At 43.6% G+C, this 57671-nt stretch carries 49 protein-coding genes (2 of these 49 only partly in view); 23 read left to right on the top strand and 26 right to left on the bottom strand.

Features of this window, described 5'->3' with window-relative positions; all coding sequences use genetic code 11:
* The 5 genes from OH461_RS03965 to ccoN form a co-directional block, all read right to left on the bottom strand.
* Positions 1–119, bottom strand: the beginning of a protein-coding gene (locus OH461_RS03965; RefSeq protein ID WP_270019323.1) for a FixH family protein. Its footprint begins 367 nt before the window's first position; 119 of the gene's 486 nt are visible here — the first part of the coding sequence; the start codon lies at positions 117–119; its stop codon lies beyond the left edge, outside the window.
* A gap of 81 nt (positions 120–200) precedes the next feature.
* Positions 201–1181 carry a cytochrome-c oxidase, cbb3-type subunit III gene (gene ccoP, locus OH461_RS03960; RefSeq protein ID WP_270019322.1) on the bottom strand — a complete coding sequence of 327 codons (981 nt, stop codon included), beginning with the start codon at positions 1179–1181 and terminating at the stop codon, positions 201–203.
* The gene (locus tag OH461_RS03955) at positions 1181–1354 is read right to left on the bottom strand and encodes a cbb3-type cytochrome oxidase subunit 3 (protein WP_270019321.1); all 174 of its coding nucleotides are present in this window, start codon (positions 1352–1354) and stop codon (positions 1181–1183) included. The genes ccoP and OH461_RS03955 overlap by 1 nt, the downstream gene beginning before the upstream one ends.
* Positions 1355–1364: 10 nt before the next feature.
* Positions 1365–1985: a cytochrome-c oxidase, cbb3-type subunit II gene (gene ccoO, locus OH461_RS03950; protein WP_270019320.1), complete on the bottom strand. Its 621-nt coding sequence runs from the start codon at positions 1983–1985 to the stop codon at positions 1365–1367.
* 12 nt (positions 1986–1997) lie between these two features.
* Positions 1998–3425 (bottom strand): cytochrome-c oxidase, cbb3-type subunit I, encoded by a 1428-nt coding sequence (gene ccoN, locus OH461_RS03945; RefSeq protein WP_270019319.1) that lies wholly within the window; start codon positions 3423–3425, stop codon positions 1998–2000.
* 258 nt (positions 3426–3683) lie between these two features.
* Here ccoN and OH461_RS03940 point away from each other — a divergent pair, with 258 nt between their 5' ends.
* The 6 genes from OH461_RS03940 (at position 3684) to OH461_RS03915 (ending at position 9872) form a co-directional block, all read left to right on the top strand.
* Positions 3684–4046, top strand: a complete 363-nt coding sequence (locus OH461_RS03940; RefSeq protein ID WP_270019318.1) for a hypothetical protein — start codon at positions 3684–3686, stop codon at positions 4044–4046.
* Positions 4047–4439: 393 nt separating this feature from the next.
* Entirely contained in the window at positions 4440–5495 is a 1056-nt protein-coding gene (locus OH461_RS03935) for a pyridoxal-phosphate dependent enzyme (protein WP_270019317.1), read from the top strand.
* Between the two features lie 9 nt (positions 5496–5504).
* Complete coding sequence (locus OH461_RS03930; protein ID WP_270019316.1) at positions 5505–6758, top strand: ATP-grasp domain-containing protein; 1254 nt, start codon at positions 5505–5507, stop codon at positions 6756–6758.
* On the top strand, positions 6758–7594 hold the full coding sequence (locus tag OH461_RS03925; protein WP_270019315.1) for a Rossmann-like domain-containing protein: 837 nt from the start codon (positions 6758–6760) through the stop codon (positions 7592–7594). Before OH461_RS03930 ends, OH461_RS03925 begins: the two co-directional genes overlap by 1 nt.
* On the top strand, positions 7591–8811 hold the full coding sequence (locus tag OH461_RS03920; RefSeq protein ID WP_270019314.1) for an MFS transporter: 1221 nt from the start codon (positions 7591–7593) through the stop codon (positions 8809–8811). The genes OH461_RS03925 and OH461_RS03920 overlap by 4 nt, the downstream gene beginning before the upstream one ends.
* Before the next feature lie 11 nt (positions 8812–8822).
* On the top strand, positions 8823–9872 hold the full coding sequence (locus OH461_RS03915) for a hypothetical protein (protein WP_270019313.1): 1050 nt from the start codon (positions 8823–8825) through the stop codon (positions 9870–9872).
* Positions 9873–10288: 416 nt separating this feature from the next.
* On the opposite strand, the gene OH461_RS03910 is transcribed toward OH461_RS03915, so the two are convergent.
* The 3 genes from OH461_RS03910 to matP all read right to left on the bottom strand — a co-directional run bounded on the left by OH461_RS03910 (position 10289) and on the right by matP (position 12783).
* Entirely contained in the window at positions 10289–11506 is a 1218-nt protein-coding gene (locus OH461_RS03910) for an HDOD domain-containing protein (protein WP_270019312.1), read from the bottom strand.
* A 483-nt stretch (positions 11507–11989) separates the two neighbouring features.
* Positions 11990–12301 (bottom strand): DUF3634 family protein, encoded by a 312-nt coding sequence (locus OH461_RS03905; protein WP_270019311.1) that lies wholly within the window; start codon positions 12299–12301, stop codon positions 11990–11992.
* Positions 12302–12333: 32 nt separating this feature from the next.
* Positions 12334–12783, bottom strand: coding sequence for a macrodomain Ter protein MatP (gene matP / locus OH461_RS03900; protein ID WP_270019310.1), 450 nt, complete (start codon positions 12781–12783; stop codon positions 12334–12336).
* 199 nt (positions 12784–12982) lie between these two features.
* Here matP and OH461_RS03895 point away from each other — a divergent pair, with 199 nt between their 5' ends.
* Positions 12983–14629: a Lon protease family protein gene (locus OH461_RS03895; protein WP_270019309.1), complete on the top strand. Its 1647-nt coding sequence runs from the start codon at positions 12983–12985 to the stop codon at positions 14627–14629.
* Between the two features lie 75 nt (positions 14630–14704).
* Positions 14705–15223, top strand: a complete 519-nt coding sequence (gene fabA, locus OH461_RS03890; protein ID WP_260258492.1) for a bifunctional 3-hydroxydecanoyl-ACP dehydratase/trans-2-decenoyl-ACP isomerase — start codon at positions 14705–14707, stop codon at positions 15221–15223.
* 135 nt (positions 15224–15358) lie between these two features.
* Here fabA and rmf read toward each other — a convergent pair whose 3' ends face one another.
* From rmf to OH461_RS03820, 14 genes are all read right to left on the bottom strand, one after another.
* Positions 15359–15532 (bottom strand): ribosome modulation factor, encoded by a 174-nt coding sequence (rmf, locus tag OH461_RS03885; RefSeq protein WP_270019308.1) that lies wholly within the window; start codon positions 15530–15532, stop codon positions 15359–15361.
* 169 nt (positions 15533–15701) lie between these two features.
* Positions 15702–17309: a DUF3466 family protein gene (locus OH461_RS03880; RefSeq protein WP_270019307.1), complete on the bottom strand. Its 1608-nt coding sequence runs from the start codon at positions 17307–17309 to the stop codon at positions 15702–15704.
* A gap of 6 nt (positions 17310–17315) precedes the next feature.
* Positions 17316–19232 carry an ABC transporter ATP-binding protein gene (locus tag OH461_RS03875; protein ID WP_270019306.1) on the bottom strand — a complete coding sequence of 639 codons (1917 nt, stop codon included), beginning with the start codon at positions 19230–19232 and terminating at the stop codon, positions 17316–17318.
* Positions 19210–19452: a glutaredoxin family protein gene (locus OH461_RS03870; RefSeq protein ID WP_270019305.1), complete on the bottom strand. Its 243-nt coding sequence runs from the start codon at positions 19450–19452 to the stop codon at positions 19210–19212. The genes OH461_RS03875 and OH461_RS03870 overlap by 23 nt, the downstream gene beginning before the upstream one ends.
* Before the next feature lie 33 nt (positions 19453–19485).
* The gene (gene rlmKL / locus OH461_RS03865; protein WP_270019304.1) at positions 19486–21609 is read right to left on the bottom strand and encodes a bifunctional 23S rRNA (guanine(2069)-N(7))-methyltransferase RlmK/23S rRNA (guanine(2445)-N(2))-methyltransferase RlmL; all 2124 of its coding nucleotides are present in this window, start codon (positions 21607–21609) and stop codon (positions 19486–19488) included.
* Between the two features lie 537 nt (positions 21610–22146).
* Positions 22147–22692, bottom strand: a complete 546-nt coding sequence (locus tag OH461_RS03860) for a cell division protein ZapC (RefSeq protein ID WP_333482216.1) — start codon at positions 22690–22692, stop codon at positions 22147–22149.
* 177 nt (positions 22693–22869) lie between these two features.
* Entirely contained in the window at positions 22870–23880 is a 1011-nt protein-coding gene (gene pyrD / locus OH461_RS03855; RefSeq protein WP_270019302.1) for a quinone-dependent dihydroorotate dehydrogenase, read from the bottom strand.
* A gap of 46 nt (positions 23881–23926) precedes the next feature.
* The gene (locus OH461_RS03850; protein ID WP_270019301.1) at positions 23927–28768 is read right to left on the bottom strand and encodes an NAD-glutamate dehydrogenase; all 4842 of its coding nucleotides are present in this window, start codon (positions 28766–28768) and stop codon (positions 23927–23929) included.
* Between the two features lie 202 nt (positions 28769–28970).
* A complete protein-coding gene (locus OH461_RS03845) occupies positions 28971–29189 on the bottom strand; it encodes a DUF2835 domain-containing protein (RefSeq protein WP_260258500.1) in 219 nt (72 codons plus the stop codon).
* Positions 29190–29273: 84 nt separating this feature from the next.
* A complete protein-coding gene (gene pepN, locus OH461_RS03840; protein ID WP_270019300.1) occupies positions 29274–31877 on the bottom strand; it encodes an aminopeptidase N in 2604 nt (867 codons plus the stop codon).
* A gap of 155 nt (positions 31878–32032) precedes the next feature.
* On the bottom strand, positions 32033–32650 hold the full coding sequence (locus OH461_RS03835; protein ID WP_270019856.1) for a hypothetical protein: 618 nt from the start codon (positions 32648–32650) through the stop codon (positions 32033–32035).
* A gap of 178 nt (positions 32651–32828) precedes the next feature.
* The gene (gene prc, locus OH461_RS03830; RefSeq protein ID WP_270019299.1) at positions 32829–34823 is read right to left on the bottom strand and encodes a carboxy terminal-processing peptidase; all 1995 of its coding nucleotides are present in this window, start codon (positions 34821–34823) and stop codon (positions 32829–32831) included.
* Between the two features lie 17 nt (positions 34824–34840).
* Positions 34841–35470, bottom strand: coding sequence for an RNA chaperone ProQ (gene proQ, locus OH461_RS03825; RefSeq protein ID WP_260258503.1), 630 nt, complete (start codon positions 35468–35470; stop codon positions 34841–34843).
* A 98-nt stretch (positions 35471–35568) separates the two neighbouring features.
* A complete protein-coding gene (locus OH461_RS03820) occupies positions 35569–36042 on the bottom strand; it encodes a GAF domain-containing protein (protein WP_270019298.1) in 474 nt (157 codons plus the stop codon).
* A 113-nt stretch (positions 36043–36155) separates the two neighbouring features.
* On the opposite strand from OH461_RS03820, the gene OH461_RS03815 reads away from it, so the two are divergent.
* The 4 genes from OH461_RS03815 (at position 36156) to rsmF (ending at position 43451) form a co-directional block, all read left to right on the top strand.
* Positions 36156–37952, top strand: coding sequence for an ABC transporter ATP-binding protein (locus tag OH461_RS03815; protein WP_270019297.1), 1797 nt, complete (start codon positions 36156–36158; stop codon positions 37950–37952).
* A gap of 36 nt (positions 37953–37988) precedes the next feature.
* Positions 37989–39287, top strand: coding sequence for a paraquat-inducible protein A (locus OH461_RS03810; protein WP_270019296.1), 1299 nt, complete (start codon positions 37989–37991; stop codon positions 39285–39287).
* Positions 39280–41913, top strand: coding sequence for an MlaD family protein (locus OH461_RS03805; protein ID WP_270019295.1), 2634 nt, complete (start codon positions 39280–39282; stop codon positions 41911–41913). Before OH461_RS03810 ends, OH461_RS03805 begins: the two co-directional genes overlap by 8 nt.
* A gap of 113 nt (positions 41914–42026) precedes the next feature.
* Positions 42027–43451, top strand: coding sequence for a 16S rRNA (cytosine(1407)-C(5))-methyltransferase RsmF (gene rsmF, locus OH461_RS03800; protein WP_270019294.1), 1425 nt, complete (start codon positions 42027–42029; stop codon positions 43449–43451).
* A gap of 170 nt (positions 43452–43621) precedes the next feature.
* On the opposite strand, the gene OH461_RS03795 is transcribed toward rsmF, so the two are convergent.
* The gene (locus tag OH461_RS03795; RefSeq protein ID WP_270019293.1) at positions 43622–44455 is read right to left on the bottom strand and encodes a CvfB family protein; all 834 of its coding nucleotides are present in this window, start codon (positions 44453–44455) and stop codon (positions 43622–43624) included.
* Between the two features lie 96 nt (positions 44456–44551).
* Between OH461_RS03795 and OH461_RS03790 the strand changes: the two genes are divergently transcribed.
* Positions 44552–45925, top strand: coding sequence for a hypothetical protein (locus OH461_RS03790; protein ID WP_270019292.1), 1374 nt, complete (start codon positions 44552–44554; stop codon positions 45923–45925).
* On the opposite strand, the gene OH461_RS03785 is transcribed toward OH461_RS03790, so the two are convergent.
* Positions 45909–46382 (bottom strand): PaaI family thioesterase, encoded by a 474-nt coding sequence (locus tag OH461_RS03785; RefSeq protein WP_270019291.1) that lies wholly within the window; start codon positions 46380–46382, stop codon positions 45909–45911. The genes OH461_RS03790 and OH461_RS03785 overlap by 17 nt on opposite strands.
* Before the next feature lie 213 nt (positions 46383–46595).
* Here OH461_RS03785 and OH461_RS03780 point away from each other — a divergent pair, with 213 nt between their 5' ends.
* Both OH461_RS03780 and OH461_RS03775 read left to right on the top strand, forming a co-directional pair.
* Positions 46596–47648, top strand: coding sequence for a 3-deoxy-7-phosphoheptulonate synthase (locus OH461_RS03780; RefSeq protein ID WP_270019290.1), 1053 nt, complete (start codon positions 46596–46598; stop codon positions 47646–47648).
* A gap of 16 nt (positions 47649–47664) precedes the next feature.
* Entirely contained in the window at positions 47665–48150 is a 486-nt protein-coding gene (locus OH461_RS03775) for a YajQ family cyclic di-GMP-binding protein (protein WP_270019289.1), read from the top strand.
* 54 nt (positions 48151–48204) lie between these two features.
* On the opposite strand, the gene OH461_RS03770 is transcribed toward OH461_RS03775, so the two are convergent.
* Positions 48205–49140: a precorrin-2 dehydrogenase/sirohydrochlorin ferrochelatase family protein gene (locus tag OH461_RS03770; protein WP_270019288.1), complete on the bottom strand. Its 936-nt coding sequence runs from the start codon at positions 49138–49140 to the stop codon at positions 48205–48207.
* A gap of 397 nt (positions 49141–49537) precedes the next feature.
* On the opposite strand from OH461_RS03770, the gene OH461_RS03765 reads away from it, so the two are divergent.
* The 7 genes from OH461_RS03765 to OH461_RS03735 all read left to right on the top strand — a co-directional run bounded on the left by OH461_RS03765 (position 49538) and on the right by OH461_RS03735 (position 56713).
* Positions 49538–50686 (top strand): amino acid ABC transporter substrate-binding protein, encoded by a 1149-nt coding sequence (locus OH461_RS03765; RefSeq protein WP_270019287.1) that lies wholly within the window; start codon positions 49538–49540, stop codon positions 50684–50686.
* 65 nt (positions 50687–50751) lie between these two features.
* Positions 50752–51948, top strand: coding sequence for an amino acid ABC transporter permease (locus tag OH461_RS03760; RefSeq protein WP_270019286.1), 1197 nt, complete (start codon positions 50752–50754; stop codon positions 51946–51948).
* A 1-nt stretch (position 51949) separates the two neighbouring features.
* Entirely contained in the window at positions 51950–53047 is a 1098-nt protein-coding gene (locus tag OH461_RS03755; RefSeq protein WP_270019285.1) for an amino acid ABC transporter permease, read from the top strand.
* 20 nt (positions 53048–53067) lie between these two features.
* Complete coding sequence (locus OH461_RS03750; RefSeq protein ID WP_270019284.1) at positions 53068–53817, top strand: amino acid ABC transporter ATP-binding protein; 750 nt, start codon at positions 53068–53070, stop codon at positions 53815–53817.
* 288 nt (positions 53818–54105) lie between these two features.
* Positions 54106–55362 carry an SGNH/GDSL hydrolase family protein gene (locus OH461_RS03745; RefSeq protein WP_270019283.1) on the top strand — a complete coding sequence of 419 codons (1257 nt, stop codon included), beginning with the start codon at positions 54106–54108 and terminating at the stop codon, positions 55360–55362.
* A gap of 237 nt (positions 55363–55599) precedes the next feature.
* Positions 55600–56268 (top strand): Bax inhibitor-1/YccA family protein, encoded by a 669-nt coding sequence (locus OH461_RS03740; protein ID WP_270019282.1) that lies wholly within the window; start codon positions 55600–55602, stop codon positions 56266–56268.
* A 115-nt stretch (positions 56269–56383) separates the two neighbouring features.
* Entirely contained in the window at positions 56384–56713 is a 330-nt protein-coding gene (locus tag OH461_RS03735) for a TusE/DsrC/DsvC family sulfur relay protein (RefSeq protein ID WP_270019281.1), read from the top strand.
* Positions 56714–56742: 29 nt separating this feature from the next.
* On the opposite strand, the gene yccX is transcribed toward OH461_RS03735, so the two are convergent.
* Positions 56743–57015, bottom strand: coding sequence for an acylphosphatase (gene yccX, locus OH461_RS03730; protein ID WP_270019280.1), 273 nt, complete (start codon positions 57013–57015; stop codon positions 56743–56745).
* A gap of 165 nt (positions 57016–57180) precedes the next feature.
* On the opposite strand from yccX, the gene OH461_RS03725 reads away from it, so the two are divergent.
* Positions 57181–57671, top strand: the 5' end (the start) of a protein-coding gene (locus tag OH461_RS03725) for a class I SAM-dependent methyltransferase (RefSeq protein WP_270019279.1). Its footprint extends 703 nt past the window's final position; only the first 491 of its 1194 coding nucleotides appear in the window; it begins with the start codon at positions 57181–57183; its stop codon lies off the right edge, out of view.

The following is a 57671-nucleotide window of genomic DNA, read 5'->3' as shown; positions in this document are numbered from 1 at the left end:
ACGAGAGACACCTCGTTCTGAGCAAAAATCACCACCGTAATAATGGTCCAAACCACGACCGTAAAAGGTAATGCAATCAGAAACCACGGCCAAAACTGCTTATACCAAGGCTTTACCATAAAAAAGTTCTCAAATTAATCAATAAAATAGATCTAATATAGTGAAAAGACAGCCCCTAAGTAAGGGGCTGTAATAGGGTTTTACTCTTGTTCAGAGTTAGTCAGGCTCCATACATAAGCCGATACCAACTGAACCTTGTCCTCACCGAGGATATGTTGCCATGGAGGCATGACACCTGAACGGCCATTCATCACAGTTTCAGTCACCGCTGCACGGCTACCACCAAACAACCAAACTTTATCCGTGAGGTCAGGTGCACCTACCGCAGGGTTACCTTTACCATCAGTACCATGACATGCGGCACATACTACAAAGCGAGCTTTACCAGCCTCGGCATCTTTCGCATTCACAGAACGACCAGAAAGGCTTAATGTGTAGCTAACAACTTCTTTTACACCTTGTTCGCCTAGCGCATCTTTCCAACCTGGCATTTGACCAATTCGGCCTTGCATAACAGTCGTTACAATCGCTTGTGGCTCACCACCATACAACCATGCATTGTCCGTTAGGTTAGGGAAACCTGTTTGACCACGTGCATCTGAGCCATGGCACTGAGAACAGTTTTGCAAAAATAAGCGTTGTCCTACTTTAACCGCTTCAGGATCTTTATCGATTTCAGGGATTGATTTAAGAACGTCGCCACCGTCCACATAAGCGAGACGTCTAAAGGCTTCACCAAAGTAGGCTTCAGCATCATCCAGCTCTTTTGCGTATTGGTCCAACTGTTTGTTTTGCTGCGACTTCTGTACTGACTCTTTTGAAGCGGCGATGTTTTTCACCGTTTGATCCGAACTCTGCCAGCCAAGAACCCCTTGGAAACTGCCAAGCCCCGGGTATAACGTCAGATAGATTGCCGCAAAAATAAACGTGCCGACAAAAAGGTATGTCCACCATTTCGGTAGTGGGTTATTAAGCTCACGAATACCATCGTACTCGTGCCCCATATCAGCACCTTCTTCAACGCCCATGGTATCTTTTAAACACCAATAGAGCAGTGCTGCACAGCCTAGCAGTGTGCCGACCGTGATAATGATTATCCAAAGACTCCAGAATGTATCCATTACTTAGTCTCTCCTTGTTCATCGGTTGGCTTTTTCTCTTCGTCAGCAAACACTAGGTTTGCGGCTTCATCGAAGCGAGCTTTACGGCTCTTACCGTAAGCCCACCAAACAACGCCAATAAAACTAACGAAAAGCACTATGGTCCAAATACTGTGAATAGTACCTATATCCATAATCAGCTCCTTACTTCATCGCATGGCCAAGAGACTGCAGATAAGCAATGATGGCATCCATCTCTGTCTTACCTTCTACGTCTTTCTCAGCATTAGCGATTTGTTCATCTGTGTAAGGAACGCCAAACTGATCTCGGAACAGTTGGAGTTTCTTCTGCGTCAATTGACCATCAAGTTCATTTTCAGCCAACCAAGGGAAGGCGGGCATGTTTGACTCGGGAACCCAGATTCTAGGGTTAAGTAAGTGAACACGGTGCCATTCATCAGAATAACGACCGCCGACACGCGCTAAGTCAGGCCCTGTACGTTTAGAGCCCCATAAGAATGGATGTTCCCAAACACTTTCACCGGCAACAGAGTAGTGGCCGTAGCGCTCAGTTTCAGCTCGGAATGGACGAATCATCTGGCTATGACAAACGTTACAACCTTCACGGATGTACACATCGCGGCCTTCCATTTCAAGTGCAGTGTATGGGCGTAAATTATCCACCGGTTCGGTTGTCTGCTTCTGGAAAATCAGCGGGGTAATCTCCACCAAAGCGCCCAAGCTGATTGCAAACACAATCAAGATTGCCAACAAACCGACATTACGTTCTACAAGCTCGTGGCGATTGTTAGAATTATTACTCATTCTTAAATCTCCTTATGCCGGTTGTGGAATAGCTTTTAGGCTATTTTTAGGGGCAGTGATTGTCTTATAAGCGTTGTAAGCCATTAGGAACATACCCGCCAAGAAAATGAAACCACCGATGAATCGAACCGTATAGAACGGATAAGATGCTTGAACGGACTCTACGAAGCTGTATGTCAACGTGCCGTCTGAGTTTACTGCACGCCACATCAAACCTTGCATGACGCCCGAAATCCACATCGCAACGATATAGAGAACAGTACCAATGGTTGCTAGCCAGAAGTGCGCATTAATCAAGCTGACTGAGTACATACGCTCTTGACCAAATAGGCGAGGGATCAAATGGTAAACAGAACCAATCGACACCATGGCAACCCAACCTAGCGCCCCTGAGTGAACGTGACCAATTGTCCAATCCGTATAGTGCGATAGTGCGTTGACTGTCTTGATTGACATCATTGGACCTTCGAAGGTCGACATGCCGTAGAACGATAGTGAAACAATCAAGAAACGTAGGATAGGGTCATAGCGTAGCTTATGCCAAGCACCGGATAACGTCATAATACCGTTGATCATGCCACCCCAAGATGGGGCAAACAGTACTAATGACATCACCATGCCTAGAGACTGAGTCCAGTCTGGTAAAGCGGTGTAATGTAAGTGGTGAGGACCGGCCCAAATGTATAGCGAAACCAATGCCCAGAAGTGAACAATGGATAGACGGTATGAGTAAACAGGGCGTTCAGCTTGCTTTGGTACGAAGTAGTACATCATACCCAAGAAACCCGCTGTTAATAGGAAACCTACCGCATTGTGTCCGTACCACCATTGAACCATGGCATCTACGGCACCTGAATAGATAGAATAGGATTTACCTAAACCAACCGGAATCGCCATGCTGTTAACAATATGGAGCACAGCGACGGTAATGATAAACGCGCCAAAGAACCAGTTAGCCACATAGATATGGGAGGTTTTTCGCGTGATTAGCGTCCCGAAGAACACCACCGCATAAGCTACCCAAACAAGGGCGATTGCGATATCAATCGGCCATTCTAGTTCCGCGTATTCTTTACCTGAGGTATAGCCTAATGGCAACGTGATGGCAGCGGCGAGAATGATCGCTTGCCAACCCCAGAAAGTGAAAGGAACGAGAGGACCTCCAAATAAACGCGTTTGACAGGTGCGTTGAACCACGTAATAAGACGTGGCAAATAGGGCACTTGTACCAAACGCAAAAATAACCGCATTAGTATGTAGCGGTCTCAAGCGACTATACGTCAACCATGGTGTATCAAAGTTGAGCTGTGGCCACACGAGTTGAGCAGCGATCAAAACTCCAACCGCCATACCGACTATTCCCCATAAAATGGTGACTAAAGTGAATTGGCGAACAACGGTATAGTTGTAGTTTTGCTCATGCATTTCTAATTGGCTCATAATTGCATGCTTCCGATTTATAATGACTACACTTTACTTCCAGTACGACTCATGTCGTAATGCCACCCAAATCCTTAAGAAATACCTTAGTGTTTCAGAAGGTTAATTATTCTTTACGATTTTTATGAAAAGTGGCACTTTCAAGTTAAAACTATACTGCAATTAACAATTCAATGACAGAAAAGTAACCTTACTAACGGTCAGGTTTTGATTTTTATTTGAAAACTTTGAAGTTTGTTACACGGAGAACTCACTGAAATGGCAGCACAGAAGCTGACAAAAGCACGATTGATCCAAATATTAGTGATGTTAAGCCTGCTTATCATCGCGTTCTTTTGGAGAACCGCAACCCATTCACAACAAAACAAGGTAACGTGCAACTTGCAACAAACTTGTACGTTTAATGTTAAGGGCAGCGAGTTTAGCGTCGTTGCTAAACATGGTGTGATCTTTATTGAAACGCCCAATACAGGCTGGAAGGTAGTCAGCGAAGGTCAGCCGCTGGCGCTTATTCAAGAAGAAAATGTATGGCAATTTGAAGAACCAACAGTGAGTAGCTACGTTTTAGCGCTAACTCATAACCAACAAGCAGAAACCATCAAGTTGACGCTAAACCAATAAGCGTTGATTCATAATGAAAGTCTTTGAGATTTGTCGCTGTACAAATATCTGGGTCGAGTTCAGCCATTTTCAAAATCATATTCAACATAGCCGCCAAACTGGCGGCTATGTGCGTTTTAGCAGCGCTTCTGCGAGTAAAAGTACTGTAAAAATAACATGTTATAAACGATTATAACGCCCGTCCGCCATATGGAACCTGCCTACAACAACCTTTAAGCCACTGATTATTATTTAGTATTTTATAATCAAAATTAAACGGTAAGTAGCATATCAACATAAAGCCCTAACAATGTGACACAAAGCTAAATACTATGTTTTAGGGCGAATTTACTATGTTACATTATACCAAATGCGATCTATTATCATTCTCTTCTAGTCAGTTGGAGAATAATAATGCAAGTTTATCCACACATAACTGAAGCTATTCAGCACCCTCATATCATTGATATCGGGGATCAGGTTTATGTTGCAAAATTTGAATGCATGAAAGTGTATTCAACACTTACTGCGATTGATCATCTCATTAAAAAAGGCACTCTCAAAGTCGGAGACACCGTGGTCGATAGCTCCAGTGGTATCTATGCTCACGCCTTAGCGCTCGCATGCCATCGGTTTGGTCTGAAATGTCATATCATCGCATCTAAAACCGTAGATGACAGTTTCAAAACTCAACTGTCGCTACTCGGGGCAACCTACGAACCAGCACCGTCTGGTCAATCTCTCAAACTTGATCAAGAGTTTCGAGTAAACCGAATCAAACACCTTCTTGCTGAGTCACCAAATGTGCATTGGATGCAGCAATACCATGACGATATTCATTATCTTGGCTATCAAAAGTTTGCACAAAAGATTTGTCACAGCCTAGATCTCGTCCCTGACGACTCTCTAACACTGATTGGTGGAGTAGGAACAGGGTGTTCAACAGGCGGTACCGCACATTACTTACGTGGCCAAGGCATCAACCTCAATGTTCAGGGAATTCAACCGTTTGGCAGCGTAACGTTCGGTGCAGAATTTGTAGATGACCCTGAAGCGGTAATCGCAGGTATTGGCAGTGCCATTCCATTTAACAATGTTAGGCATGACATCTATCAAGACATCCACTGGATGAGTTTTAACACTTGTTTGAGCGGCACGTTGGCATTAATGAAAGAACATGCCATTTTCGCGGGCTTGTCTTCTGGCGCTGGGTTAACCGTCGCTCGATGGCTGCGTAATACTGGCCACAAATCGCCAATTCTTCTTATTGCTCCCGACACTGGGCACCGTTATTTAGAAGCAGTATTCCAACGCCCCCATCTTGCCGAACCCATTGATTCATTAGAACCGAAGAATCTTTCACACCTTTCAGAATTGAGCATGCCTTGGAGTGTCATTCCTTGGCCGCAACTAGAAACACACTTTACTCCCAAACATTACAAGAATAACCGTTTAGCAAAAGTAGGATAGGAAAATCACATGGCACATTTATTAGTACTAGAAAACTGGGTATTTGGAACAGGGCATTTGTTACCGAAAAAAATACGAGCACTAGGCCACAAATTCACCTTTGTAACGCGAAACAAAAGCCATTACTGTGACGATAGAACTAACAAGATTCATCCCATTTTTGAATTGGCCGATCACATACTGACATGTGAAACCAATGACCCAGATATCTTGATTCCTTTCCTACAAAAACAGCATGAAGTACTTAAATTTGATGGCATCTTAACTGTTTGTGATTACTACGTAGACGCTATTTCAGCTGTTGCTAAAGCATTAGACTTACCTCAAGCCTTTTCGTCAAACGTAGCGCAAGTAAGGAAGAAGCATCGCGTACGACAACTCATTGATGATGCAAACCTACCTAATTGTAAATATAACGTCGCCTACAACTGGGAAGAAACACTAAGCGCAGCTAAGCAATTAGGTTACCCCTTGGTTATGAAACCATCCGATTTAGCTTCTAGTGCGCTGGTTGCGCTTATCAATAATGAGTCAGAGCTCAAGCAAGCATTTTCTGATATCGATGAGATGAAAGTTAACTTTCGAGAGCAGAGGCGAGAGCCGTTATGGCTTTTAGAAGAGTACATGGCTGGTGAAGAGTACAGTGTTGAAGCCTGCACCTTCCGAGGTGAAACCACTATTTTAGGCATCACCGATAAGAGCATTACTGGTGAACCATTTTTCATTGAAAACGGGCACATGTTCCCCGCAGATATTGAAGAGAGCCAAGCCAAACAGATAACTGATCTGGTACTTAAAACCCTGAAAGCTGTTGGACATGACCATGGTCTATCCCATACAGAAGTGAAGCTCACGCCAGAAGGACCAAAGATCGTTGAGATTAATTCACGCCCTGGCGGAAACTATATAGCGGAGTTAATGGAGATAGTAACAGGGTTTGATGTATTAAAGGCGCATATTGAACTTGCGCTAAATATTAAGCCAGACGTTGAAACCAAAACTACCCAATGCCAAAGTGCCGCCGTTCAGTTCTACGTTCCTCATCAATCTGGCATCATTCAACAGGTCAATGGTATTTCAAAACTTGAGCAACATGACAAAGTACATCGTTTCCAATTTGAAGATCTGGTTGGTAAAACGGTCGAGCCTGCGATCGATAATGCGACCTACCTAGGCCATGTCATCACCTTTGATAAAAGTGGTAAGGGCGCTAGGAAAATCGCCGAGCAGCTAATCAATCAACTCAGTGTAGAGGTGGAATAATGCTTCAATTTCACTTCAATACTGTCGACGATATGATTAATGCGGCATTACAAGGTAAGCTTGGCGAAGATCCAAACCAAATTTATGCTACCGGTGCATTTGATATCGTTCAAACAACGCAGTTTCCTACTACGTCCCACCGCTACTTTAATCGATACATTGTGTTTAGAGTTGGAACGAGTTTTGGTGCCTGCTGCATAGAACAAAATCAAGTAGATCGAAATACCATCGCAAACCTGTCAGGGGAAAGCATCGCAACACTGCTCCAGCATGACTCATTAGTTGTCAAAGTTGCAGCTCTTGATGCCTATTTAGGTAACCTTACCCCCTTACGGAGTGAACCCATCGCTGAGCGAAGAACCTTAGAGTTGGGAACACCAATCGAAAGAGCCATCCAAAGAGATCGTTATATTGTTGAAATGCTGCGATGTAAAACCAATGAAACCGTTGGCTTAATTGGCGTTGTCAATCCGTTAGTTGAAGCAATAGCAGAGCAGGGCGCGATCTGCCTTCCATGCGATTTTAATATGGAGAAAACAGCTTCTGGCATTACTGTCGAAAAAGAAATGACTGCACTTTTTGAACGTTCAGATCAAATCATTGCGACCGGAATGACACTATCAAATGGAAGCTTTGACCAACTCGTTCAATGGTCTCGGGTATCAGGGAAGCCGTTAACCATCTATGCGCAGACCGGAGCTAACATTGCTAAGCAATTTATGGGGAATGGGGTACATAATCTACTAGCTGAAACCTTTCCGTTTTCTCAGTTTAGTGCAGAAGAAACGCCTGTTTACCAATTATTTAGCGTAAAGGCAGGCGATAGAGCTTCATGAATAAACACACCTTAAGCCCCGCATTAATGAGCCTACTATTTTACACGTTGTTTATGGTAGTTGGCTTCACTATGTTGATGCCTTTGGTGACGGTGTATTTTGTCAACGACCTCGGCATGGCAGCTGCGGTCGTTGGGCTCGCTTTAGCGGTGCGACAATTCACACAACAAGGGCTAAGTGTCATCAGTGGCTTTATCGCAGATCGCGTTGGGATAAAGCCTTTGCTCCTGTTTGGATTGCTCATTCGAGCGTTCGGATTTATCTTCCTTGCGTGGGCAACCGATACGTGGCAATTGTTCTTTGGCCTATGTCTCTCTGCAATTGGCGGCGCACTATTTGAAACACCTTACCAAGCAGCCATAATCAAGCTTACCACTCAAGAACAAAGATCTCATTTCTACGTACTCAGTAACTGGGTTGTGGGAGTAGGGACGACTGTAGGTCCATTGATTGGTGCTTTACTCATCGACATCAATTTCGCCACTGTTTGTTATGTCGCGGGCGGATGCTTCATCGTGAACTTTATTCTCGCTATAAAGACAATTCCAAACTCTCTCGACAATCCAGAAGAAGCAAAAGACAAATCCGGAAAATCAGATATTTGGAACAAAGAGAACAAGCCATTTTTCCTGTTTCTGATTCTAATGACTGGTTACTGGTTTGTATCGATGCAAATAAACATTACCTTCCCGCTATTCATAGAGCAGATTACCGAGGATCGATCAAGCGTAGGGATAATGTTCGCCGTCAGCGCTCTTATTACTGTAGTGCTCCAATATCCTTTAGTTAAGTGGATGCAAAAATATTGCAGTGATTCGAGCATCTTGATTATCGGTATTGCACTTATGTCTGTCGCTTGTTTATCCGTAGCGGGATTCGAGCAAAGCTATCTTCTATTCTTAACCAATGTAGCCATTTTCTCGATAGGAGCACTATTAACTAGGCCAACGCAACAAAACCTAACCGCATCGTTCGCTAAAAGTGACGCTGTAGCAAGTTTCATTGGCATCAGTATGTTGAGCCTAGCAATCGGTGGCGGGTTAGGGAACATGGTTGGCGGCTGGCTATATGATAAAGCTTTTTTAGAGCAGCCACCGACATTTCCTCAATGGTTACCTTGGGTTTGCTTCGCATTGATTGGTACAATTTGCGCTATCGGAATGCTTTATTTATTTGCAAGTCAAAGAGATAGAGCTGCTAGGCATGTTACCAACTAGAAATAATACATATGACACAATTTCGTTCATCTATATCATTGCTTGCACTCGTTCCATTTATCGCCTCGGCGAACACATTTACGATACAAGACTTAAAGCACCCAGAAATTGATAACTCACATTTTCCTTACGTGATCTCCGATGCATACCCTCATAGTGCAGAGACGATAAACACTTATCTGCAATATAGGTACTTCGAAACACCACTCAAACGTGAAGTTTTTGCCTCCAAATCGACCAATCCGCTCAGATTTGATGATGAATATCGAAGTGTTTACAGCTTGTATGAACACAAAGTAGAACAGTTTACTAACTATATTCAGATTACGATCCAAGGAGACTCATGTGGTGCTTACTGCGAATACTTCTCTAATAGCACATTGTTTGACAACTATAGCGGGCAACCAGTTACGCTAATAGATCTATTATCAAAAGATGGGCTTAGGCAACTAGAGAAGCGCATTCAAACCCTTAATATTGAGCGAATAAAACCGTATATTGCAAACGAACCTAGTAGCACCGCTGATGATTGGGATATTGCCACCTACAATATGTACAATGACTGCTATCAGGACATAAAAGCTTTTCACACATTAGACAAAGACACCCGTTTTTATACGCATGAGGGTACGTTAACGATTGAACACGGACGCTGCTCTAACCATGCATCACGAGCGTTAGATGAAATAGGCAACTTCTCCAATACATTTTCTTTTCAAGAACTCAGTCAATACATGACACACGAAGGGAAACAGTATCTTTCCAATCAGAAAGTAGCAAATTTACCTCGCAAGACACTTTACGGCGTTTACCACGGAAAGATAGCCAAGTACCCAATAACAATCGTGAGCACGAGATATGACGACTGGGTGTACTGGTACAACAAATATCAAACACCAATACGCGTATCGTTTGAAAAAGTGAGCGATACCAAACTTAGATTCGATGAAACTTCGGAGTCCGGAAAAATAGAATGGGCTGTAGAAAAAAAAGACCAAGAGTTTGAAGGCACATTCAATGACATCAGCCAGGACAAAATCATGAGGATCAGCTTCCAATAATCAGGTGAAGCAAACACAAAGAACGACACACATAAACGTGTCGTTTGAACACAGACATACTAAAGACAAAACCAAACCGCGGCTAAGCAATCAAAACACAGATGATGTTTTAATGATTGAGCAAACAGCCATTAATAATCAGTTATTTAATAATTAATTAAATAACTGATTATTAAGTATTTTATGGTAAATCAGTTATGTTAAGTGGCAGAACCAAAAAGCAAGGGCGTTGTGAATAGCAGAGCATTAGATTACGCATTCATGAACACACCATTTAACATAATATACATAATGCGAACTGAAATATAACCGAATTATCGCGCCTGTACGTGAAATCTATACTTGTTCTGGCAGTCATTAGCCTCAGATTTAAATCTGTGTACACTAAAAACCTCGCTAATTGCGAGGCTCACTATCTACTTAATCAGTTCCACTTTGCCTGGGTTCGAGTTTCGAACTTCCATTAGCGCGGATGGCGGCATCTGCACATTGGCAAACCAAAATGGTTTATGTTTATCAACAAAGACGCCACTGCGATCTAAACCATCAAACATTGAATACGTCTTTGCTTGGGCCAACGCTATCGAATGTTCGTTGCGCTCTAAAATTGGCAAGTCATCCAAGTCTTGTTCAAGCGCAAGTTTGAGATGAATGTTTGCCGGTTCCCATTCAAGCTCATTGATGATGTTACGCGTAATGGTTTTCTCTAACTTTAATATGGCTTTCGGTAACACGCTCATTATCGGTTTTACTTCAGCACACGCGTAATATTCCTCGCGCATGTTGTTATTCCTATAATGCTGCATGCGCTCAATCAGCGCGTCTTCAAAAATCTGAGGAAAATGGTTCACAATCGCAAAATGGCCGATTGTGCGTAAGATACCAAGCATGATGCCTTGTTCGGGCTTTTTAATTCCAGCTTGCTGCATTCTAAGCCGACTAACATTGGCAGTTAATATCGTATGTTGCCACAACTTAGGTGCGATTGATTTTGTTACGTTGTCATGCCATTTTAGTAATGGCTTGGCCATGAGAATTGGCATTAACAATCGACTGTTATCAATACCTAGCGTACCAATCGCCATTTTTATATCGACGATCTCGCGACTAGACTTCCCTAGCCTGCTACAAAATCTAGGATTGTTGACCAAGGCAATGACATTGTCATTTAGCTGCTTATCATTGGTGGTTAATGTAGCGAGTTTTGAGAAATTCAGTGAAGGAGAATAGGCAATCGATATGAAGTGACTAAGGTCTGGGAAGCGATTAAATAGCTGATAAGAATCTGAATTTTGTAGTCGTTCTAGAAACAGTTTTTCGGCGTATTTTCCGACATCATCAACCACAAACTTATAGAGGTTCTGGCGATCCGCTTGTTCCTTTCGGCGCTCTTTTACTCGTTCAGATTCGCATTCAAGCAGCAAACGTTGATTGTCTGTCACGCGCTCTTTTTCATTAAATATGACACTTTCACAAAAGTCAGCTTGCCGGCTAAGCGTTGCGTCAACATCGGATTGATCCAGCACGTACTTCATATTAACCAGCCATTTAGCATGGCGTTCTCGGTTAAGCTCGGTCACTTTTGTTGCAATAGCTTTCGCTTCGTCTGTGTATTTTTTGTTTGTAACTAGCAAACGGATGGCTCTTGATGGTCTCTTTTACTTTACTACAAATAAGTGTAACACATCGTTCACGTCACAGACCTTATGGGACAATGTGCAAGCGTATTAATTTCTCAGGATATTGATACTGGTAAGAGCTGCCAAGTTTGATTGCGTTTTTACTGATCTTGCAAACATGATGATCACCGTTCCCTTTTACCGACACAACCACCGCTTTGTTTTTCCGATGTTCCATCTCTATGTACACATCGCAAAAGCCAGTTAAGTTAACTTGCTTTTTTAGTTTGAGTTCTATCTTATATTTGATCTTTTTGGCGATTTTATTGCGTGCGGCGTCATCTGATAACACGGATTTGGAGAATAGAAAGATAATGATAAATATGAATATGCGCATTGCTTACCTCCAACATCAGATTACTATCGAACCTGCTCTATTGGTGGACTAAACAATGCGTATGCGGCAAGCAAAAGCTAGCAATGTAATTGAGAGTGATATTAGCCTGCTTTTTTTGAGCCTTTACTCGTGAAGCCTTGATGTGGAAAAACGTTACGAATTCGCTGCTGGATTTTCTTAGGCGTTTGGTTAGAGAAGACAAGCTTTGGACCAGTGCGAAGCATATAGACCTTTAGCTCACCATCAAAAGCTTGTTTAGCGCAGATCTCAGTAACATTTTGGCGAAACTTTGCAGGAAAGTGCCCTTTCACTTTATCAATTTCACCTTGCTTAAAGCTGACCTTTAAAACGGGTCTATCAATTGCTACCAACCAAAAGATGACGATTGCAGCAATGACGAGTACATAAACCATAGCGCTACTCCTTACTTTAGTCAGAGAAAAGTTTAGTCAGACAATAGCTTACTCAAATCTTCTTTTAAGCTAGAAACAGTTTGTGATGCCTTCTCACTGCGGGACGCTTCGGATAATAAGTATTCAATGGCATCTGACAGAGTACAACCTAGTTCATTGGCGCGGTAAGACAGCTTTTCCCATACTCGATAATCTAAGTCGATGGATTTTTTCTTAGTATGAATTTGCTCTGCGTTAAAGTGACGTTTGCGTTTGGCTCTAATCGCTTGCTTTAACTTGTTGTCTAACTCTGCAGACATGTGTAGCTCAATCCACTCCAGCACTTTTGTCGGATCATGTTCAATACCACGTAATGCTTCAACCGCCGCGCTATCTTCGCTGCTATCAATATGGCGAGTGATTTTTTCACCCTCTTTCCATTTCTTTATTAGGTATTTCCATTTCCAACCACATTCAAGGTTTTCAAGCTGCTGATATTTCATGATATATGATTCCGTTACTGGTAGAGTGACAGCGTAACCCAAGTCCTATTTTGATACAATCACAACCTGTGATTTAGCGACCAAGATCATTGTAATTGACCTAAGTTGTTAATCAATCGCAAAGCGCGAATTGGGAGTGTAACGTTGTCGCGTTTTTCTATATAATTTCTGACCTTTTTCAAGTAAATGAAAGTAATCCATGATTCAAGAAAACTGGCGTTCAGTTACGCCACAATACACTGATTTTGATGATGTTATTAGTACATTTGCCACATTACCGAAAATTGACTTCATCAATATTCAACCGCGACTTAAAAATGCGATCACTACATTTACTACTTTAAACGGCTTAAGCCGAGTTTTAGTCATTAATTCAACCGATAACGCATTTTATCGAAAGCTCATTGCGCACTCTATAAAGAACCAAACCAGTCAAGATGTCATTACTAGCGAGACGCTCGACATTCAAGCCCTTCTTGGTTGCTATCGCGCTGATGATAAAGGCGAACTTCAATTCCAAAAGCCGGGCTTACTTGACCAAGCTCCAAATGGCTATCTAGTTGTCTCGGTGAATTTGCTGCTTGCGAATCCTGCTTCGTGGCAAACACTTAAATCGGTGTTGCTAGGTGACAGTGTTAGCCCAATAAACAGCGACAAGAGCAAGCCTGCTTTAGACGTCCCTAGTAAGAGTTATCAAACGAAACTCATAATTGTCGGTGACCGTGACCAAATCGCCGAGTTAGAGTTCTTGGAGCCCGACCTTTATGCAGGATTGGCTCTCTATACGGAAGTCGAACAAGAAATTAACCTAACCTCACAAAGTATTGAGAATTATCTGGGCTATTTGGCTTGGTTAACTCAATCCTATCAGTTGCCTAGCTTAAACGCGGAGTCGATTCATCGCCTTATGGTTGCGGGGGCTCGTCTTACTGAAGACCAACGCTACATGCCATTAGACATCCTGTGGTATCTATCGCTGTTCGAGCAAGCCCAGTTGTTTACTTCTCAGCCTGAATTTAGCGCTGCCGATCTTGATAAAGCTATTGATGCGAAATACGCGCGTGAATCTTACTTACCAGAGCGTGCACTATCAGACATAACCGATGGCCAAGTTATTATTGAAACCCAAGGTGAATGTGTTGGTCAGGTCAATGGTCTCACGGTTATTGATGTTCCAGGCCACCCACTCTCTTACGGTGAACCAGCGCGTATCTCATGTGTTATCCACTTCGGTGATGGCGATATTTCAGACGTAGAACGTAAAGCTGAACTTGGTGGTAACCTACACGCTAAAGGCATGATGATCATGCAGGCGTTCGTAAGTGCAGCGTTAAACTTAGAAGAACCACTGCCGTATTCGGCCTCAGTGGTATTCGAGCAGTCTTACTGCGAAGTGGATGGAGATAGTGCCACGCTTGCAGAGCTATGTTCTTTTGTAAGTGCATTATCTGAGTACCCTATCGACCAACAAATTGCAGTTACCGGCGCGGTTGACCAATTTGGTCGCGTACAAGCGGTTGGTGGCTTAAACGAAAAAATCGAAGGCTTCTATCGCGTGTGTAAACACCAAGGCTTTACAGGTAAACAAGGCGTTATCTTGCCTAAGTCTAACTTGAAGCACTTAGCTTTAGATAAAGACGTCGTTCATAGTATTCAGAACGATGAGTTCCATATTTGGTCAGTAGAAACCGTTGACCACGCAATTCCAATCATAATGGGTAAACCATTCCGTGGTGATGACGAGACCAGTGTTGTGAGCAAGATTGCACAACGGATTGAGAATTTTGAACGACACGAACAGCCACAAGGTATCGTGGAACGTCTAAAATGTTGGCTAAATCGTTGATAAACGACTGGTCAGCGTTGTTTAGCGTACACGTGTTCACTAATATGCAGCTATCAAATATTGGAGTAATTGATAATGCAAAACAAACGTGACTCTTACAATCGCGATGATTTATTAGCTTCTAGCCAAGGTGAACTATTTGGCGAAGGCTACCCACAGCTTCCTGCACCTAACATGCTGATGATGGATCGCATCACTAAAATGTCAGAAACTGAGGGTGATTTTGGTAAAGGTTTAATCCTTGCAGAATTAGATATTACCCCTGATCTATGGTTCTTTGATTGCCACTTCCCTGGCGACCCAGTAATGCCGGGCTGTCTTGGCCTTGATGCAATGTGGCAGCTTGTTGGTTTCTACCTAGGCTGGGTTGGCGGTAAAGGCAAAGGCCGCGCACTTGGTGTTGGTGAAGTGAAATTCACGGGTCAAATCCTACCTACAGCGAAAAAAGTGACTTACGAAATTCACATGAAGCGCGTTGTTAACCGCCGTTTGGTTATGGGCTTAGCAGATGGTCGTGTGCTAGTAGACGGTAAAGAAATCTACGTAGCGAAAGATCTTAAAGTTGGCCTTTTCCAAGATACTTCGGCCTTCTAAAAGATTTAGTTTTTAGAGCGACTCACTTGAGTCGCTTTTTATTGAGCAAAACATTTAGTTATAGTGCGTGAGGTTGATATTAAAAAGCCCCTTTCGGGGCTAAAGATTCCTTTTGTTGTATGCGAAGAGCCTTAATTATTTATAGAGGCCAGCCTGTTTATCTTCTCTGGCGTCACGCCAACCGCCTAACCAATATGAACGAGCGTCCATCTGCTGGTACGGGCACGTTTCCATCGAACGGCCATTAACACCAGCTTTGTATCCTTGTGATTGCGCTCGTTCTAAGCGGTCACGCTTTTGTCTCTTCATAGTGTCGTCCTCATACAATAAGTGTTTTCTAACGTACTACTATTAAAATAGTGTGGAGGTTTTGTTTCTCCACTATTACAGAATCGACCAAAATCCGCCCTTTCTCAAGCGATAAAAAAAGCACAGCTTCATTTTTGTGAAGCTGTGCTCTAGTTTACAATTTTATCTGTTATTTTCTTCTAAAACCTAAGACACCTAACAGACCAAGTGCTAACCAACCTAATGAAGCACCTTGACGTTCAACCGTCACCTCTTCTTGAGGGCGAGATTGAATATTCGCAGCCGTAGTTCCTTGAATAGGAATTAGCTTAACCGCCACAACCTGTTCAGAGCTAGCAGCTCCACCATTACAAGTCGCGTCAATAGCATATGAGTCATAGCCGCCTGGGCAGTAGTACGCGGTGCCTGAAATGACACTGGCTTCGTTGATATCTGTTGCATCAAAAATACGATATGCGTTATTACTCTCAAGACCATAAGTTAGGTCGTCTAAATAATAAGCCCCATTTTTAAATGCAGCATTAGACAATGCTTTGCTTCCGATTACAGTGGCAAAAGCTCGTTTTGCTCGAGGTTTACCATTGTTACTCTCGTTATGACGCTCGAAGTCTATTTGACCGACAAACTCATTTTTGTCATTTAGTCCACCAGCTTGACCATTTGCGCCGCCAAAGAAGAGGCTGCCGGAAAAATCAGCGTATGAACTATCTGGGTTTGAGATATCATTTAAGTAAAATAGAGCGTTCGAGTACGAGTTTTGATTTGAAATCGCGTATTTTACTGTACCAACGGCAATACCATTGTTATTAGCAACATGAATGACCGAATTCAAATAATCATCGGACTTAAATCTATCGATATAGTTTGTAGTTATGTTTGACGGATCAGAGATATCGAAAACACTTGCTACAGGACGGTACCCAGTATCAGCATTGTATCCGACACCATAGCGCTTAGCATTGTGCAATGCGATGTCTCTCATGCTACCTTGCGCAATTTCATCACCACTTTTTACATTATTCTGGTCTGAAAACTCCCAGTTAGCACTAAAAGCTGTACCGTCTTCCCATACTGTTGCTTTTGAACTGTACTCATCATTAGAACCAATCTGAGTCGACAAACTACCTACAATGTATCTCTTAGTATCATCAAGCGCAGCCCAAGCATGTGATCTCTGAGTACTTGAATTTGCCAGCGCGATCAGACTTGTATCATCAAAAGCCTGATTTCTGACCGTGTTGTTAGCATTATATCGATTACCGATAACGTTGCCAGAAGCATCAAAAGAGTTGATTACTGCGTTTGTAGTAATGCTATTAAATGGACTATTGCTAGGGCTAACATAAGCGATTGAGTTATCTTTAGCGGTGTTTAGCTCGTAATCGTAGCCGGACCATTGTTCAAGCCCCCATTTAGAACAAAGGGAACTGTTGTAGCCAAGATAAGCATTACAATAACTTTCAAATTCACTTTGGCTGTCATCGTTTGCGAAGCCAAGGTTCCAAAGGTAAGGCATCTCATCTCTAAAGCTAAAACCTTCTGCCATTTTTTTAGTTTCAGCCGCGATAACAAAAGAATTAGCGTTAGCATCAGTATTACAATCCGTGCCAGAATTAGTCCAACAATCTGAACTCGCATCTTCTTTTACAGCCACGCCATAAGTAATAGCACCATCTACTGGTGTATATTTATGCACTTCATAGACTGCTGCCTGTGCGCCAAAAGATGCTGCGATGGTTGCGGCAAGTGCCGATACTTTTAATACGTTACTTCTCATTGATTTTTAACTTTCCTGTTGCATTGCTTCTAACTCTTCCCAGCGTTCAAAAGCAATTTCAAGCTCCTGCTCTACAGCAGATAACTTATCTAATATTGGTTGAGTCTCCTCAACGGGCTTGGTAAAGAAATCTGCACTGTTTACTGTTTGCTGCAAATCTTCAATATCAACTTCAAGTTGTTCTAATTTTGCAGGCAGTGCTTCAAGCTCGCGCTGTAGTTTATAGGATAACTTCTTCGACTTACTTTTTACCGGAGCAGTTTTGAGACTTGCCTCAACCACTTGCGGTGTTTTTGTTGGTTTTTCAATCTCACGAGACTGTTTTACCTGCGCACGCTGCTGCTGAGCATCATGATAGCCACCAGCAAATTCTTCAATAACACCCTCACCTTCAAATATCCAACTAGCCATTACTGTGTTATCTACAAACTGACGATCGTGACTCACTAAAAGCAACGTACCCTGATAATTGGCAAGCAAATCCTCTAAAAGTTCCAAAGTTTCGATATCTAGATCGTTAGTTGGTTCATCTAGCACCAACAGGTTATTAGGTTTTAGGAAGATTCGCGCCAATAGTAAACGGTTTTTCTCACCACCAGACAATGCTTTAACTGGAGTTCTCGCTCGATGCGGCGCAAATAAGAAATCTTGCAGATAACTTAACGCGTGACGCTGACGACCATTGACTGTCACCTCTTGCTTACCATCGGCGAGGTTATCAATAACCGTTTTTTCTGGGTCTAAGATTTCACGATATTGGTCAAAATACGCCACTTCAAGCTTCGTACCGCAATGTAAGCGACCAGAATCTGGCGTTAGAGAGCCAAGTAAAAGCTTTAATAACGTACTCTTACCGCAGCCGTTAGGTCCAATCAATGCGATTTTGTCCCCACGCATAATATTGAATGAGAAATCAGAAACAATCTGCTTACCATCAATGGCATAAGATACATTCTGCGCTTCAAACACAATTTTGCCCGAACGAGACGCATCATCAATTTGAATGTTCGCCTTGCCTTGAACTTCTCTGCGGTCACTGCGTTCTTCTCGCAGCTTCTTAAGAGCTCTTACGCGCCCTTCATTACGAGTACGGCGAGCTTTGATGCCCTGACGAATCCAAACTTCTTCTTGAGCGAGTTTTTTATCAAACTCGGCATTTTGCATCTCTTCGACACGAAGCATTTCTTCTTTATCGATAAGATACAGATCGTAATTACCCGGGAAAGAGGCAAGCTGACCTCTATCAAGATCGACAATACGTGTTGCCATCGATTTAATAAATGCACGGTCGTGAGAAATAAAGATAATTGAGCCGCGGAAATCCTTAAGGAAGCCTTCTAACCATTCAATGGTCGTAACATCCAAGTGGTTAGTCGGTTCATCAAGAAGCAATACATCAGGGTCACGAGCCAATGCACGTGCTAATGCTGCCTTTCGCTGCCAACCACCGGATAAATCCGTCAGCTTAGTGTGACCATCCAGTTTTAATGCATCTAAAACGTTTTTAATACGGTCTTCAAAGCGCCAAGCACCTGTGTGCTCAAGTTGCTCTTGGATTCGAGCCAGCTTATTGATGTTCTTTTCGCTTGGGTCTTCCGCAATGAGATCGAGCTGATCTTGATAGATCTTAAGCTGTTGACCAATCTCCGCTAAACCTTCAGACACGTAGTCAAACACCGTGCCTTCTTCATTACGCGGTGGGTCTTGCTCTAAACGCGAAACGACAACATCTTGGTTAATGGTTAACTTACCATCATCCATGATTACATCACCGGCGAGTACCTTCATTAAGGTGGATTTACCTGCGCCGTTACGTCCAACAAGACACACGCGTTCGTTTTCTTGAAGAGCAAAATCAGCGTTATCAAGCAATGGACGATCGCCAAACGCTAATAAGCCATTATGTATGGTAAGTAATGCCATTATTGTCTAACCAAATTTGTAATTGTTGTTTATCAAAAGGCCAGTTGAGCTCGCTCTGTTGGTATTTTAATACCGGAATAGTGACGCCGTAACGAAGAAACAGCTCGTTATCTAATGCGATATCGACCTTTTCCACTCGTTGGCTAATGCCAACTTGTTTGGTTAAATCAAATGCCATCTCACACAGATGGCACTCTTGCGTACTATAGAGGGTTATCAAGCTCAACTCCTTGTTATTCGCTTACTAACTGAATCAGCCTTTATGGGTCACGATCCAACAGTTGTGGATGTGCTTATTACGGCCGAAATCAAGTGGTAGTGTTTGAGAAGAAATGTTCTTCGCTTCTAGGCCAAGTTCAGCTAAAGCGTCCAAATCCATCTTAAAGTGACGCTTGTTGTTAGAGAACACGATCGTTCCCCCTTCACGTAGCAGACGCTTCAAGTTAGTCATCAGCTGGATGTGATCGCGCTGAACATCAAATGACTGCTCCATACGTTTTGAGTTTGAGAACGTTGGCGGATCGATAAAGATAAGATCGTAATTGCCATTCGCCTTCTCTAACCACTGTAGGCAATCTGCCTGTTCGTATTGATGCTGACGACCCACTTGGCCATTCAGTTTCATGTTGTCTCTTGCCCACTCAAGGTAGGTATTCGACATATCGACCGTCGTTGTAGAACGAGCACCGCCGCAAGCTGCATGAACCGTTGCAGAACCCGTGTAAGCAAACAGGTTTAAGAAATCTTTACCCTGAGCCATTTCACCAAGACGACGACGAGTGATCTTATGATCTAAGAACAAACCTGTATCTAAATAGTCATGTAGGTTAACAATCAGCTTCACGCCATATTCGTTAACTTCTAGTCGCTCAGACTCTTGAGAGAGTTTTTGATACTGGGAACGGCCTTTCTGTTTCTCACGCACCTTTAGGACAACTTTGTTAGCGTCTGTGCCTGTTACTTGAATTGCGGCACGAATGATATCCGTCAAGCGGCGCTTAGCCTTCTCTTCGGGAACATCTTTAGGAGCTGCGTACTCTTGAATAACAAGGTTATCAAGGTAAACATCGATCGCTACATTATATTCAGGTAGGTCTGCATCGTAGATTCGGTAGCAATCTAGTTGTTCTTTGCGCGCCCATTTACCAATTTTGCCAATATTCTTCTTAAGACGGTTAGCAAAGTCCGGTGCAACCGCAGATTCAGTGACATTGTCACCTGTAGTTTCCGCTGCACGGCTGGTCATAAAGTAATTCTTTTGGTGACAAGGTAACGCACCATTATTCATCTTGTATTGCTTATCAGCACGCATACGCAAGCAAGATAGCAGCTCGTCTGAGCTAGAGAAGATTGAAGCTTGGCAACCACCGAATTCGTTCTTCAGTTGTGCACCAAATGCTGTGTATAGCGCAATAAGGCCAGGATGAGTACCTAAACGCTCACCATAAGGTGGGTTAGATACAATCACACCGTTTTCAAAGCCTTCAGGACGCTTAAGCGTTGCTGCATCACCTAATTCAAAATGGATTAACGATTCAACACCTGCGCGACGAGCATTTTCACGAGCAACTTTTAGCACTCGCTCGTCGTTGTCAAAGCCGTAGAACTTAGTGTCAAGTTTTTTGACACCCTTTCGAGCTTGCACTGCAGCTTCAGATTTAATCTCTGCCCAAAGCTCAGGCTCATAATCATCTAACGACTCGAAACCCCAAGCTTGGCGTTTTACGCCTGGTGCCATATTCGCAGCAAGCATTGCTGCTTCGATGACCAATGTGCCTGAACCACACATAGGGTCTAGGAAAGGCTTAGAATCATCCCAACCACTACGCTGAATAATGGCCGCTGCTAGGGTTTCACGTAGAGGCGCTTTACCTGAAGCTGGTCGGTAGCCACGCTGATGCAGGCCACCACCGACCATATCAACACCTAATATGGCTTTATCACGGTGTAAACGAACGTGAATACGAAGATCTGCTTGATCTTTGCTGATCGAAGGTCGTGGAAGATTCTTTTTGTTAAAGCAATCCACTACCGCATCTTTTACTTTCATTGCGCCGTATTGGCTATTACGAATCTCACGGTTAGTACCATTAAAATCAACCACAAACTTCTTTGAGCTGTGGAATTGATTTGCCCAGTTCACTGCAGACGTTGCCAGATATAGGTCCATGTCGTCTTTACAAGTAAATTCCGACAAGATACGAACAAAGCGCGAAGCCAAACGGCTCCATAAACAACAGCGATAAATCTGTTCGTTGGTCGCTTTAAACTTAACGCCCGCCTGTACTGGCTTTGCATTACTGATCCCAAGCTTAGTAAGTTCATCAACCAATAGATTTTCTAGGCCATTGGAGGTAACCGCAAGATATTGATGCATAGTGTTCTTATGTTTGTAGAAAATGACCCCGCATTATACCTGACCCACCGCCGATTGGGTTAACTCATTCACACTTTTCTCTGCTTAATTGCTCTAGTTGCCTATTGGTTAGGCAATATCCAACCATTTTGTAAGTAAATCCTCACACCAAAACCTATCTACTGCTTTTACCTAACTTCGATACATAAAAACAATGGCTTTAGCGATAGTGAATGCTTATTCGCATCAATTTTGGTCTATACCAACCACCAATTTACAGTGTAATTTAATTACCAAATCACCTTAATTGGGGAACTTTCTCTAAATTGCCCCATTAGCAACTTGGTAAAAGTGGGTAAAAATAAGACGAAATTTAGCTTTGATTGGAAGCTTGTTCACATATGAGACACCCTATCTAGGTGCAAATCGGGCTCATATCGAACGACTTAGAAGACGAGTTAATCTTGCGAATGGTGATGATTGAAGTGAACAGACAGAAAAAAGTCGGCACTTAGGCCGACGAGAAATGAAACAAAAGGAACAAAATTAAGGAAAGGTTTAGCCAACCAATGCCATTGGCTGAACCAAGAAATGATGATTGATAACACTCATGCGGTCATGCATCACTTTAATCGCTTGACCAAACTGAAGCGATTTGTGACCATTTAGATTGAATTCGTCCAATTTAATTGACGCACACAAGCTTGCGCTATCACCTACTTCAAGCACAATAAAGGCCCCTTCACCATGGCTGTTAGCCAATTTAACGAAGTCGCCTTCCTCAGGAACACACGAACCGTCTGATAAACTATCAAAGAACCAGCTCTTAGGTTGGACCGGTTTATGGAATCGTTTTGCTGCCACACAATACAGAGCAAGCTCTGCTTGTCTTGGTTCGCTGAGGTTTAAGTGAGAGATTTGCTCTTTGTAAGTTTGGAATGCAGATGCGTCATCAACAGAGAATTCGTTGATGCCGATTGCACACTCTACAATGAGTTTTCGAGAAAGGTTGGTTTTGAATACCATATCGTTGCCCAGATCCAGCATCAGGTGCTGCTCCGAGTCATCGTAGTACCATGTCCATTTGTCACTTGGTTTTAGCATCATTCCAATCTCTATGTTTGGGTCGATAAAGGTAATCGTTTTATTACCCAGCCAACATTAAGCCAAAGTTTATGCACTGATTGGTAAAAAAAAAGAGGAAATGATGACTCATCTCCTCTTCTATAACACTTAAACACTTGTTCCGATCTAGAGTGACAGCGTCACCCTATTCAGCTGTTAAAGATTTTTAACGATATCTTTTACTAGGCCTGGACCGTGGTAAATGAAACCTGAATATACCTGAACTAATTTCGCCCCTGCCATCAACTTCTCTTTCGCTGATACATAAGAGTCGATACCACCTACACCGATGATTGGCATGATATCGCCAAGCACTTCGTGTAAACGGCGAACCACTTCGGTACTGCGTGATTGAACTGGACGACCACTCAAACCACCCGCTTCATTCGCATGTTTCATGCCTTCAACAATAGAGCGGTCTAGTGTGGTGTTAGTCGCGATAACGCCATCAATCTTGTTTTTAATGAGAGACTGACAAATTTGGCTGATTTCATCATCACTTAGATCCGGTGCGATCTTCAGCGTTAATGGAACATACTTATCGTGCTTTTCGGCTAACTCAGCTTGTTTTGCTTTTAGCTCAGCTAAAAGCTGATCAAGTGCTTCGCCATATTGCAGAGAACGTAGTCCCGGCGTGTTTGGTGAAGAAATGTTTACTGCAATGTAACCTGCATATTGGTAAACCTTCTCCATACAAATTAAGTAATCTTCTGCGCCCTTTTCAATTGGGGTGTCTTTATTCTTACCGATGTTAATGCCAAGTACGCAATCGTATTTCGCTTTTTTAACGTTATCGATGAGGTTATCAACGCCCAAGTTGTTAAAGCCCATTCGGTTAATAATACCTTCCGCTTCAACAAGTCGGAACAAACGAGGTTTGTCGTTACCTGGTTGAGGTCGTGGCGTTACTGTACCTACTTCTACAAATCCAAACCCCATTGCATCGAATGCTTCGATACACTCACCGTTTTTATCCAAACCTGCGGCCAAACCTACTGGGTTACGGAATGTAATACCCATGCATTCGACTGGACGATGTGGAAGTTGTTGACGGTAGAAGAGATCGAGAGGTGTGCCGGTAAAACGTTTGAAGTTTTGAATTGCAAGATCATGTGCCTTTTCGGCATCAAGTTGAAAAAAGCCAGTTCTGGCTAGACGGTAAAGCATTGTGCCTCCGATAGAAAAAAGCCCCGTATAAACGGGGCTATATTATTTACTCATTTGCAGAACAATTCAAATTTAATAACACTAATTCTCGCAAAGCGACTGAAAATTTTGCAAATTCATGCACCGAGCCGACCTTAAACTCATTGAGAATATTTTCCCAGCGGTGCAACGAGACTTCATTTGTAACAAGCCAATCTTCTAGCGCTTGCATTTCATCAAACTGCTCTGGCTTACAACCACAAGACAGAACCTGAGCGGAAAGTTGGCGTTGCTGCCAATCAAGATCCTCACGGAACGCCGCTCTTGCCAATGCTTGCCAGTGATTATCCACGGCTTGGCTATTAATTTGTTTCAAGAACCAATGCAACGACAAGCGATCGCCTAAGTTAAAGTACAATTTAGCGGTTTGTTCAACAGAAGTGCCTTTTTCACGGGATACTGTGGATATATCCAGTACCGAGTATAGGCTAGACAAACGAGCAACGTAATTAGCTAAAACAGCTGAGACCCCTTGCTCAATCCAATCTTGTGCCATTTGGTTATGCTCTTCGACTTCAGCTTCTACCAACAAGGTATCAAGCATTGCTTTAACTTTGTCGACATCAGCTTTATAGAGATCAATCAACTCATTGACCGATTGCTTGCCCGTACGATTACGAATCATCCAACGAGCCAATCGACGTAAGGTTCTGCGTACATAGAACATCATGTCGTACTGCGCTTGCGTTGTAGCTTGGTTATCCAAGTTACGCAGTTCAACCAACACATCCCCTAATCCGTAGATTTCTCGGGATGCCGCATAAGCATTGGCAATATCAACAACATTAGCACCCGTTTCTTCATGTAAACGAGTCACGAAGTTGCAGCCCATCTCGTTAACCATCTGATTAGCAAGTGCCGTGGCAATAATTTCAGCACGTAATGGGTGATTATCCATTTGCACAGAGTAGTTACGGCGTAACTCTGACGGGAAGTAATTGACCAGTTGTTGAGAGTGGAACTCATCATTGGCGATATCATCGTCAACTAATTCCTCTTTCAGTACCATCTTGCCATAAGCAACCAACACCGATAGCTCAGGTCTAGTCAGTGCGAAGCCTTGTTTTTCGCGCTCGAGCAAGGTTTCATCATCTGGGATGTATTCTAAAGCGCGATCCAAATGCCCTGCTTTTTCCATTGTATGGATAAAGCGGATCTGTTCTTTGACTAGAGAAACACCTTGATGTTCGGTCACCGAGATCGACTCCGATTGGCAGTAAGCATCATCAAGGACAATCTCACCAACTTCATCTTCCATCGATTCTAAGATCTTATTACGCTGTTTAACGGTCAGATCGCCATTCGCAACTAAGCCATTAAGGAAGATCTTAATGTTCACTTCGTTATCCGAGCAGTCTACACCGCCGACATTATCGACAAAGTCAGTGTTGACACGGCCACCCGCAAGGGCATATTCGATACGACCAAGTTGGGTCATACCTAAGTTACCGCCTTCACCAACAACCTTAGCTCTCAGATCTTTACCATCGATACGAAGAACATCATTTGCACGGTCACCTACGTCAGTATGCGTCTCCGTTGAGGCTTTAACATAAGTACCGATGCCGCCATTCCATAACAGATCAACCTGCATAGAAAGGATCATCTTGATTAGCTCATTCGGCGCTAGCGATCCTTTTTTGGTGCCCAGCATCTTTTGAATTTCAGGCGTCAAAGCGATAGATTTCGCCCGACGAGAGAAAATACCACCGCCTTTTGAAATAAGCTCTGCGTTGTAATCTTCCCAGCTAGAGCGAGGCAAATTAAACAAGCGATTACGCTCTTCCCAGCTTGATGCGGAATCTGGATTTGGATCGATAAAGATATGCATGTGGTTAAATGCTGCTTGCAAGCGCGTATGTTTGGATAGCAACATACCATTACCAAATACATCCCCCGCCATGTCACCAACACCAATCGCGGTGAAGTCGGTCGTTTGACAATCAATGCCCATCTCACGGAAGTGACGTTTCACCGATTCCCAACCACCTTTTGCAGTAATACCCATGGCTTTGTGGTCATAACCATTTGAACCACCAGATGCAAAGGCATCACCTAGCCAGAAGTTATATTCCGCAGAGACAGAGTTAGCAAGATCCGAGAACGTCGCTGTACCTTTATCGGCAGCAACCACCAAGTACGGATCATCTTCATCATGGCGAACCACTTGTTTCGGTGGTACAACTTCACCCTCAATTATGTTGTCTGATACGTCCAATAGTGCGCGAATAAAACGTTTATAACAGCGTTGGCCTTCAGCAAAAATCTCATCACGACTAGTGAGTCCTGCTTGGCGTTTACATACAAAACCACCTTTTGCACCCACAGGCACAATCACGGTATTTTTAACTTGCTGAGCTTTCACTAAGCCAAGAATCTCAGTACGGAAATCTTCTTGACGGTCAGACCAACGTAAACCACCACGGGCAACCTTGCCACCACGTAGGTGCACACCTTCAATATCCGGTGCGTAGACGAAAATCTCATACGCAGGTACAGGTTGTGGAATCTCAGGAATATCACGTGGTTTGAGTTTCAATGATAGCCAAGGCTTAACTTGCTTATTGTCATCTAACTGATAGTAGTTAGTGCGCAGCGTAGCCGTAATCATCTCCATGTAACGGCGAATGATACGGTCGTCATCCAAGCTTTCAACACGATCTAATTGCTCGGTAATGGCATTAATAAGATCCGTTTGCCCTTTCTGACTGCCCTTGTGTTTTGGATCAAAACGCTTAGTGAATAGATCGACCAAACCTTTTGCCAACTCAGGGTGATGATTAAGCGTATCTTCGATGTATTGTTGACTGAATGGGAAACCAACTTGGCGCATGTACCTAGCGTATGCACGTAGAATAGAAATCTCACGACCAGTTAATGACGCACCTAGTACCAAGCGGTTGAATCCATCGCTCTCTAGTTCGCCAGCCCAAATTGCAGCAAATGCTTGTTGGAAACGATCGCGCGCTTCTCGAAGATCCACGCTAGCTTCACTCTTATGCCACATCGAGAAATCAAGGATCCAATAGACTTGGCCATTCGCTTTGCGCACTTCGTATGGCGATTCACCAATCACACGCAAACCAAGGTTCTCAAGCATTGGCATAACATCAGAAAGATGAATAGGCTCATCACGGTGATAGAGTTTCAAACGTACAGCTTTTGAATCTGCGGCTAACTCTTGTGGGCGGTAGAACAGCATGCCGAGTTTATTGTCATCACTCAGGGCTTCTAGTCGTTCGATGTCTGCGACCGCCGAACCCGGCATCACATCTTCTTTATAAGAACGTGGGAATGCGCGCATGTAATCTTTCGATAGCGGTAAACCTTTACTTTCACCAAAGTTAGCCACGATCGCTTCAGACAAACGATCATCCCATGTAGACGATGCTTCCATTAAGTTCTGCTCTATTGCTTTAACATCAATATCCATGTTGTTGTTATCAACACGAACAATGTAATGCGTTCTGGCAAGCGGACTTTCAGAGAAATAAGTCGTGAATTCTACTTCTTGCTTGCAACCAAAATACTGTTTAAAGATTCGTTGTGTTTGACGACGAAGCTCAGTGTTGTAACGATCTTTTGTCACATACACCATACAACTAAAGAAGCGGCCGAATGGGTCTTTACGCACGAACAATCGAAGCATGTCACGGTCTTGCATTTGCACAACACCCATACCTACTTCAAGCAGCTCTTCTTCTTTCGCTTGCAGTAATTCATCTCTCGGGTAATTTTCAAGAATGTTGTTCAGTGCTTTGTAAGAGTACGATCCCTCACGGTATAAACTCGCTTTGAGGATCCGTTCTACTTTGTCGCGGATCAGCGGAATGCCTGCAACGCTCTGGTTATACACCGCTGAGGTGTATAGACCCGTAAATCGGTGTTCACCGATCACCTTGCCATTCTTATCGAATTTCTTGATCCCAATGTAGTCGGTATATGCTGGTCTATGGATGCGCGAGGCAATATTGCCTTTCGTCACGATAAGTAAGAATGGTTTTTTCGCTTCTAAACGTGCCGAGTCTGGGAAGTCAGATAGTTTTACACTTCTCACTCGGTTAGGGTTAGCAAACAGACCTAACCCTTTATCTTTGGTTGGACGCAGTTCAGTGTCACCATCTACTGAAACTAGGTCATATTCTTTATAACCCATAAAGGTGAAGTTGTGGTTACCCAACCAACGTAAGAATTCGATCGTCTCTTCGTAACGATCCCCTTCAAGTTCAATTTTACCTTTATGTTGTTCCACTTCACTGGTAACGGCAGAAAGTTTATCCACCATCTTCTTCCAATCTGCAACCACCAAACCGGTATCAGTCAAAATGGAAAGTAACTCTTGTTTCAAAGAAGCCATCTCTTCTTTGCTACTTAGACGGTCAACTTCAATGTGGAACAATGACTGCATCACCCCTTCACCACCATTAATCGCGATGATCTGATTTTGCTTATCGCGATCGATTTGTGTTGGGCCGTGCAGCATCAAATGGGAGGCAAGATCTAAACGGCTAAGTGCCATTTTAGCTGAGTCGACTAAGAATGGGCCGTCGGGAACAACAATCTCAACAATAGTGTGGGTAGATTGCCAACCTTGGCGACTTACTGTCGGGTTGAATACGCGCACCGAAATGTCGTCGGCTTTTTTTTCATTAATATGATGCCAGAGACTGACTACAGCACCATACAGATCAGATTCATTACGTTCGACTAGGTCATCATGAGAAATGTTGCTAAACAGATGTTGAGCAAGTTGAGTTACTAGAGGTCGCTGAGCAAGTTCGAGTTTGTCTTGAATGAGTTGATACACCTTTTCAAGCAGAACCGGCATTAGAGTTTCACGCGCGGTCATAGTCACACTCCACAATTAGATTTTTATATTTGTAGGGATGTTATAAGCACCATGTTTGTTGTAAGCATAGCGCTTAATACGGGTAATGCCGTTTTATTGTAAAAGCATTATTGTTAGATGGTTAATTCTTTTGGGTGAGAAATAGAGAAAATGTTTGAGAATGTGACTAATGTTCTATTTAAACTTCTATGAAATCAGTCGCTCACAGAACTTCTAACTTTATAAATTTGTTATTTTGGTCGGTTGTTAAACGAAATCGCCCTTTTAGGCCAATTTGCGTAAGAAAGGGTCTAAACCGAGTGGCAGGTAATTGCAGTCGTAGCCCATTTTCCGTCGTCACCAGCACTGAGCTTGCTGCACCGGAATAATGTGCGAGAAAGGTTTGATAAGAAATGTCTAATCGAAAGTAATAATGGTTCATTGAATAGCCAAAAACAACTTAACTGTATAAATAAACAGTGCCGCGTAAAAGCGGCACTGTTAGACTAATGCTTGAGCTGTTTGACTAAGATTCTAGCGCTTTTGTTACTTTTTCGAACAAGTCTTTCGCTAAGTTATCCATCGCTTTCAGCTTTTCAAGCTCTTGCTTAATTAACGCCTGACGATGTTCATCATATTTACCAAGTTTTAGCAGTGGGTCAACTAAACGCGAAGCAACTTGTGGGTTACTGCTATTTAGCTCACGCAAAATTTCACCTGCGAACTGGTAACCCGAACCATCTTTCGCATGGAAGTGAACAGGGTTCATATTTAAGAACGAGCCCACTAAACTGCGAGTACGGTTTGGATTTTTCAAGCTGAACGCTTCGTGGTTCATGCTCTGCTTGATAACTTCCAACACATTGTTGGCAGGGTTCGTGCCTTGCAGCGCAAACCACTTGTCCATAACTAGACCATCGTGTTTCCACTTGTCACTGTAATCAGCCATTAGTGTTTCGCGGCACGCTAACTTCGCACTGTTGGCAGCAGACATAGCCGCAATAGTGTCAGTCATGTTGTTAGCAACTTGGTACTGCTTTTCAGCCAAAGCGTTGCCTTGCTCAGTGTAAGCAAGATATGCCAACGCGATGTTACGCAGAGAGCGCTGACCAATTGCAGCATGATCAATACTGTACTCTTGCTGAGACAAGCTGTGGTAAATGGCACTCAACTCATCTTCTAAAGCAATCGCCAATTTCACTTTGATTGCTTTCAATACTTTCGCTACCGCATCAACGTCGACAGTTTTATACCAACCTGACACTTCATTGAAACTTGGTAATGATAGAACTTCTGCAATAAATGCAGGCTCTAATGAATCACTCAACAACACGCCGCGGAACGCATCGACAACGGCTTCAGGTAGCGCAACCTCTTCATTGGCTTGCACTGCGATAACATTCGAACGAATGTATTTCGCCAACAACATTTGGCCAGCATCCCAACGTGCAAATTCGTTGCGAGCATGAACCATCAAGAATGTAAGTTCTTCATCACTGTAATCGTATTCCAGTTTAACTGGCGCAGAGAACTCTCGTAGTAATGAAGGTACTGGTAGCTGCTCAACGTTTTCAAACACAAACGTTTGTTTAGCTTCAGTAACATCCAGAACATTATGTACTTTTTCACCGTTACAGCGTAACTCAATAACATCACCGTTTGGTGCATAGAGCTCGATATCAAAAGGAATATGCAGTGGTTGCTTCTCTTTTTGATCGTGTGTTGGTTCAGTTGATTGCTCAACAGTCAGTGCGTATGTTTTTTGGTCTGCATCATAGTCGCTGGTGACTTTGACCGTTGGTGTACCTGATTGGCTGTACCACAAACGGAACTGTTTCAAATCCACGCCTGTTGCATCTTCCATCGCGCTAACGAAATCTTCACACGTTGCAGCAGTACCATCATGGCGTTCGAAGTAAAGCTTCATACCTTTCTGGAAACCTTCTTCGCCCAATAACGTATGGTACATACGAATGATTTCACTGCCCTTTTCGTACACGGTTAACGTGTAGAAGTTGTTCATCTCAATCACTTTTTCAGGACGGATTGGATGTGACATTGGGCTCGCATCTTCCGCAAACTGAGGGCCACGAATAATACGAACATTGTTAATTCGGTTTACTGCACGAGAGCCTAAATCTGAAGAAAATTCTTGATCACGGAATACCGTTAAACCTTCTTTCAAGCTTAGCTGGAACCAATCGCGACATGTCACGCGGTTACCCGTCCAGTTATGGAAATACTCATGGCCAATAACCGCTTCAATACCTAGGTAATCGGTATCCGTTGCCGTTTGGTCATTCGCTAAAACAAATTTAGAGTTAAAGACGTTAAGGCCTTTGTTCTCCATCGCACCCATGTTGAAGAAATCAACCGCAACAACCATGTAGATGTCTAAGTCGTATTCAAGACCGAAACGCTCTTCGTCCCACTTCATTGAGTTGATCAAAGAAACCATTGCATGATTAGCGCGGTCAAGGTTGCCTTTATCAACAAAGATTTCAAGATCAACATTGCGACCAGACTGAGTCACGTATTTATCACGCAACACATCAAAATCACCTGCTACTAGCGCAAATAGGTATGCTGGTTTTGGATGTGGGTCTTGCCACTGAACCCAGTGACGACCGTTGTCTAATTCGCCTTCCGCAATACGGTTACCATTACTTAGCAAGTATGGGTACGCTTTATCGGCAATGACTTTAGTGGTGTACTTTGCTAACACATCTGGACGATCTAAATAAAACGTAATGCGACGGAATCCTTCCGCTTCACATTGCGTACAAAAAGCACCGCCAGATTTGTATAAACCTTCTAGAAGCGTATTCGCTTCAGGATTAACTTCAGTCACTACCGTTAATTCAAATTGCGTTGGTAGCTGGTGGATATGCAGACCGCCCTCGACTTCTTGATAGTCACTCCATGCTTCGCCGTTAACCAGTAGACTTTTTAAAATCAGACCATCACCGTCTAACTCTAAACTCGTACTCTCGGCTAATTGTTCGACTTTTGAAACCGCAGTCACGATGCTGGCTGTATCGAATAAATCGAAAGTTAAGTCAATATCGGTAATGGTATGAGACGGAGACTGATAGTCTTTGCGGTATTTGGCTTGAGGAGCTTGAGCCATGTCTAAATCCTTCTATTTGATGTTAAATTTTTTGTTGAACTAGCTTACCTCTCAACAAACAAAAAAACGAGGCATTCTCAACAATTACCTCGCTTTTTTACTGTAAACGCGTCTAACCATAAACGGTCTGACTAATTTTCAATCAAATGGCAAAACTATCTTATCCTGTTCAGCACCGCATACATGCCACCTTCTTCGGTTTCGATAGTTAAGGTGTCTCGGTTTAATGTGTACCGAGTACTGTGCTCACCTTTTTCGTACATTAGAACAAGGTGTTCACCTTCGGTGTAATACACCCCTTTGTGAATAGCTTCGTCGCCGTCGGAATTACTTACTTTGAAAAGGAATACAAAATCGGGTTGTAAGATTAAATCCATTTGGTCGACTTCACTGCCCAGCAAGTCATGTCCAGCTAGATGGGCACTCGACCACATTCCGGCTAACTTATTTGGCAGCGCTTTGGTAAACATAACGCCATTGAGATTAAGTAAGTTGTGATTGCCCGAGTAACTGTAAACCTGAGGGGCATCGGTATTTAGACCTAAAATCAAAGTATCATCATTGGCTGTGTATAAACCTTCCCAATGGTCTACAGTGTAATCGCGTTTCTGAATATCGATTTTAAAATTGTATTTAGAGTCTAAGGTGAGTTTGATGGCAAGAAAGTTCTCTTGGGAATCTTCAGGATTTGGGTTGACCAAATACCAATCTCCCAACAAGAATGGCTGGTCAAAATAGCTTAACGCATCCGCTTGTTTTTTTGCATCAGCCATGGTCAATGCGCTGAAACAAAGCAATAATATCCCTAAAAATCTCATAGTGCTTCCCCTCGTTTTTCTTTAAGCGTAGGCACATCTATACGAGAAAGCTAAAAAAATTTGATCTATATCACGTTATTTATTTGCATAAAAAAAGCGAGCTAAATGCTCGCTTTTTAATATTTTCTACTGACTATTTCAGCATATCAACCATGATAGCAACCGATTCATCTAAATATGCATCTGGTGCTTCGTAGTCTTTTGGCACATCATCTAAAGACTTAAACGGCTCTAATTGCTGAGATTTTTGTCGTTCGTTGATACGAGTCAAACGCAACTCATCAGCTTCATCACTCATTTTCTTACGTTCTTTTTCATTAAGAGAAATCGAATTGTCTTCTTTTTCTGCTTTGTAACGCTCGATGTCTTGATTAATGAAACCAAACTCTAGGTCATTAGCAATACGCGCTTGATGTGAAGCCGAAAGCTGAGCGATTAACTTATCGTTACGCTGTAACTCATCATATTTCGCTTTAGCAATGCTGTCCCAAGGCAACGCATTATCTTCAACGCTTTCACCCGTTTCACTTGGGTCAACCGGCGTTGGATAAGCGATATCTGGTGCGACACCTTTGTTCTGGGTGCTACCGCCATCAATACGGTAGAACTTCTGAATAGTAAATTGCACGTAACCCAGCTCTTTCTCATATAAATCATAAATATGATTCAATGAGCGGTGTTGCTGAACCGTACCTTTACCAAACGAGTTTTCACCTAAAACAATGGCACGACCATAGTCTTGTAAAGCCGCCGCAAAAATTTCAGAAGCCGACGCGCTGTAGCGATTGATCAGAACAGTCAATGGCCCTTGATAGCTAATCTCGCCATCTGTGTCTGAGTTAACACTCACACGACCATAAGAATCACGAACCTGAACAACCGGGCCACTTTCGATAAACAAGCCCGTTAAGGCAGTTGCTTCAGTCAGTGCACCACCACCGTTATTACGTAGGTCTACAATGATACCGTCAACTTTCTTCTCTTTAAGCTCATTTATCAGCTTGTTCGTGTCTTTTGCTAACCCAACGTAGAAACTAGGTACTTCAAGCACACCAATTTTCTTACCGTCTTTTTCAATCAACTCAGATTTAACTGCGCGATCTTCTAGGCGAACTTTGTCACGAACAATCGAAATAACTTCACTCTTGGCATCTTTACCTTCTGGCAAGATTTCAAGTTTAACCGTTGTGCCTTTCGGGCCTTTGATTAGCTGAACAACATCATCCAAACGCCAACCAATCACATCGACCATCTCTTCGCCTTCTTGACCAACACTGATAATGCGGTCACCTTCGGCAATTTGTTTGCTCTTCGATGCTGGGCCACCAGCGACTAAAGAGCGAATCACTGTATAGTCGTCGGTCATTTGCAATACTGCACCAATCCCTTCGAGAGATAAGTTCATCTCCTGTTGGAACTGATCGGCACTGCGTGGTGATAGATAACTGGTATGAGGGTCAACTTCACGGGCAAAGGCATTAATGTAAAGTTGGAACACATCTTCATTATGTGTTTGGCTTAAACGTTTCAACGCATTGTTGTAACGCTTACCCAACACCTCTTTGATTTCGTCCCAATCTTTGCCAGTTAGCTTTAAGTTAAGCGCATCGTATTTAACACGTTTACGCCACAGCTCATTAAGCTCAGTAGTATCTTTCGGCCACGCCGCTTCACTTCGATCCAATTCAATCGATTCATCAGTATCGAAAGTCATTTCAGTATCGAGCAAAGAAAGTGCGTATTGAAAACGCTGGTATCGACGCTTCATTGATTCATTGTAAATATCGAATGCGATTTGGTTGTCGCCTGATTTTAGCTGATCATCAATTTGAGTCGCCCACTTAGAAAAGCCGTCAATATCTGCTTGAGTGAAGATGTTGCGGTTGTAATCTAGCAATTCAACGTAACGTTCGAAAATCGCTTGTGAGAATTCGTCGTCAAGAGTGAAGTGTTTGTAATGGGAGCGAGTGAATCGGGAGGTAACTCGTTTGCTAGCTGGTTCATGTTGCGCTTCAGGCGCGAGAACAGGTAGGTCTTTTAACTCGATGTTTGCTTCGAGAGCTTGTGCTGGTGATGCTGCTAGCGCAAGGCTAGCAGCAATCAGCGAAAAGTTTAAACGGCATTTCATGCGTAGGAGATTCTCCTTTATGCGCGCAGGTGCTCCGCTTTCACAACCATTTGAAGGCCGTTAGACAGTTGAACTCGCACATCTTCCTTATTGATTTCTACGATAGTCGCAGCCATGTTTCCTTTGCCCATGTTCACGTTAACGTCATTGCCAACTTTTACTTCTTCAGCAGTTAGTGCACGTGTTTCCACTGGCTTTTTAGCTTTAGGCGCAGATTTCGCTTGTGGGCGACGAGCTTGAGGCTTCTTGCTAGCTGGTTTCGCTTTCGCTTTACCTTCTTCACGAGCTTTTTGAGCTTGCTCTTTCTTACGCGCTTGTACTTTCGCTTTGCTTTCAGCTAGTGCTGTTTTAGCGTGTTCAACGTGTTCTTCTTCTAGTTCACCACAAGGGTTACCGTCTAAATCTACACGTACTGCACCAGGCTTAACACCGTGTAGGTAACGCCATGATGAAGTGTATTGTCTTAACGCTGCACGAAGCTGTGTCTTACTTACTTTAGGGTCGTCTGATAAACGATCCGCAAGATCTTGAAAAATACCAATTTTAAGTGGCTTTGCTTCACCTTCTAAAGTAAAGCACTTAGGGAAACATTCAGCAATATATGCGATAACTTCTTTGCTGTTTTTTAACTTTTCAGTGTTTTCCATGTGGGTTCCTGGTTATTGCGGACTTTCCGCGAGCATTAAGATAAATATTTCACGTATTATAGTGACCTGAAAGCGAAAAACCACAGTCTAGCGCTAATTTATGCCTTGATAGCGTGTGAATTAAGCAGCTTTTCAACTTCAGTCATCAAAAACGTTAATCCTTGCTCATCAACTTCGCTAAATCGACCAATTTTTGGACTGTCGATATCGAGTACACCCGCTACTTTACCATCAATAGAAAACGGAATAACAATTTCCGAATTACTCTCTGCATCACAAGCGATATGACCTTCAAATTCATGCACATCAAAAACGCGTTGAACTTGGTTCGTCGCCACAGCAGTGCCACAAACGCCACGTCCTACCGGAATGCGCACACACGCAGGCTTACCTTGGAAAGGCCCTAATACTAATTCGTCCCCATCCATCAAATAGAAACCGACCCAATTAAGGTGCTCAAGCTCCATGTTGAGCAGTGCGCTAAGGTTAGAAAGGTTGGCGATAAGATTGGTTTCAGATTCCAAAAGCGCGACAGCTTGTTTGGTAAGTCGCTGGTAATGTTCTATTTTCATTATATTCCCACTAAATGACTTCTTGGGGTATTTCCCTATTAAATCCAAAGAGACTTCTCTGATGAATCTACGTACAATGCCGCACATTCAGAATAATAAGCATTATCACTTCAATGAGTAGTCAGACCAACACTATTAGCCGTTCTTGGCTGATAACACAAGTAAAAACACACAAGTCCAAGCTGTTGTTTGCTAATTTCATCGCGGTTGTGGCCACCTTAATCAGCGTGCCTATCCCACTGTTAATGCCTTTAATGGTTGACGAGGTCTTACTCAACAAACCAGCGACCGGGCTAGAGCTGATGAACATGGTTCTACCCGACTCTATTCAAACACCAACAGGTTACATCTTCTTTACGCTGTTTTTGGTTATCTTGATGCGCTCAGGTAGCCAAGTACTCAACATTCTACAAAGCCGTCAATTTACTCTAGTGTCTAAGACCATTACCTATCAGATGCGCGTTAAGATGATAGAAAAACTGGGACGCATTAGTATTCGTCAATACGAGACGCGTGGAAGTGGCGGCATCAATGCTCACCTGATCACTGATATAGAAACCATTGACCAATTTATTGGGTCTACGCTGAGTAAATTTCTAATTAGCTTGTTTACTGTAATTGGCACCGCCGGGGTTTTGCTTTGGCTGGAGTGGCGATTAGGGCTATTTATTCTGCTGGTTAACCCTGTAGTTATCTACTTTTCTCGTAAGCTCGGAAGTAAAGTTAAGCACCTTAAAAAACGAGAAAACCAATCTTTTGAGCGCTTTCAGAACCGTTTAGTAGAAACCTTAGATGGCATCTATCAATTACGCGCTGCGAACCGCGAGAAAGAGTTCTTAAATCAATTAAAGCAACAAGCTGATCAAGTTCGTCAAGATGCGGATAAATACGCATGGCAGTCTGAGGCTGCTGGCCGAGTTTCATTCCTATTATTCTTGTTAGGCTTTGAGTTGTTTCGTGCCATCGCGATGTTAATGGTGCTGTTTAGCGATTTAACCATTGGCCAAATTGTTGCCGTCTTTGGTTACTTGTGGTTTATGTTAGGCCCAGTACAAGAACTACTTGGCATTCAGTTTTCTTGGTATAGCGCCAAAGCCGCTCTTGGCCGCATCAATACATTACTCGACCTAGAAGAAGAACACCGCCCGCCGAGCAAGGTAAACCCATTTGTACAAGGCCAAGAAGTGGATGTGCAGCTCAACAACATCGACTTTTCCTACAATCAAGAGAGCAAGGTTCTCAATAACCTGTCGTTACATATCCCAGCAGGTAAAAAAGTCGCGTTGGTTGGCGCAAGTGGTGGCGGCAAGTCAACATTAATACAGCTATTGATTGGTGTATATAGACAAAACTCAGGAACCATTTTGTTCAACCACCAACCGACCGAGGCAATCAGTTTTGATGTAATTCGTGATCAGATAGCGGTGGTATTACAACAACCTATACTATTTAATGACAGCTTAAGGCATAATTTGACCCTTGGTGGTCACTATAATGATGAGCAGTTATGGCAAGCGCTTGAAGTAGCGCAGATGCAAGACGTTATCACTCAACTTAGTGACGGTCTAGAAACGCAAATTGGTCGCAATGGTATTCGTTTGTCTGGTGGCCAGCGTCAGCGCTTAGCGATTGCGAGAATGATATTGAGCGACCCGAAATTCGTCATTTTGGACGAAGCAACATCAGCGCTTGATACCGCGACAGAAGCCGCGCTGCATAAAACACTGAATGAGTTTCTCAATGGGCGCACCACCTTAATTGTTGCTCACCGCTTATCGGCGGTGAAACAAGCCGATTTGATTTACGTATTAGAAGATGGTCAGGTTACCCAAACGGGAACGCACGGAGAATTAGTTGAACAACAAGGCTTATACCAAACCTTATATGGCGCGATTCAATCACACGCGTAACGTTCTCCTTTCGCAGTATCTTGTCGGAGAGCGTTTATGAGCTCTCCAAAGCAAGAGCGTCATCAATCTGCGCCTCCAATTACTTCGACTACTCGTCTTTGCCAAGGGTGCGAGTTACCTATTGGCATTGTCGAAGTTAAGCGTGGAAAAAGCGCTTACTGCCCTCGCTGTGGCACTCAACTCTATCGCGGGGGGCAACCTTCCCTTTCTGGTAACCTAGCGATTGCATTAACATGTTTGCTGCTATTTATCCCTTCACACTTTTTCGAATTTATCAGTATTCGTCTATTTGGTGTGATGATCCCAGCAACATTGCCATCAGGCGTATTTACTCTGTTTGGCGAAGGCTTCGTGTTTTTATCTTTGCTGATTTTCTTTTGCAGCTCGATTGCGCCACTTCTAGTCTGCTCAGCCGTAGTCAGTGCGCATGCTGCCCTTAAGTTCCACCATTTTAAACTACTAAAAACATCACTCTGGATAATCCAGCATCTCAAGCACTGGGTGATGATAGATGTATTCCTAATTAGCGTTGCTATCTCATGTTTTAAGTTACAGGATTACTCTGACATCTTCGTCGGTCCCGGATTATACGGTCTGATACTACTGCAACTCTTCACCGTACTACTTGTAAGCCGAGTCAGTATCCGTCGCTATTGGGAGAGTTACCAGAGCGAGCGCAGCTTTGAGTTTCAGCAAAAAAACATACACTGCACCACATGCCATCTTTCTCAACCAGAAGCTGAGCAATGTGTCCGATGCGATACACCTTTATTCCACCGTGCGCCCCAATCCATACAAAAAACGTGGGCGTATTTAATTGCAGCGTCCATTGCTATTTTCCCTGCTAACTTAATCCCGATTTCCATTTTGCTTACTAACGGCAAGCGGCTAGAAGACACCATCTTCTCCGGTGTTGCAGCCTTGGTGAAAAACGGAATGACAGGCATTGCCATCATTATATTTGTCGCCAGTATCGTCGTCCCGGTCGCCAAAATCCTCGGCCTCGCTTATATCTTGTTAGCGGCCCACTTCAAACGACAAATATTTCACCGTCAAAGGATGATTATCTACTTTGTTGTGAAATGGATCGGCAAATGGTCAATGATGGATCTGTTTGTTATATCGATCATGATGACCTTAGTTGACCGCGGTCAAATCCTTGATTTTACACCGGGTTATGGCGCTGTCGCTTTCGGCTTTGTTGTGATATTAACCATGTTAGCCGCAGAAAGTTTTGATCCGCGATTTATCTGGGACAACCACTCAGAAAAATCCAACCAAACATCAGGTAATACCAAACCAACTTCTATTAACAATGAGTCTGTGAATGAGTAACCAAACGTCTTCGCCAACTTCGTATGCTCCCGATGTGAAGCGTAATAAAGGCATTTCCCCGCTTTGGATTTTGCCTATCTTAACTATGCTGTTAGCAGGTTGGCTGGTCTACAAGGCCATCCACGATGCCGGCCAAAGAGTTCAAATTCATTTTTCTGATGCGCAGGGCTTAGTTGCCGGACGCACCGCCATTCGCTACCAAGGTTTAGAGGTAGGTATGGTGCGCTCCATTAACCTTGGCGAAGATTTATCCAGCATTTACGTCGAGGCGGACATCTATCCAGACGCAACGCAATTGCTCACAGACAAAACGCGTTTTTGGATGGTCAAACCTACCGCATCACTGTCGGGTATATCGGGTTTAGATGCCTTGGTATCAGGTAACTACATTGCTATCCAACCTAGTGACGAAGGGAAAGAGCTCGAAACAGAGTTTGTGGCTTTAGAGCGTGCTCCGTCCGATTTGCTTGCCAAGCAAGGACTGAACATTAGCCTTAAAGCGCAAGATTTAGGCGGCATTTCGATAGGCTCGCAGATTCTATACCGCAAGATCCCTATTGGTGAGGTTTATAGCTACCAGTTAGACAAGAACAGTAAGAACGTCATTATTCAAGCGTCTATCCAAGACGAATACCGCTCTATCATTACTGATGAAAGCCGCTTTTGGAACGTAAGTGGCATTGGCGCAAATATTGGTTTTTCCGGCGTGGATATTCGCCTTGAGAGCCTAACATCTTTAATTGGTGGTTCTATTGCCGTTGATTCGCCAGACAAAGGCGAACCAGTGATGGATAACACATTGTTCAAGCTCTACCCAGATCTAAAAACTGCCGGTCGAGGCATCCCTATCAAGATTGTTCTACCAGACGACAACAAGATCAGCCCTTCAGGCGCGCCGATCATTTATCGTGGTTTGGAAATCGGCCAAATTACAGACTTAGCGCTCGATGAAACCCGAGAGCAAATTGTCGCTTCTGCCGCCATTGAACCCGCGTTTAGCGACATGCTCACCAGCGGCAGTCGTTTAATTTTAGAAGAAGCACAAGTCTCTCTGTCAGGCGTAGAAAACTTAACTAACTTAGTAAAAGGTAATTTCCTAACGCTCGTTCCGGGTGACGGCGACAAAGTCCGTACTTTTACCGCAATTCGAAAAAACGTATTTAAAAAACAGCAAGCGAAGTCGATTCCGGTTCAGCTCGTATCGGACAACTCGTTCGGCCTTGATTCAGGCGCAAAGATTCTTTACCGCGGCATTAAAGTCGGCAGCATCACTCAAGTTAATTTAGTCAATGACCAAGTCCGTTTTGATACTTTGATTGATAAGCACTATGCCCACCTGATCAAATCGCAAAACCGCTTCTTCGTGACTGGCAGTGCAAAAGCGGAACTGACGGAATCGGGCCTAAACATCACGGTGCCACCTGCCAAGCAGCTGTTGACTGGCTCTATTAGTTTCGTCAGCGAAGGTTCAGCTAAGCCGAGTAAGCACTACAAGCTTTACCAAAGCCAATCTTTAGCCGAACTGGCGAAATACAACTTGTCTGGCTCATATAAACTGACTCTGCTGGCAGATGAGCTGCCGCCAGTTTCGAAAGGCAGCCCCCTGCTTTACCGTAACTTGCAAGTTGGTAGCGTGGCTGATTTCAAACTGGTTGATGGCAAAGTGCTGGTCGCCGTGAGTATTGAGAATCAATACAAGCACCTGATTACCCCACAAACTGTTTTCTGGAATCGCTCTGGCGTTGAGATTGATGCGAGCTTAGCTGGCGTCAGCGTGAAAGCATCACCATTGAAAACCTTAGTACAAGGCGGGATCGCGTTTGATACTCTATCTGGAGTTGAAAACAAGCAAGGTGAACGTTGGTTACTGTATAAAGACTTCAAAAATGCACGTAAATCTGGACATGCGATTAGTCTCGTAGCCAGTGGCGATAGTAATGTTGGAGTCGGCACACCAATTAATTTCAGCGGCGTTAAAGTAGGTGAAGTGACCAACATTAAACCTAACTTTATCAATGGCAATGTAGACCTGTCAGCCCGCATTCTGCCTGAATACGCGGATAGAATCGCACGTTCAGGGGCGTACTTCTGGTTGCCACAGCCTGAAGTCGGCTTAAGTGGAGTGAAGAATTTGGAGAACCTACTTAGCCAATCCATTGCTGTGGAAGTCGGACACGGTGAAAAAACCAATACCTTCACGTTGCATGATCAACCAAGTAGCTCTGAAGGGGTTAAGTTTACGCTGCAAAGTGAAACTCGTGGATCGGTTAGTATTGGCACCCCTATCCTGTTCAGAGATATGGAAGTGGGCGTGGTGACTAATGTTGAACTAGGAGAATTTGCCGATCGCATCATTACATCGATTTCTATCGAGCCCAAGTACGCCTACTTAATTAGACAAAACACCGTATTCTGGAATACATCTGGCGTAGATGTTTCGATTGGATTATCAGGCGCAAACATCAAAGCAGGCACTATTGACAGCTTGGTGCGCGGCGGTATTACTTTTGCCACTCCAGAACAATCAGAACTGCAACCGATGGCGAAGTCAGAGCAAAGCTTCTTCCTCTACCCTGAGCCTGAAGAAAGCTGGAAATCATGGCGAACCGCCATTCCAAAGCCTTAACCCTAAAAACGCAGCAATCGCTGCGTTTTTTCTTTTCCGGACAAAGAGTGAACTGCAATTTTCAGTTAAGCACTATACAATAGCCGCCAGTTTTATTTGATCGAGATATTACCTTGCACCAGAACGTCTATCTACCTGAAGAATTTCTCAACGAGATGAAGGCTATCATGCCCGAATCACTCTCTATGGATGACTTTATTTCCGCTTGCCAACGCCCATTGCGCAAAAGCGTTCGAGTCAACACATTGAAAATCTCCGTTGACGAGTTTGTCGCTCGTGCAGAAAGTAAAGGTTGGCAGCTATCGCCTGTTCCTTGGTGTGAGCAAGGTTTCTGGATTGAAGCAGACGAATCTGAAGTCCCACTAGGTAACACTGCTGAGCACATGGCCGGCTTGTTTTATATTCAAGAAGCCAGTTCTATGATGCCCGTATCGGCATTGTTCGATATCGACCCGACTGAATACCAATCAGTGCTCGACATGGCCGCAGCGCCTGGCTCTAAGACCACGCAAATCGCGGCCTGTATGAATAACCAAGGCGTTTTGGTGGCGAACGAATTTTCTGCCAGCCGAGTTAAAGTACTGCACGCGAACATTGAACGTTGTGGTGTACGTAATGCCGCACTTAGCAATTATGATGGTCGTGTTTTCGGTGGTTGGTTGCCTGAACAGTTTGATGCCGTATTAATTGATGCGCCTTGCTCAGGTGAAGGTACTGTCCGTAAAGACGCGGATGCGATGAAAAACTGGAGCAAAGACTCCGTTATCGCAATCTCGGATACGCAAAAAGACCTTATCGAAAGTGCCTTCCACGCACTAAAACCGGGCGGCGTCATGGTTTACTCTACCTGTACGTTAAGCATTGAAGAAAACCAACAAGTTTGCCATCACCTCAAGCAAACCTTTGGCGATTTGGTCGAGTTTGACGATTTGACGCCCCTATTCCCTGAAGCAAAAACTGCTATCACAGAAGACGGCTTTTTGCATATTTTCCCACAAATGTACGACTGTGAAGGTTTCTTTGTCGCGAGGCTGCGTAAAACTGGCTCAGTAACACCGCCACCGGTTAAAAAGCGCCTTGGTAAGTTCCCATTTGCCAAAGCAAGTAACAAAGTCGCGCAACAGATTGCCGATTCATTAAAACAAACGCTCAGCATCGACCTACCAGGCAATAGTGACATCTGGCTGCGTGATAACGACGTTTGGCTTTTCCCACACGCACTTGAACCTATGCTGAGCGAATTTAAGTTCTCTCGTATGGGCATCAAAATCGCAGAAACGCACAAAAAAGGCTACCGTTGGCAGCACCAAGTTGCGACCACGCTGGCGACAGGTGAAGAAACACAAAGTGTCGAACTGTCTATCGAAGATGCGCGAGAATGGTATATGGGCAGAGATGTTCGACCAGAAGGCCAATCGGGTAAAGGCGAAGTGATCGTGAAGTTTGGTAACGATGTGATTGGACTAGGAAAGTGGGTAGGCAACCGAGTTAAAAATGGCCTGCCAAGAGAGCTAGTTAGAGATAAAAATCTGTTCTAAAGCTAAGAAGTTAGTTCCAAATTCCAACAATTTCTCGCGCTAACCAAATTTTGTACTACACTTAATTTATGAGTTAAGCAGTAATATCAAACAGTTAGCGCAGGCTCAGTAGAGCCCTTCCCCTAAGGCCCGGATCGGGATAAGATCTGGGCCTTTTTTTATCAGGCTATTTAAACGAGGCGAATACCCTCTTTTTCGATAGTGATTTTGCCTGCTTTGTATAAGCCACCGATGGTTTTTTTGAACGTCCCTTTACTGGTTCTGAACGCTGCAAAAATCGCATCTGGTGAAGATTTATCATTCAGTGGCAAAAAGCCATCTTTCTTTTCAAGTAGCTCGATAATCTTAGTGCTAAGATCATCCATCTTCGCCACACCAACCTTTTGCAGTGAAAGGTCGATCTTGCCATCTTCACGAATCGCTTTGATGTAACCTTTGACCTTTTTACCGATGAATAGCTTACCAAAAACATCAGAGCTAAAAATCATGCCCCAGTGTTCACCATTGATAATCGCCTTGTAACCAAGCTCACTACGCTCAGCAATCAGTAAATCCACTTGCTGGTTACGTGTGTAATTGGCTGGCGTGTTATCAAGGTGCTTGTTGAACTTAGTCGTGCCGACAATACGGCCTGATGCTTTATCAGTGTATACGTAAACTAAAATCGTCTGACCTTCTGCTAAACGGCCACGCTGCTCGCTAAACGGAATCAGCAGATCTTTGCTTTTAATGCCCCAGTTAACAAATGCACCCGTCGCATTAATACCTTCAATCTTCATCAGCCCCCACTCGCCGACTTGTGCGATTGGCGTTTCAGTGGTTGCGGCTAATTGGTTATCAGAATCAAAATACAAAAATGCATCAATAAACTGACCGACTTCTGTACCTTCTGGTACGAAGCGATTTGGTAGCAGACTAGAGCCAAATTCTCCGGCGTCCAAGAACAAGCCAAATTCGGTTTTCTTTACTACTTCTAGGTGGTTTACTTGCCCAACGTTAATCATTGTATTTTTTCTCTGTAACACATAATGAGGGCGATTATAACGAAACTCTGGTATGCTTGCTCGCGGTAATTTGAACAATTTTTCTAGGAGCTATCTTTGATTACCGTTGATAAACAAGACGGCATCACCCTTAAGATTGCCCATGCGATGGCTTCAACAAAGAAGTCCAATTTAGACCTCTACTTTTTCGTTCCTGGTGAGCTTGGCTTAACTCCAGACGTATTAAAAGAAAGTGATTTTTACTACAGCTCGATTGTTCAAAAACGTGCCTACTTCAGTGATAAAACCCTGCTGCCGCTCGTACATAGTCGTCTAGCTAAACGAGGTCGCCTTTCATCAACTCAATACCGAGTCAGTTTGAGTTTGTTCGCCTATCAATACGTTATCGCGCTTGATAAAGCGGTTAGCGAACTAAACAAACACAATAAAGATGAAGTCACTACAGAAGAAGTTGATGCAGTGATTGAACTGGCGATCGATATTCTTAAAAAATTACGCCGCAGTATTCCTTACGAAGAGAGCTTAAAGCGCTACTACGCCAATATTGATAACTACCTATCTTGGTACACAGAACAAAGGTTTTTATCTCTGGTGGCGCATATGCCACGTGATGGCGAATACAAAACGCTGAAAGAGCGCCTGATTACCATCGTTGAAAAAGAAAAAGCGCACCGCAAACTCAACAACTATAACTCGCAAGGTGTACGTGACGACGTCACGCGGATGAGTAATAAAATGCGGTTACTGCGTCGCCTCATTGAGCACCCAATCGTATTGAAAGAGCGCACCACCTCGCTAGGCAAAAACATGAAACGCGCGGTGAAAGGCATCGCGACAGGTTTTGTCATGGTGTTTGTAACCACAACGGCGATATTAGCTCGCGATTATTGGGGGGAAATCACAGCCTCTTTCATCATTGCGATGTCTTTTGTCTACGCGTTGCGCGAAATATTCAAAGATGACCTTCGTGACGTATTGTGGCGCTGGTTTCGTAAAGGAAAACCTAAGTGGCGTAAGCGTTATATCGACCCAACCACCAACAAAACGGTCGGCCAAAAACATGAATGGCTAGACTACACCACCCGTGTTGCGCTACCGGATATGATTAAGCTAATCCGCAAAAAGCGCGTGGTTCAACGTGAAGAACAAATTCTTCACTATCGGTCAGAAACGGAAATGTCTACATCGAAGTTTATGAGTGGTTATGAAGAGACGCGAGAATCTCTCCTTATAAGCATGAGACCACTGACACGTCTGATGGATAAAGGGGCCAACAAGGTCTATTTACTCAACAATGGTCAGGTGAGCAAAGAGTCGGTTGAAAAGCGCCATCTTATTAACCTCATCGCCAAAGAAGATAACTTTGATGGAAAGCCGGTTTATTATCGCTGGAAGATAGTACTAAACCGCAGCAAAGTGGTGGCGATTGAACAAATCGAAATTAACTCTGACGTTAACCCACTCGCTTAATCGAGAGCGTTAAGTCAAATACCGCCATCGGCTCATCTCCACTAATAGATGGGCAGGTGGCGATTATTTTGACCGCCTGATTGATTCGCTCACCCGAAGCGATAGCCTCATCTAACATTTGATCGATTAACTCCCCGTCGCAACAGGTAAAAATCACATCGGCTTCTGGCCGCTTAAGAAACTGACCAGTCACGGCTTTAAATGCAAGCGAGATTGTCTCCCCCCTCGCTTGAGCTTTGCTCATTGCCATAAAACCGCCAGCCACATCCGCACCAATAGCTAGCACGCCAAAGTACATACTATTGAGATGATTTTTCGTTCTGCGTTTTAGTGGAATCTTCACCACCACTTGCTGCTCGTCCAACGTGAGTATTTTCGGCCTTGATAACCAAATCATCGGCACTTTAAAAAAACCGAAACAATTTAAGTAGAAATTTGCTTTTGTTAATGGCGACATGCAACTCATCCGACCTGTTTCACACACTATCAATTGAATATCAATTGCTCACAAAGTCAACATAAATTTAACATTTATGAGAATCCAACAGTCATTCAAGGTTACAATGTCACCTATTCATTCACTTAGTTTAAGTTAAAAACGATAAGTGGTTTATTCCTCGGTGGGTTTCCGTTATCTTTACCGCTTCGCAATAAAAGAACAGGCTGTGGTATGCCACTTAAAACCGACGAACTAAGAACCCAACCTCTGGGACCAATGCCGACACCGGCAGAGCTTGGAAGCGCTCACCCAATTACGGACGACGTAGCAGATCGCATAGCTAATTCTCGCCGCCAAATCGAAAAAATTCTTAACGGACAAGACGACCGCTTATTGGTTATCGTCGGTCCGTGTTCAGTACATGACACTGATGCCGCTCTAGAATACGCCGAGCGTTTAGCCGCGATTCAAGACCAATACAAAGATCAGTTGTTCATCGTAATGCGCACCTACTTTGAAAAACCACGTACTGTCGTTGGTTGGAAAGGCCTCATTACTGACCCGAACCTTGATGGTTCTTACGCTCTAGAAGCGGGTCTACACAAAGCGCGTAAACTCCTACTTGATATCAATAAGCTTGGCTTAGCAACCGCGACCGAGTTTCTTGATATGATCACCGGCCAGTACATTGCTGACCTCATTACTTGGGGCGCAATTGGCGCGCGCACCACGGAATCTCAAATTCACCGTGAGATGGCGTCTGCACTGTCTTGCCCTGTTGGTTTCAAAAACGGTACCAACGGCAATATTAAGATTGCCATTGATGCTATTCGTGCATCAAAAGCCTCTCATTACTTCTACTCACCTGATAAAAATGGCCGCATGACTGTTTACCGCACCAGTGGTAACCCGTTTGGTCATGTTATCTTACGTGGTGGTGAGAACGGTCCAAACTTTGATGCTCAATCCGTTGAAGCTGCATGTAAACAGCTTGCTGAGGTCGATTTACCTCAGCGACTTGTGGTAGATTTTAGCCACGCAAATTGCCAGAAACAGCACAGAAAACAAATTGATGTCGCAAAAGATATCTGCGAACAAATCAAGTCTGGTAGCCGCTACATTGCCGGCATCATGGCAGAAAGTTTTATTGTGGAAGGCAACCAACCAATGGACGACATCACTAACCTAACCTATGGTCAGTCGATTACGGATCCATGTTTAAGTTGGGAAGACACAGCAAACATGTTGGAACTATTGGCGAACGCAGTGAAAGCTCGCCCATAACTTTGAGGATAACTCCATGCCATCTTTTGATATTGTTTCAGAAATCGATGCAGTAGAACTACGTAACGCAGTGGATAACGCATCGCGTGAGCTGTCCACGCGTTTTGATTTTAGAAACGTAGACGCAGAGTTCGAGATGCAAAAAGATGAATCTGTAAAGCTAAGCGCTGAAGGCGATTTTCAGCTAAAGCAGATGCGTGACATTTTACGCTCTCACCTAGCGAAACGTGGTGTCGACGCCGGCTCAATGGAAGCGAAAGACCCTGAAGCGACAGGTAAAAACTGGCACCAAGTCATTATCTTCAAGCAAGGTATTGATACTCCAATGGCGAAGAAAGTGGTAAAAACACTCAAAGATGCCAAGATGAAAGTTCAAGCTTCTATCCAAGGTGAGAAGGTTCGCGTAACAGGTAAAAAGCGTGATGACCTACAAGCCGCTATCGCTCTGATTCGCGAAGCTGAGCTTGGTCAACCTTTCCAATACGAGAACTTCCGCGACTAAAGCGCATTGAAGTTAAAAAAACGCCAACTTTTGTTGGCGTTTTTTATTTCTGTTTTAAAGAGTTGCAAGCTTCAAAAACAAATCCTGACCTCTCAATAATCGATACTTGGCGTTTTGAGGCGAAACAAACACAACAATACGTAACCCTTGCTCTCGCGCAAATGCCAGCTTCTCAGCTAACTCCCCTTCACTAGTGAACGCTTCGCGCTCAGCGTCTCGGCGCACAAGATCAATAAAACCAAATGGGCACGCCTGTTCGTGCAATACCAACTCTGCTTGCTGCATTAAGCGCATCGCTTTCATAGATAACAACTCAACGTCATCACCATACTCAAGCCAAGTGACCGTTGGCGGCTCACTGTTTGTTGTAGTCAACACCTGCTGATAGCTCTCTTCTAGAGCTTGTCTAGACGTGGCGGATTCCACCCCAGGATGAGAGAAAAAGCGCTCCCAGAACTTTCTTCGACTATCAACATCCGGCATAACCTGCTTGATATGATTGCGTTTTGATGAACTAAAATCAGCCAATATCGACAGGTTCTGAGATAACTGAGTTTCAAGCTTTTCACGAATATTTCGTACCAACACCGGCGAAGCACCGCCACTGGATATAGCAACCTGAATACGACCACGGTTAATCATCGAAGGAGTGATAAAGTCACAATAAGGTTGGTCATCGACAACATTGACCAGTAAACCCAACGCTTTCGCGTCAGCATGTACCTGATGGTTAAGATCTGGATTATCAGTTGTGGCCCAGACCTGAACATAGCGCTTGTCCATCATATCTTGAGAGTAGAAGTTTTGAATCCAATAACACTCTTGCTGATCAACCAGTCTTTTTAAATATGCTTCTATTGTCGGCGAAACTATGGTCACTTGAGCACCCGCTCGCACCAAACTGTCCACTTTCCTGCTGGCGACTTCTCCACCACCAACCACGAGAACTGGCTTACCTTTTAAGTCCAAAAACAATGGAAAATACTGCATACCCTTCCCTGAAAACTATTTAAATAAAATTAATTACCGAATTTCAGTACATTGCCAACAGTTAAAACCGAGATTCTCACGCACGATGATTTATCTTGCTAAATATAACCGGCGTCGTTTTATAACTCACCAAGTTCTTAAAAAGATCGACCCGATCTCGTTTACATATCATTAACAATTAGTCATTCTATTGGGGTAGATTTGTGATTCTTATCAAAATTCTTTTTAAATTATATATTTGAGAATCGGCAAATCCTTACCTAACCTTATAACGAGTTGATTCATAGAACCACGATTTTTAACGGTTTTTAAATCAAACGAACACAAAACATAACATATTTGATGCGACGTATCAGGGGTTACCTGGTTTAACAAGGATCATACAGGAAGGATACACATGGTAAATAAGCTCTCACTCCTTAGTACAGGCATTATTGCCGCTCTAGTTGTCACCGGTTGTGGTGGCGAAAGCTCAACCCAAAGTTCTGCTGAAGACCAAGCCAAAATAGCGTCATTAGAAAGCAAAGTGGCGGATTTAGAATCTCAACTTAGTCAAGCTTCATCAACCCCTGCTGCAACAGCGTCTACACAATCTGGTTCGACATTAGATAAAGTCAAAGCAGATAGTGTGCTTACTTGTGGCGTAAGTACTGGTCTACCTGGTTTCTCTAACCCTAACTCAAAAGGTGAATGGGAAGGTATCGACGTAGAATACTGCCAAGCTGTCGCGGCGGCCGTATTAGGCGATAAAACCAAAGTAAAATACGTTCCACTTACTGCTAAAGAACGTTTCACAGCCCTTCAATCGGGTGAGATTGACGTGTTATCACGTAATACCACATGGACTCTGCACCGTGATACTGCTCTGGGCTTAAACTTTGTTGGCGTAAACTACTACGATGGCCAAGGCTTCATGGTTAAAAAAGATCTTGGTGTAGCAAGCGCGAAAGACCTCGACGGCGCTTCAGTGTGTGTGCAATCGGGTACGACGACCGAACTAAACCTAGCGGATTACTTCCGTAACGAAGGTATGAGCTATAAGCCGGTAGTATTTGATACCGCAGCGCAAACATCAAAAGGTTTCGACGCTGGTCGTTGTGACGTTCTGACTACAGACCAATCCGGCCTTTATGCACTGCGCTTGAACCTTGCCGATCCATCGTCTGCTGTGGTTCTGCCTGAAATCATCTCTAAAGAGCCTTTAGGCCCAGTAGTTCGTCAAGGTGATGATAAATGGTTTAACGTTGCGAAATGGACGCTTAGCACCATGATCAACGCCGAAGAGTATGGAATTAGCTCACAAAACGCCGATGAAATGCTCAAATCGACCGATCCAAACATCAAACGTATTCTTGGTGTTGATGGCCCTAAAGGTAAAGGCTTAGGCCTTAACGATGACTGGGGTTATCAAGTGATCAAGCAAGTAGGTAACTACGGCGAAAGCTTCGAGCGTACCGTTGGTGAAGGTTCACCACTGGAAATCTCTCGTGGCGTAAACGCCCTGTGGAATAAAGGCGGCTTCATGTACGCTCCACCAATCCGATAACAACACAACTGGGCAGGCGAACTTTCGCCTGCCCTACATTAAACGGATTTTGAGGTTACTGCTGTATGAAACCTGATAACAATAACGTACCTCCTGCTAAACCTTCGGGTACGAATATTCTTTATAATCCCACCTTTCGCTCGGTCGTGTTCCAAATTATTGCGGTCAGCGCCCTAGCTTTTTTCATTTACACTATCGTTAACAATGCACTTACTAATCTAGACTCTCGCGGTATCGCGACTGGTTTTGACTTTCTTAATCAAGAAGCAGGTTTTGGGATTGGCCTAACCTTGATTGAATACGATGAAACCTTTTCTTACGGTCGAACCTTCGTTGTTGGGCTACTCAATACTGCGCTTGTCTCTTTTCTCGGCATCATTTTGGCGACAGTATTGGGTTTCGCAATTGGTATTGCACGGCTATCGTCCAACTGGTTGGTCAGTCGATTTGCAGCTATCTACATCGAGATATTTCGGAACGTGCCTTTGCTACTGCAAATATTTTTCTGGTACTTTGCGGTGCTTCAAGCCTTACCTTCTCCAAAACAAAGTATCAGTTTAGGCGAAGCAATTTTCTTGAATGTGCGAGGCCTTTATTTCCCTGCTCCCGTGTTTGAATCTGGCTCTTCTGTGGTTTTGTTTACCCTCGTATTTGGTATTGTCGCTTCAATAGTGATTAATATTTGGGCTAACAATAAACAAAAGCTCACTGGTCAACAGACACCAATGCTAAGGATCATTTTCGGCTTGTGTGTTGTTTTACCAATCGCGGCCTATTTTGTTATGGGTTCACCTATCTCGGCACAATACCCTGAACTCAAAGGATTTAACTTCCGTGGGGGTATCAGCATTATCCCAGAACTCGCCGCATTGCTATTAGCACTGAGTATTTATACTGCGTCCTTTGTAGCAGAGATTGTTCGCTCAGGTATTAATGCAGTAAGTCATGGGCAAACTGAAGCTGCAATGTCACTTGGCCTTCCTAGGGCTAAAACCCTTAAGTTGGTTGTGATTCCTCAGGCACTGCGAATCATCATTCCACCTCTTACTAGCCAATACCTTAACTTGACCAAGAACTCGTCGCTCGCAATGGCGATTGGCTATCCGGATCTGGTTTCAGTATTTGCGGGCACAACCCTTAACCAAACTGGTCAAGCCATTGAAATCATTGCCATGACCATGGGCGTATACCTCACGTTAAGCTTGTTAACCTCCGCGTTAATGAATATCTATAACCGTAAAGTCGCATTGGTGGAGAGATAGCATGAAACAACATCAATTCTTGCCTGACCTCCCGCCACCAGCGAATACTGTTGGTGCGATCGGTTGGTTACGTCGTAACTTATTTAATGGCCCTGTGAACACAGTAGTGACCATTATATTGGCCTATTTTGCTCTGTCAGCCTTATGGGGCATCATTGATTGGGCATTGTTAAAAGCGGACTGGATCGGTTCTACTCGCGATGCTTGTAGTCGTGAAGGAGCTTGTTGGGTATTTATTAGCGTGCGCTGGGAGCAGTTCATGTACGGTTTTTACCCACAAGAAGAGCTGTGGCGTCCTCGCCTGTTTTACATCACTCTTGCCATCTTTACGGTATTGCTCGCCTACGAAAAAACGCCCAAACGCTTTTGGATTTGGCTATTTTTCGTCAACGTTTATCCGTTTATTGTCGCTGCATTATTATACGGTGGTGTATTTGGTCTCGAAGTGGTTGAAACCCACAAATGGGGTGGATTGCTGGTGACCTTGATCATTGCTTTGGTCGGTATTGTGGTGTCACTTCCTATTGGGGTTGCCCTCGCATTAGGCCGCCGCTCTGAAATGCCCATCATACGAAGTATGTGTACTGTCTATATTGAAGTATGGCGTGGCGTACCTTTGATCACAGTGCTATTTATGGCCTCGGTTATGCTTCCGTTGTTCCTTGCAGAAGGATCTGAGACCGATAAGCTGATACGTGCCCTCATTGGTGTGGTTATGTTCAGTGCCGCTTATATGGCGGAAGTGGTTCGTGGTGGTCTGCAAGCCATTCCGAAAGGCCAATATGAAGCCGCTGATGCTTTAGGCCTCAGTTATTGGAAAAAGATGGGATTAATTATCTTGCCGCAAGCTTTAAAGATAACCATCCCTTCGATTGTGAACACCTTTATTGGCTTATTCAAAGACACCAGTCTAGTTCTTATCATAGGTATGTTTGACGTACTGGGTATCGGCCAAGCTGCGAACACTGACCCAGAATGGTTAGGGTTTGCAACCGAGGGCTACGTATTTGTCGCGTTAGTGTTCTGGGTATTCTGTTTCGGCATGTCGAGATACTCGATTTGGCTCGAAAACCGATTACACACCGGCCACAAACGATAGAACACAAGCAAGGAAGTATTATGACGCAACAACAAGAACTCATGATTCAGATTCAAGAGATGAACAAATGGTACGGTGAGTTTCACGTATTGAAGAACATCAATCTTGAAGTTAAAAAAGGCGAAAAAATCGTTATCTGTGGCCCTTCTGGCTCAGGTAAATCGACCATGATTCGCTGTATCAACCGCTTGGAAGAGCATCAAAAGGGACATATTTTTGTCTCAGGTAATGAACTGACCGAAGATCTGAAAAATATCGAGGCGGTTCGTCGCGAAGTGGGCATGTGTTTCCAGCACTTTAACCTGTTTCCGCATCTAACGGTTTTAGAGAACTGCACTCTCGCGCCTATTTGGGTAAAGAAAATGCCCAAAGAAGAAGCTGAGAAAGTCGCGATGCAATATCTAGAGCGGGTTAAGATCCCAGACCAAGCTGACAAGTTTCCTGGGCAACTGTCGGGCGGCCAGCAACAACGTGTCGCCATAGCGCGCTCTCTGTGTATGAATCCGCAAGTGATGTTATTTGATGAACCAACATCAGCACTTGACCCCGAGATGGTTCGTGAAGTGCTCGACGTAATGGTGGAATTAGCGGATGAAGGTATGACCATGCTTTGTGTAACCCACGAAATGGGCTTTGCCAAAGAAGTTGCTGACCGAGTGATTTTCATGGATGCCGGAGAAATCATTGAAGAAAACAACCCAATCGATTTCTTTGAAAACCCTCAATCAGATCGTACCCAAAACTTCCTAGCGCAGATTTTACATCACTAATCAGTCGCAATAATTTGTCACTTAAAAGAGGCAGTTTCACTGCCTCTTTTCCTTTTGCAAATAGCAGAGCAAATACGCAAACCATTGCGCTCTCCAAGCTTATTTTGCGACCTTAATCTATCCGTTTAAATTTTGAACGAACAGCCCCAAAAGCCGTGACCTTTGTTCACTCATAGCCGGTTTTCTCTCGCTCAGCGCCCTTTTAACATGACTTTTCAGGTATGATTAACCTTGATTAGAGTTTTTACTCAACCGTTACAAAATCAAACCACTATAAAGAGAGATTGCATGAAAAAACTAACGATCCTCGCAAGTACTTTGCTTTGCGCCAACGCGGTGGCAAATCCTGCTCCGGCAACGCCGGAAATGGTGACAGAAGCATATTCCGCGTCTATTCAAGCTAACCAAACTTATACATATGTGAGATGTTGGTACCGCCCAGCACACACCAGAAATGATGCAGCGACCAGTTGGGAGTGGGCAACCAACCCTGATGGTAGTTACTACACGCTAGATGGCTACTGGTGGTCTTCTATCTCACACAAAAACATGTTCTACACTGACACACCGAACAGTGAGATCAAACAAGCCTGTATGGATACATTGCAAGTAGACCATGACACCGCAGATGTACTTTACTACGCGGCAGATCGCCATTATTCATATAACCATGAAATCTGGACAAATGACACCTCGGTTCAAGAGACCAATAGTATTAACCGTATCGTCGCCTTTGGTGACAGCCTGTCTGATACGGGTAATCTGTTCAATGGCTCTCAATGGATTTTCCCAAACCCTAACTCATGGTTCTTAGGTCACTTTTCAAACGGCTTTGTTTGGACGGAGTATTTAGCAAACGAGGCAAAAGTTCCTCTACATAACTGGGCGGTTGGTGGTGCTGCGGGCACTAACCAGTACGTAGCAATTACAGGCATCTACGATCAAGTCACCTCTTACCTAACCTATATGGAAATGAGTAAGAACTACCACCCAAGTCGAACTTTGTTCACTTTGGAATTTGGTCTAAACGACTTCATGAACTACAACCGTGACGTCACAGATGTAAAAACAGACTTTAGTAGCGCGCTGATTCGTTTAACCGACGCTGGCGCAGAGAATATTATTCTTCTTACGCTTCCAGATGCGACAAAAGCGCCGCAGTTTAAATATTCGACTCAAGAAGAGATTGAAAAAGTTCGCGCTAAAATTGTTGAGTTCAACGAGTTCATCAAAGAACAAGCCATGTACTATCAAATGAAAGGTATTAATCTTGTTCTGTTTGATGCCAACGCGCTATTTGAAAGCCTAACCACTCATCCGCAGCAACATGGTTTTGAAAATGCAGCGGATGCCTGCTTAGACATCAACCGTAGCTCTTCTCTGGATTATCTATACAGCCACAGATTCACTAATGAGTGTGCATACCATGGCGCAGATAAATATGTATTCTGGGGAGTCACTCATCCAACAACCGCGGCTCATCGTTACATCGCTGAGAAAATCATTGAGAATGACTTTAATCAGTTTAACTTTGTGACTAAGTAAGAGAACCATTCAAAGCGCAAGCGTTATGCTTGCGCTTTTTGTTTGGATCGAGATCTAAACTTAGTGTTCATCTGCTTTCGCTCCGCACTATTACGTCTAACATTCGTTAAATTGTGTTACATCTTTACGAACACAGCGGTTTCCAATTCTATTATTATGTACATGAGGGACTTGATCTTTTGCCTTATCACCCTCATAAATGTAGCTATAAGCATTAAAACTCCAATGAGGAATACGATGAACAGTCCAATGTTTACCCGTTCTACAAGTGTGAACAACACACTTGAGATTAACAAAACGCTTAAAAATACGTACTTTTTGCTATCGATGACGCTAGTAACCAGTGCGATCGCCGCAATGGCAACTATGTCTATCGGCATTTCTCCATTTATGGCGATCGGTATGCAAGTAGCTGCTATCGCGATTCTGTTTTTCGTATTACCGCGTAGCATCAACTCTTCAATGGGTCTGGTATGGACTTTTGTGTTCACTACTTTAATGGGTGGTGCTCTCGGCCCAATGCTAAACTACTATGCTGCGCTTTCTAACGGCCCTGAAATCATTGCGCAAGCACTTGGCCTTACCGGCACAGTATTCCTAGGCCTGTCAGCGTACACAATCACAACTAAGAAAGATTTTTCTTTCATGCGTAATTTCTTATTCGCTGGTCTAATCATTGTCATCGTTGCAGCAATCATCAACATATTTGTTGGCTCGACACTTGGCCAACTTGCAATCAGTAGCATGTCAGCACTTGTTTTCTCTGGTTTTATTCTATTTGATACTAGCCGAATTGTTCGTGGTGAAGAGACTAACTACATCAATGCAACAATCTCAATGTACTTGAACATTCTAAACCTATTCACAAGCCTACTAAGCATTCTAGGCATTATGGGTGACGATTAATTCAATCGAATCTGATTAAAAAAAGCCCGATGGTTAATCGCCACCGGGCTTTTTTATTGTCTGTAGCTTGGCTCTAAGCTACCCTAATCCTGTTATTACCAATTGGATACACAAGATGTTTGAATACAACGGCAAGCAAATTGAAACTGATGCGCAAGGTTATTTGCTAGACCATACCCAATGGGAAGAAGGCATGATCCAAATTCTTGCTGAGCAAGAAGGCATTGAGCTAACCGAAGCGCATTTAGAAGTGGTTCATTTTGTTCGTGACTTTTATATCGAGTTCAACACTTCTCCTGCAGTGCGAATGCTTGTAAAAGCGATGGAGAAAGCGCACGGCCCAGAAAAAGGCAACAGTAAATACCTGTTCAAGCTGTTCAAACAAGGCCCTGCGAAGCAAGCGACCAAACTGGCAGGCCTGCCTAAACCGGCTAAGTGCTTATAAGTCTTCTCAAACTCGACATCTTATGACGATTATAAGATGTCGAAGCCTTTATACTCTTTGAGCTCTGTAGTTTCGCGATGCAGGCTATCCACTCGCGACATACGCGGGCCTTGCTGTAAGAACTGCTCCATCTGCTCTATCTGTTGAACGTTCCCTCTCACAACCACTTCGACATCCCCGTCCCATAAGTTCTTTGCGTAACCCGTTACGCCAAGTTTAAGTCCATGGTAAGCCGTGTTATAACGAAACCCTACCCCTTGAACGCGGCCAGATACGATAAATTTGATACATTGTACTTGCATCAATAGATTCCTTTCATGGTTATCTTGTCACCTGATGTTAGCAAGTTTTCTCATAATCTTGAGTGATCCCTTACCAGATATAGCGTATCGAGCTATATCATTTGCTTTTCCAACCTAGTTGCTCGAAAATAGCCAACCTTTCAAAACAATCAATTGAGTAAACCAATGACCGCAGCAATTTATTTAGTCAAAGGCCGTGATAAATCCCTCCTTCGCAGACACCCTTGGGTATTCTCTCGTGGTATTAGCAAAGTAGAAGGTGACCCTCAGCTGGGTGAAACGGTCGATGTGTTTGCTCACGATGGTAAATGGTTAGCGAAAGCAGCCTATTCTCCCCACTCTCAAATTCGTGCCCGAGTTTGGAGCTTTGAGAAACAAAACATTGATAAAGCATTCTTTGTAAAACGTATTCAGGATGCACAATTGCTACGTGAAGATGTGATTGAACGTGACGGCCTAACGGGCTACCGCTTGATTGCCGCTGAATCGGATGGCCTACCGGGTATTACTATCGATAAATACCAAGATTTTCTTGTTTGTCAGCTACTCAGCGCCGGTGCAGAATTCCAAAAAGCAACACTCGTTGAAGCGCTATGTGAAGTGTTCCCTGAGTGCAGTATTTACGAGCGCTCAGACGTTGCGGTTCGCAAAAAAGA

Source organism: Vibrio sp. LaRot3 (assembly GCF_027587025.1).
Lineage (GTDB): Bacteria > Pseudomonadota > Gammaproteobacteria > Enterobacterales > Vibrionaceae > Vibrio.
The sequence above is the reverse complement of the archived record's forward strand: the minus strand, read 5'-3'. Positions and strand labels throughout refer to the sequence as shown.

What these genes read in the sequence shown, in the direction of transcription:
- ccoP (WP_270019322.1), bottom strand. Translation starts at nt 1,181, where the DNA reads ATGGATACATTCTGGAGTCTTTGGATAATCATTATCACGGTCGGCACA.
- OH461_RS03955 (WP_270019321.1), bottom strand. Translation starts at nt 1,354, where the DNA reads ATGGATATAGGTACTATTCACAGTATTTGGACCATAGTGCTTTTCGTT.
- ccoO (WP_270019320.1), bottom strand. Translation starts at nt 1,985, where the DNA reads ATGAGTAATAATTCTAACAATCGCCACGAGCTTGTAGAACGTAATGTC.
- ccoN (WP_270019319.1), bottom strand. Translation starts at nt 3,425, where the DNA reads ATGAGCCAATTAGAAATGCATGAGCAAAACTACAACTATACCGTTGTT.
- OH461_RS03940 (WP_270019318.1), top strand. Translation starts at nt 3,684, where the DNA reads ATGGCAGCACAGAAGCTGACAAAAGCACGATTGATCCAAATATTAGTG.
- OH461_RS03935 (WP_270019317.1), top strand. Translation starts at nt 4,440, where the DNA reads ATGCAAGTTTATCCACACATAACTGAAGCTATTCAGCACCCTCATATC.
- OH461_RS03930 (WP_270019316.1), top strand. Translation starts at nt 5,505, where the DNA reads ATGGCACATTTATTAGTACTAGAAAACTGGGTATTTGGAACAGGGCAT.
- OH461_RS03925 (WP_270019315.1), top strand. Translation starts at nt 6,758, where the DNA reads ATGCTTCAATTTCACTTCAATACTGTCGACGATATGATTAATGCGGCA.
- OH461_RS03920 (WP_270019314.1), top strand. Translation starts at nt 7,591, where the DNA reads ATGAATAAACACACCTTAAGCCCCGCATTAATGAGCCTACTATTTTAC.
- OH461_RS03915 (WP_270019313.1), top strand. Translation starts at nt 8,823, where the DNA reads ATGACACAATTTCGTTCATCTATATCATTGCTTGCACTCGTTCCATTT.
- OH461_RS03905 (WP_270019311.1), bottom strand. Translation starts at nt 12,301, where the DNA reads ATGGTTTATGTACTCGTCATTGCTGCAATCGTCATCTTTTGGTTGGTA.
- matP (WP_270019310.1), bottom strand. Translation starts at nt 12,783, where the DNA reads ATGAAATATCAGCAGCTTGAAAACCTTGAATGTGGTTGGAAATGGAAA.
- OH461_RS03895 (WP_270019309.1), top strand. Translation starts at nt 12,983, where the DNA reads ATGATTCAAGAAAACTGGCGTTCAGTTACGCCACAATACACTGATTTT.
- fabA (WP_260258492.1), top strand. Translation starts at nt 14,705, where the DNA reads ATGCAAAACAAACGTGACTCTTACAATCGCGATGATTTATTAGCTTCT.
- rmf (WP_270019308.1), bottom strand. Translation starts at nt 15,532, where the DNA reads ATGAAGAGACAAAAGCGTGACCGCTTAGAACGAGCGCAATCACAAGGA.
- OH461_RS03880 (WP_270019307.1), bottom strand. Translation starts at nt 17,309, where the DNA reads ATGAGAAGTAACGTATTAAAAGTATCGGCACTTGCCGCAACCATCGCA.
- OH461_RS03875 (WP_270019306.1), bottom strand. Translation starts at nt 19,232, where the DNA reads ATGGCATTACTTACCATACATAATGGCTTATTAGCGTTTGGCGATCGT.
- rlmKL (WP_270019304.1), bottom strand. Translation starts at nt 21,609, where the DNA reads ATGCATCAATATCTTGCGGTTACCTCCAATGGCCTAGAAAATCTATTG.
- OH461_RS03860 (WP_333482216.1), bottom strand. Translation starts at nt 22,692, where the DNA reads ATGCTAAAACCAAGTGACAAATGGACATGGTACTACGATGACTCGGAG.
- pyrD (WP_270019302.1), bottom strand. Translation starts at nt 23,880, where the DNA reads ATGCTTTACCGTCTAGCCAGAACTGGCTTTTTTCAACTTGATGCCGAA.
- OH461_RS03850 (WP_270019301.1), bottom strand. Translation starts at nt 28,768, where the DNA reads ATGACCGCGCGTGAAACTCTAATGCCGGTTCTGCTTGAAAAGGTGTAT.
- OH461_RS03845 (WP_260258500.1), bottom strand. Translation starts at nt 29,189, where the DNA reads ATGAACCATTATTACTTTCGATTAGACATTTCTTATCAAACCTTTCTC.
- pepN (WP_270019300.1), bottom strand. Translation starts at nt 31,877, where the DNA reads ATGGCTCAAGCTCCTCAAGCCAAATACCGCAAAGACTATCAGTCTCCG.
- OH461_RS03835 (WP_270019856.1), bottom strand. Translation starts at nt 32,650, where the DNA reads ATGGCTGATGCAAAAAAACAAGCGGATGCGTTAAGCTATTTTGACCAG.
- prc (WP_270019299.1), bottom strand. Translation starts at nt 34,823, where the DNA reads ATGAAATGCCGTTTAAACTTTTCGCTGATTGCTGCTAGCCTTGCGCTA.
- proQ (WP_260258503.1), bottom strand. Translation starts at nt 35,470, where the DNA reads ATGGAAAACACTGAAAAGTTAAAAAACAGCAAAGAAGTTATCGCATAT.
- OH461_RS03820 (WP_270019298.1), bottom strand. Translation starts at nt 36,042, where the DNA reads ATGAAAATAGAACATTACCAGCGACTTACCAAACAAGCTGTCGCGCTT.
- OH461_RS03815 (WP_270019297.1), top strand. Translation starts at nt 36,156, where the DNA reads ATGAGTAGTCAGACCAACACTATTAGCCGTTCTTGGCTGATAACACAA.
- OH461_RS03810 (WP_270019296.1), top strand. Translation starts at nt 37,989, where the DNA reads ATGAGCTCTCCAAAGCAAGAGCGTCATCAATCTGCGCCTCCAATTACT.
- OH461_RS03805 (WP_270019295.1), top strand. Translation starts at nt 39,280, where the DNA reads ATGAGTAACCAAACGTCTTCGCCAACTTCGTATGCTCCCGATGTGAAG.
- OH461_RS03795 (WP_270019293.1), bottom strand. Translation starts at nt 44,455, where the DNA reads ATGATTAACGTTGGGCAAGTAAACCACCTAGAAGTAGTAAAGAAAACC.
- OH461_RS03785 (WP_270019291.1), bottom strand. Translation starts at nt 46,382, where the DNA reads ATGTCGCCATTAACAAAAGCAAATTTCTACTTAAATTGTTTCGGTTTT.
- OH461_RS03780 (WP_270019290.1), top strand. Translation starts at nt 46,596, where the DNA reads ATGCCACTTAAAACCGACGAACTAAGAACCCAACCTCTGGGACCAATG.
- OH461_RS03775 (WP_270019289.1), top strand. Translation starts at nt 47,665, where the DNA reads ATGCCATCTTTTGATATTGTTTCAGAAATCGATGCAGTAGAACTACGT.
- OH461_RS03770 (WP_270019288.1), bottom strand. Translation starts at nt 49,140, where the DNA reads ATGCAGTATTTTCCATTGTTTTTGGACTTAAAAGGTAAGCCAGTTCTC.
- OH461_RS03765 (WP_270019287.1), top strand. Translation starts at nt 49,538, where the DNA reads ATGGTAAATAAGCTCTCACTCCTTAGTACAGGCATTATTGCCGCTCTA.
- OH461_RS03760 (WP_270019286.1), top strand. Translation starts at nt 50,752, where the DNA reads ATGAAACCTGATAACAATAACGTACCTCCTGCTAAACCTTCGGGTACG.
- OH461_RS03755 (WP_270019285.1), top strand. Translation starts at nt 51,950, where the DNA reads ATGAAACAACATCAATTCTTGCCTGACCTCCCGCCACCAGCGAATACT.
- OH461_RS03750 (WP_270019284.1), top strand. Translation starts at nt 53,068, where the DNA reads ATGACGCAACAACAAGAACTCATGATTCAGATTCAAGAGATGAACAAA.
- OH461_RS03745 (WP_270019283.1), top strand. Translation starts at nt 54,106, where the DNA reads ATGAAAAAACTAACGATCCTCGCAAGTACTTTGCTTTGCGCCAACGCG.
- OH461_RS03740 (WP_270019282.1), top strand. Translation starts at nt 55,600, where the DNA reads ATGAACAGTCCAATGTTTACCCGTTCTACAAGTGTGAACAACACACTT.
- OH461_RS03735 (WP_270019281.1), top strand. Translation starts at nt 56,384, where the DNA reads ATGTTTGAATACAACGGCAAGCAAATTGAAACTGATGCGCAAGGTTAT.
- yccX (WP_270019280.1), bottom strand. Translation starts at nt 57,015, where the DNA reads ATGCAAGTACAATGTATCAAATTTATCGTATCTGGCCGCGTTCAAGGG.